Genomic DNA, 54,435 nt, shown 5'->3' with positions numbered 1-54,435 from the left:
GTCGCGCAGGCCCTCGTCCTTGTCGACCAGCCGCCACATGCCCTGCCCGGCGCCCTGCTCCTCCTCGGTCGTCGGGACCTGGACGGCGAAGGTCTCCCTCTTGAACCGCTCCTCGGCCCAGGCGGCGGCGGCCCGTTCCTGCGAGAGCAGACCCAGTGAGTCGACGTTCTCCCTCGTCAGCCCCCGATGGCGAGCGATCCGCTCCGCCGCCTCGAACTGATTCGGCAGATCCACATTCCATTCGTCCGGGAACGGCTTCCCGGGCCCGTGCTTGGACCCCGACCCCAGCGGCACCCGCGACATCGCCTCGACGCCACAGCTGATGCCGACGTCGATGACGCCCGCCGCGATCATGTTGGCCGTCATGTGCGAGGCCTGCTGCGAGGACCCGCACTGGCAGTCGACCGTCGTCGCCGCCGTCTCGTACGGCAGGCCCATGGTCAGCCAGGCCGTGCGCGCGGGGTTCATGGACTGTTCGCCGGCGTGGGTCACCGTGCCGCCGACGATCTGCTCGACGGCGTCGGCGGGGATGCCGGTGCGGCCGAGGAGTTCGCGGTAGGTCTCGCCCAGGAGATAGGCGGGGTGGAGGTTGGCGAGCGCGCCGCCGCGCTTGCCGATGGGGGTGCGTACGGCTTCGACGATCACGGGTTCGGCAGCCATGGGTGCGGATCCTCTCCGAGGGCTCTGCGGAACTAGTACGCGTTCTAGTTCTGTGTTGCAGTGTGCTGACGGAGGTTCAACGACGGCAAGGGGTGTGCGGGCAATTGGGGGTTCCACGGCTATTGCTAGTTGTAGAACCCGTTACTACCGTCACGACGACCCCCTTTGCTGATGGACCGTCAGGAGCTGTCCATGCCCTGTCCAGCGCTTCCCGACGGGTTCGACTTCACCGACCCCGATGTGCTGCACCACCGCGTCCCCCTCCCGGAGTTCGCCGAGCTGCGCCGCGCCGAACCGGTCCGCTGGATCCCGCAGGCGGGCAACGTGGCCGGGTTCCAGGACGAGGGCTACTGGGCGGTGACCCGGCACGCGGACGTCAAGTACGTCTCGACGCACCCGGAGTTGTTCTCGTCCACCCTCAACACCGCGATCATCCGCTTCAACGAGCACATCGAGCGCGATGCCATCGATGCCCAGCGGCTGATCCTGCTGAACATGGACCCGCCCGAGCACACCCGGGTCCGCCAGATCGTCCAGCGCGTCTTCACCCCGCGCGCCATCCGCGCCCTGGAGGAACGCCTGCGGACGCGGGCGCGGGCGATCGCCGCGAACGCCCGGGAACACCCCGGCCCCTTCGACTTCGTCACCGAGGTCGCCTGCGAACTGCCCCTCCAGGCCATCGCCGAGCTCATCGGCATTCCGCAGGACGACCGGGCCAAGATATTCGACTGGTCCAACAAGATGATCTCGTACGACGATCCCGAGTACGCCATCACCGAGGAGGTCGGGCAGGAGTCGGCCACCGAGCTCATCGCGTACGCGATGAACATGGCCGCCGACCGCAAGGAGTGCCCGGCGAAGGACATCGTCACGACGCTGGTCGCGGCCGAGGACGAAGGCAACCTCCGCTCGGACGAGTTCGGGTTCTTCGTGCTGATGCTGGCCGTGGCCGGCAACGAGACCACCCGCAACGCCATCACCCACGGCATGCACGCCTTCCTCACCCACCCCGAGCAGTGGGAGCTGTACAAGAGGGAGCGCCCCGGGACGGCGGCCGAGGAGATCGTGCGCTGGGCGACCCCGGTGGTCTCCTTCCAGCGCACGGCGACGCAGGACACGGAGCTCGGCGGCAAGCAGATCAAGAAGGGCGACCGGGTCGGCATCTTCTACGCCTCCGCCAACCACGACCCCGAGGTCTTCGAAACCCCGGACGCCTTCGACATCACCCGCGACCCCAACCCCCATCTGGGCTTCGGTGGCGGCGGCCCTCACTACTGCCTGGGCAAGTCCCTGGCGGTCCTGGAGATCGACCTCATCTTCAACGCCGTGGCCGACGCCCTGCCCGACCTGCGGCTGGTCGGCGACCCCCGCCGACTGCGCTCCGCGTGGATCAACGGTGTGAAGGAACTCCGGGTCAGCACCGGCTGACCCGTCCCGAGGGAGGCAGGAGCACCCCTTTTCCCTACGCCCCGTTCCTGCCTCCCCCGAGACGGCACGCGCCCGTTGAGCGCCGCTCTGAAGGGGTACGGCGAAGGCGGCGGCCCCGGGGATCGGGGGCCGCCGCCTTCGGTTCTGTCTGGCGGTGTCGGCTCAGTACCAGCCGTTCGACTGCCAGAAGTTCCAGGCGCCGCACGGGCTGCCGTAGCGGTCCTTCATGTAGTCCAGGCCCCACTCGATCTGGGTGGCCGGGTTGGTCTTCCAGTCGGAGCCGGCGGAGGCCATCTTGTTGCCGGGCAGGGCCTGGACGAGGCCGTAGGCGCCGCTGGAGGCGTTCGTGGCGTTGATGTTCCAGTCGCTCTCGTGGTCGACGATCTTGGAGAAGCACTGGTACTGGGCCGAGTCCGAGATCATCTTCTTCGCGATCTGCTGCGCCGAGCCGGCCTCGGTCGTCGCGGCCTGCGCGGGCGCGGCGGCGAACAGGGTGCCGGCGGTGGCGGCGGCCAGGGCGGCACCGGCGAGGGCCTTCTTCGGGGCGGAGATGCGACGGAAGGTGGAAACCACGGACACGGGGAGCCTTTCTTCGGGGACAGTGCGCCGCAGGCATGCCGGAACCACGCGATGCGAGGCGGGGGGCGTGCGTCGGCGCCGCGGCCCTGAGGGCACGTCGGCGCCGTGCGACGTCATCCAGAGAAGCAGGCCGGGAAGGTGTCCGCAATGAGCCTGTTTGCTAGTTGTAGTCGTATGTGGGGTGAAGGTTGTTTGTGTGACGTGGCTCTCAACGCGCAGGTCAGCGGCTAAATTGACGCGCGCATGGCATCCGATTTGTCCGACTAAGATGGATCGTAGGTGATGTGGGTCATGTGGGGTGGTTCACCGGGTCGCTGACGGTCCGCGCGCGGTCCCTCACCCTGCGGGAGCGTCGAATGTGACCGGGCTCTCGAAGGCCGCCCGGCGGGTGGCCCGGCGCAGCGCCTTGAGGATCGCCGGACCGAGCGTGAGGGTGAGAACGACGGTGACCACCGCCCGGCCGAGGTCCCAGCCGAGCGAGGTGGCCAGGCAGTACGCGGCGAAGCGGGCGAGGTTGGCCAGGGGCCCGGCCTGCGGGTCGGGGGCGAGCGGTGTGACGTCCGGGTCGAAGTAGGGCCAGCCCTGCATGTTCATCACCGTGCCGTAGGCGAAGGCGGCCAGGAAGCCGTAGCCGGCCAGCAGGAGCAGCTCACCGCGGCCGCGCAGGCGGTCCGGGCCCGGCAGCAGCCCGGCGCCCATCGTGAACCAGCCCATCGACAGCATCTGGAACGGCATCCACGGCCCCACCCCGCCCGTGAGCAGGGCGGACGCGAACATCGTCACCGCGCCGAGAACGAAGCCGAAGCCGGGGCCGAGGACCCGGCCGCTGAGCACCATCAGGAAGAACATCGGCTCGATACCGGCCGTTCCGGCGCCGAGGGGGCGCAGGGCGGCGCCGGTCGCCGCCAGCACGCCGAGCATCGCCACCGCCTTCGGGCCGAGCCCGGACTCGGAGATCGTCGCGGCGACGACGGCGACCAGCAGGAGAAGCAGGCCGGTGAACAGCCACGGGGCGTCCTGCGCGTGCGCGCTCACCTGCGAGGCGGGCGGGGAGAGGAAGGGCCAGCCGAGCGCGGCCACGCCGACCGCGCTGACCAGGACGAGGGCGGCGATGGAGCGGGGTCCGAGGCGGACGGCTCGGGCCTGGCGAGTGGAGCGGCCGGTCATGCGAGGGCCTCCCGCACCTCGGCGACCGTGAGCCACTTCTGCGGGGCCAGGATCTTGGCCACCTGCGGGGCGAAGGACGGCGAGGCGACCACCACGTCCGCTGCCGGGCCGTCCGCTATCACCTCGCCGTCGGCGAGGAGCACGACCCGGTGGGCGAGTTCGGCGGCCAGCTCCACGTCATGCGTGGCCAGCACGATGGCGTGCCCCTCGGCGGCGAGCCCGCGCAGAAGGGTGAGCAGGCGGGACTTCGCCGCGTAGTCGAGGCCACGGGTCGGTTCGTCGAGGAGGAGCAGCGCCGGGCGGGCGGTCAGGACGATCGCCAGCGCGAGTGTCAGGCGCTGGCCCTCGGAGAGGTCGCGGGGGTGGGTGTCGTCGCAGATGTCCGGGAGGAGCTCGGAAACCAGGGCGCGGCAGGTGCCGGGCGCCGCGCCCACGTCGGCGTCGGCGGTCGTGCACTCGGCGGCGACCGTGTCGGCGTAGAGGAGGTCGCGGGGTTCCTGCGGGACCAGGCCGACGACTCCGCCGAGGGTGACAGCACCTGCGGAGGGCTTGACCAGGCCGACCAGCGTGTTGAGCAGGGTGGATTTTCCGGCGCCGTTGCGGCCCATGAGGGCGATGGTTTCGCCGGGGGAGACGGTGAGGTCTACGTGGCGTAGGGCCTGGGTGCGGTCGCGGGTTACGGCGAGGGCTTGTACTTCGGCCGCGTGGGGGGTTGTTGTGGTGGTGGGGGTGCGCCTTCGTCGGAACCATCGGCGGTCGGTGGTGCCCAATAGCTCGGGGGGCTCGGATTGTTGGCGGGTGCGGGTTCGTTGTGGTTGATCGCGCAGTTCCCCGCGCCCCTTAGCGGCGATGTAGTTCCGTTCCTCAAGCCGTTGCCGTAGGGCTGGCGCCATGCGGCGTGCGTCCCTCACCGTCAGAGGGAGCGGGGACCAGCCTGCGAGGCGGCCGAGGTCGACGACCGGGGGGTACACCGGGGATACGGCCATCATCTCCGCCGGGGTGCCGAGGACGGGGGCCGCGCCCGGAGAGGACAGCAGTACGACCTGGTCGGCGTACTGGATGACGCGCTCCAGGCGGTGTTCGGCCATCAGGACCGTCGTGCCGAGGTCGTGGACCAGGCGTTGGAGGACCGCGAGGACCTCTTCCGCGGCCGCGGGGTCCAGGGCCGAGGTGGGCTCGTCGAGGATCAGCGCCCTGGGGTGCGGGGTGAGTACCGAGCCGATCGCGACGCGTTGTTGCTGGCCGCCGGAGAGGGCGGCGATGGAGCGGGCGCGCAGGTCGGTCAGGCCCAGCAGGTCGAGGGTCTCCTCGACGCGGCGGCGCATGACGTCCGGGGCGAGGCCCAGCGACTCCATGCCGTAGGCCAGTTCGTCCTCGACGGTGTCGGTCACGAAATGGGAGAGGGGGTCCTGCCCCACCGTGCCCACCACGTCGGCGAGTTCGCGCGGCTTGTGCGTGCGGGTGTCGCGGCCGGCCACCGTGACGCGGCCGCGCAGGGTGCCGCCGGTGAAGTGCGGGACGAGCCCGCTCACCGCGCCGAGCACGGTGGACTTGCCGACGCCCGACGGGCCGACGAGCAGCACCAGTTCACCCTCCGGGACCTCGAAGTCCACGCCTTGGACGGTGGGTTCGGTGGCACCGTCGTACGTCACGGAGACGTTCTCGAAGCGGATCACGACGGCTCCTTGAGGGCGGGACGGCGGGGTGCGGGGCTGATGAACGCGGGGAGCAGGCCGAGGAGGACGGCCGCCGCGGGCCACAGGGGGAGGGCGGGTGCGACGAGGGGGACCACGCCGGGGTGCAGGGCCGCCGGGTCGCGGGCGGCGGCGAGGGCCAGCAGGGCGGCGACGGCCGCGCCGGAACCGGCGACCAGCCAGGCGCGGGCGTCCCAGCGGTCCGGGCGGTAACGGGTGCGCAGGGTACGGCGACCGCCGAGCCGCAGCCCCGCGAGCGCGGCGACGAGTCCGGCGAGGAGGACCGGGAGGCCGTACGTGCCGCCCTCGGCGGTCAGCAGTCCGTACGTTCCCGCGCAGACGCCGAGCAGTCCGCCGAGGGTGAGCGCGGTGGTCGTACGGCGGACGCGGGGCGGGACGTCGGCGCTGCGGCCGTAGCCGCGGGCGTCCATCGCGGCGGCGAGGGCGACCGAGCGCTCCAACGCGCCCTCCAGGACCGGGAGTCCGACGTGCAGGAGGCCGCGGATACCCGTGTCGGGGCGGCCGCGCAGACGGCGGGCGGCACGCAGGCGCTGGACGTCGGCGATCAGGTGGGGGGCGTAGGTGAGGGCCACGACCACCGCCACGCCCATCTCGTAGAGGGCGCCGGGGAGGGACTTGAGGAGGCGTGCGGGGTTGGCCAGGGAGTTCGCCGCGCCCACGCAGATGAGGAGGGCGGCCAGCCGCAGGCCGTCGTAGAGGGCGAAGAGGAGGGTCTCGACGGTGACCTTGCCGCCCAGGCGGATGCCCTGCGCCCAGTGCGGCAGGGGCAGTTCGGGGAGGGTGACGATCACATGCGTGCCGGGGATGGGGGAGCCGAGGGCCACGGCGAAGACGAGGCGGATGAGGAGAACGGCCAGGGCGAGCTTGGCGAAGGCCGTGTAGGAGCGGGCCCAGGGGGCGTCGGGGCGGCAGGTCGCCACTACGTAGGCGGAGGTCGCTATGAGGAGGGTGAGGAGGAGGGGGTTGGTGGTGCGGGTGGCCGCGGTGCCTAGGGAGAGGGACCAGAGCCACCAGGCGCCGGGGTGCAGCTGTGGCCGTGCCCTCACGTCCGCCGCCGCCGTGCCTGCCAGACCGCTGCCGCGCCGAGTACGGCCACTACGGCGATTCCCGCCACCAGGCCCAGCGAGGGGCCCTCGTCCGACGTCTCTCGATTCTCGGCGGTCGTCTTCTCGGGGGCAGTCGGCTTCTCGCCCTCCGCGACCTGCTCCCCGCACCCCTTCTCCGGATACCCCGAGATCGCGCACAACAGGGCGTTCGTGTCGTACCGCAGGGGCTTGGCCACCGCGGCCAGGGCCTCCGCCGTGGTCGCGTCCGGGGCCACCCGCGCGCATGCCGTACGGCGGGCCGGTGGCGTCTCGCCCGACGGGGCGTCCGCTGCCTTACCGAAGTCGATGACCAGGGCCACCCGCTTCTTGCCGTCCTGCGCGGGCGTCCTCGCGCAGATCACCGCGAACTCGGCCGCGCCCCTCGGCTTCGCGGCGTCCTTCGAGTCCTCGCTCACCGCGAAGCGGAAGCCCTGGACGTCGCCGTCGGAGGGGCGGGCGAGGGAGGGGCCCTGGGTGGCGTAGGCCCAGGTGTCGCCGTCGCGGTCCCAGAAGGACCAGTAGCGGTAGCCCGTCGCGTGGGCGGCCTGGGCCGCGCCGGTCAGGAGGACCAGCGCGGTCAGAAGGAGGGTGAAAGCGCGGCGGATCACGGTCACTTGCCCTTATTGCGGCCGCTGATCAGGAAGCCGACGCCGATGCCCGCGACCAGGCCGACGCCGACGATCCACCAGACGCTGACGCCGTTGTCATCGTCCTTGTCGGCCTGCTTCTGGACGTCGCTCGCCGTGGGCGACTTGACGGCTGGGACGAACTCGGGGGCGGGGCCGGTGGCGGTGAGGCGCTCGACCAGGTCGTCGCCGGTGCCGTCGAAGTCTCGTACGTCGAAGCCGGTGTTCGCGGCGAGGATCAGCTGGGCGTATGCGGCCGGGCCTGCCTGTTCGGCCCACTGCCGGTAGTGGGAGCCCAGCCAGCGCATGGCGTCGGCCGCCTTGTCGCCGTGGCCGGCAGTGGACAGGGCGAGGACTGCGTCGGCGGTGTTGCCGTAGTCGGGCTGGTTCTCGGCGCCGGGCATGGCCGACGTGAGGTGATCGTCCTTGGCCAGGGCCTTGACGAGGTAAGCGGCGCCGTTGCGCGCGGCCTGCTCGGGGTCGGCGGCGTTCTTGCAGGCGAGGGCCTCGGCGGTGGGCTTCGGGGCGGCACCGGCGAGCGTCTTGCCGAGCGCACCGACCACGGCGGCGGCCGTCGCGTCCGCGTTGGCGGCCAGCTTGCCCTTCTTGTCCGGCTGGAAGGCGAAGGCGCCGCCGCCGTCCTCGCCGCACGGGATGGCGAGGGACAGCAGGGCGTCGTACGGCGACCTGCCCCCCTTGCGTACGTCGCCCGGCTTCTCGCCGACGGCCGTGAGCGCACCGATCACGACGGAGGTCGAGTTCGCGTCACTCGGGCCGCCCACCGCGTACCCCCAGCCTCCGTCCTTGTTCTGCACGCTCTTCAGCCAGGCGACCGCCTTGCCGGTCACGGCGTCGTGCCCGCCGAGCGCGGCCAGGGCCTGGACGGCGGCGGCCGTGTTGTTGGTGTCGACCGGCGTCTTCGCGTCGCACGCCTTCGAGACGTCGGCGCGGAACGGGGCGAATCCCCCGTCGGCACACTGCTGCCCGGTCAGCCACTCCACGGCCTTCGCCGCCGGCTTCACACCCACCGTGTCCAGGGCGAGCAGCGCGAGGGACTGGCGCCATACACCGTCGTACGTCGGGTCGGTCGTGCCGTACAAGCCCGTGGGAATCGCCACGGACGGTGACGCGGACGGGGCGGAGTCGGCGGCGGTGACGGGCGTCGCCGTACCGATCACGACGGTGGCGGCCAGGACCGCGGCGCTGCGGCGGACGTACATGATCGGCGGGTGCCCTTCCCTAAGGGGAACCGGGCAGCACAGGGGGGACCCCCGGGCGGCTCGGCTCCGTATACCTCGACGGTGCCGTGCTCCGGCCGGCTGCCGGGGCACGTGAGCCGGTCACGAACCGTACGGGGCGATCCGGCTCACCGGCCTTTGACGACCGGTTCACGGTTGCGGGGTCAGCGCCGGATTTGCACCGGCTTCCCCCTGTACGGGCGTGATGACGACGCCGTCACTCTACCGGCCCGTAGGGAAACGGCTGAGGGGAGGTGGTGCGAGGCCTTCATGGCCTGGGCGGGCGCGGGGTCGGTCCGGCGAAGGCGAGATGGAGGATCCGGGCGGACAGGAGCCATGTGCCGTCCGGCGGCCTGCGGAACGTGTCCTCGTAGTGCCCCACCTGGACCGGGGGCCCCGGCGGGACCAGGCCGCCCTCGTGGCCGTCGACGCGGTACGTCGTGAAGTACGAGGTCGACGTCGCGGTGTCGGGGGACGTCACCGTGACGAGGATGTTGGACATCAGGCGCCGCGAGAGACGGTCGGCGGGGCGGGAGCCGAAGTACGCGCGCAACGCGTCCCGCCCCTCGACCAGCCGCTCACCCGCCGGCCACTCCCAGGTGCCGTCCTCGGTGAACAGCTCGCCGACGGAGGACGGTTCGCCGAGGTCGAGGCGGTGGACGAAGTCGACGACGATGCGCTCGCAGGCGCGTTCGGCGAGCAGCCGGTCCACAGGATCCATGGCGTTCATGGTCATCTCTATACGGCCACGTACGTCACCGGTTCACTCCCGGCCACCGCCTCCGCCCTCCCCAGCTTCACCAGCCGCCGCAGATGGGCCTCGGCCTCCGCGATCGCGATGTTCCGTGATCCGTACGGGATCTGGTCCCAGGGCCGGTTCCACTCCATGCGCTCGGCGAGCTGCCAGGGGGTGAGGGGCTCGGCGAGGAGGGTCAGGAGGTCGGTGAGGCGGGACTCGTGGTGGAGCAGCAACTCCCGTACGCGGGCGCCGGCGTCGGTGAAGGCGTGCTGGTGGGCCGGGAGGATCTCGGCGGGGGCGAGGTGGCCGACGCGTTCGAGGGAGGCCAGGTAGTCGCCGAGGGGGTCGGTGACGGTGGTGTCGTCGGGGTCCTCGTACAGGCCGATGTGCGGGGTGATTCCGGGGAGCAGGTGGTCGCCGGAGAACAGGCGGCCGTGGCCCGGGAGTTGAGCCGGGTGTTCCTCCTCCAGGTGCAGGCAGACATGGCCGGGGGTGTGCCCCGGGGTCCAGATCGCGCGCAGGCGGCGGCCGGGGAGGTCGAGGAGGTCGCCGGGGACGATCTCGCGGTCGGGCGCGGCGGGGGAGAAGCCGGGCAGGGTGCTCCGGCGGCGGGCGGTGCGCAGCGGAGACACGTGGGCGTCGGGGGCGCCGGCCGCGGTGAGCTTGTCCGCCATGTAGGAGAACCAGCGCTCGGGGCGGGTCGCGCGGGTGCGCCGCACGATCGCCGCGTCCGCCGCGTGCATCGCGATCCAGGCGCCGGAGGCCTCGCGCACCTGGCCGGACAGGCCGTGGTGGTCGGGGTGGTGGTGGGTGATGACCACGCCGTGGATCTCACCGGGCGCGGTGCCGCATGCCGCGAGGCCCTCGGCGAGGGTGTCCCAGGAGGCCGGGTCGTCCCAGCCGGTGTCGATGAGCACCGGGCCGCGGTCGGTGTCGACGACGTACACGAGGGTGTGGCCGAGCGGGTTGTCAGGGATGGGGACCTCGATGGACCGGACGCCGCCGCCATGGTCGTACACCTGCGCCATGGGATCCCCAATCGCCGCGCCACGTTCCGGCCACCGGCCCACTATAACTAGAACAGGTTCCGATGGGAGCCTGAGTCACCTGGCTGTCGGGTCACTCGGGTTCGGCGTTCCGTACGCGCTCCGGCGTCCAGTACTCCCTGATTTCCTCCGGGCTCTTCGTCTCCCGGTGCACGGACACGCCGTTCTCGCGCTTCACGTCACCCCAGGTCGACGCCATCCATACGGCGCCGCCGACGGCCACCGCCAGTGCCGTGGCGAACACCGCCCAGTCGCGCGCGCGAACTGCCATCCCGTGCCCCCTCGCTGTCTCGCTCAGCGTAGGGGCGAGGTGTGTGCGCTCCGTGGACTCCTCCGGGTAGAACTGGTATCAGTTCCTGAAACAGCGTCAGAAACCAAGGAATCCCGCTCCAGCTCCGCAGGAGGCGTCGGCCATGACCGAGCTCGTGGAACACGGACAGCTGTTCATCGGCGGGGAGTTGACCGACCCCCTGGGCAAGGACGTCATCGAGGTGATCTCGCCGCACACGGAGGAGGTCATCGGACGCGTGCCACACGCCTCGCCGGCCGACGTCGACCGGGCGGTCGCGGTCGCGCGCAAGGCGTTCGACGAGGGGCCCTGGCCGCGGATGTCGCTCGACGAGCGGATCGAGGTCGTCACCCGCATCAAGGACGGGATCGCCCTGCGGCACGAGGAGATCGCCCGCGTGATCTCCTGCGAGAACGGCTCCCCGTACTCCTGGAGCGTCCTCGCGCAGGCGCTCGGCGCGATGATGGTGTGGGACGCGGCGATCACGGTCGCACGGAACTTCACGTACGAGGAGACGCGCGACGGAGTCCTCGGCAAGATCCTGGTGCGGCGCGAGCCGGTCGGGGTCGTGGCGGCCGTCGTCCCCTGGAACGTCCCGCAGTTCGTCGCCGCCGCCAAGCTCGCGCCCGCGCTGCTCACCGGCTGCACGGTGGTGCTCAAGCCGTCGCCGGAGTCGCCGCTCGACGCTTACCTCCTCGCGGAGATCGCGAAGGACGCCGGGCTGCCGGAGGGCGTGCTGTCGATCCTCCCGGCGGACCGTGAGGTGAGCGAGTACCTGGTCGGGCACCCGCGGATCGACAAGGTCTCCTTCACCGGCTCGGTGGCGGCCGGCAAGCGCGTGATGGAGGTCGCGGCCCGCAACCTCACCCGCGTGACGCTGGAGCTGGGCGGCAAGTCGGCGGCCGTGGTCCTCCCGGACGCGGACGTCGAGGCGACGGTCGCCGGTGTCGTCCCGGCAGCCTGGATGAACAACGGCCAGGCGTGCGTGGCCCAGACGCGCATCCTGCTGCCCCGCTCCCGCTACGACGAGTTCGCCGAGGCCTTCGCCGCGGCGGCCGGCGCGCTGGTGGTCGGCGATCCGCTGGACGCGGCGACCCAGGTGGGCCCGCTGGTGGCGCAGCGGCAGCAGCGCAGGAACCTCGACTACATCCGGATCGGGCAGGAGGAGGGCGCGAAGATCCTGACGGGCGGCGGGCGTCCGCCGGGCCTGGAGCGGGGCTGGTACGTCGAGCCGACCCTCTTCGGAGACGTCGACAACTCGATGCGGATCGCACGCGAGGAGATCTTCGGCCCCGTGATCTGTCTCCTCCCCTACGGCGACGAGTCCGAGGCCGTGAAGATCGCGAACGACTCCGACTACGGCCTGAGCGGCAGCGTCTGGACGGCCGACACCGGGCACGGCATCGAGGTCGCCCGCCAGGTCCGTACCGGCACGTACTCGGTGAACACCTTCAGCCTGGACATGCTGGGCCCGTTCGGCGGCTACAAGAACTCCGGGCTGGGCCGCGAATTCGGCCCCGAGGGCTACGGCGAATACCTGGAGCACAAGATGATCCACCTCCCGGCGGGCTGGGAGGCGTAGGGGATGGGTGACCGCTGGCACGTCGAGGTCGACCGGTCGGTGTGCATCGGCTCGGCCCAGTGCGTCCACCACGCCCCCGACGGCTTCCACCTCGACACCGGCCGGCAGTCCCATCCGGCCGACCCCGAGACCGACGCGAACGAGAAGATCCTTGCCGCGGCGGAGAGCTGCCCGGTGGAGGCCATCGTGATCACGCTGCTGGGGAGCGGGGAGCCGGTGTTCCCGCCCGAGGAGTAGTGCCGTCCGAGGAGTCGTCCGATTTCGCCAAAAAAATTACCATTGCAGGTGGTTCTTTCCTCGGGCGGAAGTTCTATCCTGGAAGTCGGCCTACGGGACGAGTGAGGGAGTTCGAACCGGAGTAGCCGACTCTGGCGGGAAGCAGACGGCTTCCGCTGGGGCCGACGTCGACGGTCCGGGCTGAGAGGCCGGAAAGTCGGAAGACCGAGAGGTCGGAAGACCGGAAGGCGACCCCCATCACCTGATCCGGGTAATACCGGCGAAGGGAACCCGTCTCGTAGGTCCTTCGTGTGCTCGTAGGTCCTTCGTGTGCCTAGGCCCGGGCCTCCGGCTCCGGCGCCGTCAGGTCGATCAACCGGCACACCGTCTCGATGTCGATCTTCACCTGGGCGATCGAGGCGCGGCCCGAGAGCCAGGTGATCAGGGCCGAGTGCCAGGTGTGCTCGATGACGCGGACGGCGGAGAGCTGCTCGGGTGTCGGGTTCGCCAGGCCCATGGCGTCCAGGATGATCACCGTGGTCTGGCGGGAGACCTGGTCGACCTCGGGCGAGACACTCCGGTCGGCGAAGGTCAGGGCCCGGACCATGGCGTCGGCCAGGTGCGGCTCGCGCTGCAGCGCGCGAAAGGCCCGCATCAGCGTCTCCGCCACCCGCTCCGCCGCCGTCTCCCCCTGCGGCGGCTTCTTCCGCAGCGTGCCGTGCATGTGCTCCAGCTGGTCCTGCATCGTGGCGACCAGCAGATGCACCTTGGACGGGAAGTAGCGGTACAGCGTGCCGAGCGCCACCTGCGAGGACTCCGCGACCTCCCGCATCTGTACGGCGTCGAAACCACCCCGGCTGGCGAGCTGCGCGCTGGCGTGCAGGATGCGCCGACGCCGGGCCTCCTGCCGCTCGGTGAGGGGCGGTGAGGCAGGGCTTGCGCTACTGGCTTCCGCAGGCATGGATCCCGTTCCGTGACAGTCGGTGAGGGTGAGTGACCGGACAGCATGCCAGGGCGTCGGTCGTGGCGTGAATCACCTGATCCATCGCTCACAGCGGCGCTACCTGCCGGTAGATTCAGAGCCTCTTGAACGATCAAGTCTGAAACTTGTTCTAGATTAGCGTCCCGGCGTAATCTCGCGGGACCGTGCAGGGAGAAGGGGGCCCAGAGTGACCGCTGAGGCCAGGGAGGCCGGGTCTCCACAGGACCCTGCCGCCGACGGCGAGCGACCGCTCGACATCGCGCTTCTCACCTATAAAGGGAACCCGTTCTGCGGCGGCCAGGGCGTCTACGTACGGCACCTCTCCCGCGAGCTGGCCCGCCTCGGCCACCGCGTCGAGGTCATCGGCTCCCAGCCCTACCCCGTCCTCGACGAGGGCGCGGACTACGCGGGCCGGCTGACCCTCACCGAGCTCCCCAGCCTCGACCTCTACCGCCAGCCCGACCCCTTCCGCACGCCGGGGCGCGACGAGTACCGCGACTGGATCGACGCGCTGGAAGTGGCCACCATGTGGACCGGCGGCTTCCCCGAGCCCCTGACCTTCTCGCTGCGCGCCCGCCGCCATCTGCGCGCCCGGCGCGGCGAGTTCGACGTCGTGCACGACAACCAGACGCTGGGGTACGGATTGCTGGGCGAGGTCGGCGCCCCGCTCGTCACCACCATCCACCACCCCATCACCGTCGACCGCCAGTTGGAGCTGGACGCGGCTGAGGGCTGGCAGCGGCGGATGTCGGTGCGCCGGTGGTACGCCTTCACGCGCATGCAGAAGCGGGTCGCGCGCCGCCTTCCGTCGGTACTGACCGTGTCGGGTACGTCCCGCGCGGAGATCGTCGACCACCTCGGTGTACGCCAGGACCGTATCCACGTCGTCCACATCGGCGCGGACACCGACCTGTTCTCGCCGGATGCGTCGGTACGGCAGATCCCCGGCCGGATCGTCACGACCTCCAGCGCCGATGTCCCGCTGAAGGGCCTGGTCTTCCTCGTCGAGGCGCTCGCCAAGGTCCGCACCGAGCACCCCGACGCCCACCTCGTCGTCGTCGGCAAGCGGTCCGAGGAGGGGCCGGTCGCGCAGGCGATCGAGCGGTACGGCCTCGAAGGCGCCGTCGAGTTCGTCAAGGGCATCTCCGACGCGGAGCTCGTCGACCTGGTCCGATCGGCGCAGGTGGCATGTGTGCCGTCGCTGTACGAGGGCTTCTCCCTGCCGGCCGCCGAGGCCATGGCCACGGGGACGCCGCTGGTCGCCACGACCGGCGGGGCGATCCCGGAGGTCGCCGGGCGCGACGGGGAGACGTGTCTGGCGGTGCCGCCGGGGGACCCCGGGGCGCTGGCGGCCGCTCTGAGCCGACTGCTGGGCGATGCGGAGCTCCGCGACCGCCTGGGAGCGGCCGGGCGTGACCGCGTCCTGCGGAACTTCACCTGGGCGAAGGCCGCCGAGGGGACGGTGACCCGCTACCGCGAGGCCATAGCCCACTCCACGGGCGGTGACCCACGCCTCGGCTCCGCGGGCGGTGACGTACGCCCTGGCTCCACGGGCGGTGCCCCACGCCGCTCCGCGGCAAGCACTGCCCGCTCCGCGGCCCCGACTCCCGGCCGCTCCGCGGCGACTCCCGCACACGCCGCACCGGCAAGGGTGGCCAATGCCCCGCGAGGGCCCGAGGCCGCGAGGGACGGCGAGGACGCCCGCGTGACTGGGACCGCGGGGGGCGGCGAGGACGCCCGCGTGACTGGGACCGCGGGGGGCGGCGAGGACGCCCGCGTGACCGAGGCCGCGAGGGACGGCGAGGCCGTCCGCGTGACCGAGGCCGCCTCATGACCGCCGCGCCCGTCCACCGCACCATCGACCCCCGCCCCTCCAACCGCTCCGACCGCGAAAGCAGGCCAACGTGCTGACCGTCGACTTCTCCCGGTTCCCGCTCGCCCCGGGCGACCGCGTCCTGGACCTCGGCTGCGGTGCCGGCCGGCACGCGTTCGAGTGTTACCGGCGCGGTGCCCAGGTCGTGGCGCTGGACCAGAACGGGGAGGAGATCCGCGAGGTCGCCAAGTGGTTCGCGGCGATGAAGGAGGCCGGGGAGGCACCCGAGGGCGCGACCGCGACGGCGATGGAGGGCAACGCGCTCGCCCTCCCCTTCCCCGACGAGTCCTTCGACGTCGTGATCATCTCCGAGGTCATGGAGCACATCCCGGACGACAAGGGCGTACTCGCCGAGATGGTCCGGGTGCTCAAGCCCGGCGGCCGTATCGCCATCACCGTCCCCCGCTACGGCCCCGAGAAGGTCTGCTGGGCGCTGTCCGACGCCTACCACGAGGTCGAGGGCGGCCACATCCGCATCTACAAGGCGGACGAACTGCTCGCGAAGATCCGCGAGGCCGGCCTGAAGCCGTACGGCACCCACCACGCCCACGCCCTGCACTCCCCGTACTGGTGGCTGAAGTGCGCGTTCGGTGTCGACAACGACAAGGCGCTGCCGGTGCGGGCGTACCACAAGCTCCTGGTCTGGGACATCATGAAGAAACCGCTGGCCACCCGGGTCGCCGAACAGGCGCTGAACCCGCTGATCGGCAAGAGCTTCGTGGCGTACGCGACCAAGCCCCACCTGCCTCAGGTGGCCACCTCGTGACCACTCCCCGGACAGAACACCTCGTCCTGCCCGGGGTCCTCACCGCCGAGCAGGCCGCCGCGACCGTCGCAGGGATCCTCGCCGTACAGCGTGAGGATGGGGCGATCCCCTGGTTCCGCGGGCATCACCTCGACCCGTGGGACCACGTCGAGGCGGCGATGGCGCTGGACACGGCCGGTGAGCACGCGGCCGCCGAGCGGGCGTACACCTGGCTGGCGACCCACCAGAACGAGGACGGCTCCTGGTACGCCGCCTACGCGGACGGCGCCTTCGACGACGTCACCGACACCGGCCGCGAGACCAACTTCGTCGCCTACATAGCCGTAGGCGTCTGGCACCACTACCTCTCCACCGGCGACGACACGTTCCTGGACCGCATGTGGCCGTCCGTCTACGCGGCCATCGAGTGCGTCCTCCAGCTCCAGCAGCCGGGCGGACAGATCGGCTGGCGGCGCGACGAGGACGGCACCGCGACGCAGGACGCCCTGCTGACCGGCTCCTCCTCGATCCACCACGCACTGCGGTGCGCGCTGGCCATCGCCGAGCAGCGGGAAGAGCTGCAGCCGGACTGGGAGTTGGCTGCGGGGGCGTTGCGGCACGCGATCCGTCGTCACCCGGAGCGGTTCCTGGACAAGGACCGCTACTCGATGGACTGGTACTACCCGGTGCTGGGCGGCGCGTTGACGGGCGCCGAGGCCAAGTCCCGGATGGAGGAGGGCTGGGAGCGCTTCGTCGTCCCCGGCCTCGGGGTGCGGTGCGTCGTGCCCAACCCGTGGGTGACGGGCGGCGAGTCGGCCGAACTCGCCCTGGCCCTGTGGGCGATGGGCGAGTCGGACCGGGCGCTGGAGATCCTCCAGTCGATCCAGCACCTGCGCGACCCGGAGAGCGGGTTGTACTGGACGGGGTACGTCTTCGACGACGACGCCATCTGGCCGCGCGAGCTGACGACTTGGACGGCCGGTTCGCTGTTGCTGGCCGTCGCGGCGCTGGGCGGGCATGAGGCGACGTGTGCGGTGTTCGGCGGGGATCGCCTGCCGACGGGGCTGGACCCGGACTGCTGCAGCTGAGAGCTCGGATGTCCTTGCCGTCTGGCGGGTGCGGGTTGTCTGTGGTTGATCGCGCAGTTCCCCGCGCCCCTCAAGGCGTCAGTGGCGATGTACGCGATTGGCGATCGCGTGGCCCACGAACAGGTAGACCACCGCTGCGAGCCCGTACCCGGCCACCACCCTCGCCCACGCCTCGTCGAACGTGAACAGGTCATGGGACCAGCCCGCCAGCCAGCGGGCCGCGTCATGGATGAACTGGACGAAGGCGTTGGCGCGGTTGGCGTCCAGCAGATACATCAGGATCCACAGGCCCAGGATGAGGGCCATGATGTCGGCGACGATCGCTATGACCGTTCCGGCCTGGTTGGAACCGTTGCCATATCGAGGGGACATGCCCTTCGGGTAGCCCTTGAACCCCGGATGAAACCAGGCGCGCCGGGCTATGAGTTGAGCTCGGCGAGCACACGCAGGGTGTGCGGGTCGGGTGCGAGGGCGAGCAGATCGGTCACCGGCCCCTTCCGCCACAACTCCAACCGCTCGGCGATGCGTTCACGAGGCCCGACGAGCGAGATCTCGTCGGCGAAGGCGTCCGGGACGGCGAGTACGGCCTCCTCGCGGCGGCCGTCCAGGAACAGCCGCTGAATCCGGCGGGCTTCCTCCTCGTACCCCATCCGCGCCATGAGATCGGCATGGAAGTTGCGGGCCGCGTGGCCCATGCCGCCGATGTAGAAGCCGAGCATGGCCTTGACGGGGAGGAGGCCTTCGGAGACGTCGGCGCAGACTTGGACGCGGGTCATAGGGGCGACGAGGAAGCTCTGCGGGAGGTCGCGCACCGCCTCCCCGTACACGTCGGGCCTGCTCGGCGACCAGTACAACGGCAGCCAGCCGTCGGCGATCCGGACGGTCTGCGCGACGTTCTTCGGACCCTCGGCGCCGAGGAGGACGGGCAGGTCGGGGCGGAGGGGGTGGGTGATCGGCTTCAGGGCCTTGCCGATGCCGGTGGCGTCCGGGCCGCGGTACGGGTGGGAGTGGAAGCGTCCGTCGAGTTCTACGGGGGCTTGGCGGCGCAGTACTTGCCGTACGACATCGACGTACTCGCGCGTGGCGGTCAGCGGCGAGGCGGGGAACGGCCGCCCGTACCACCCCTCCACCACCTGCGGCCCCGACAACCCGAGCCCGAGCATCATGCGCCCGCCGGAGAGGTGGTCAAGGGTGAGGGCGTGCATGGCGGTGGTGGTGGGGGAGCGGGCGGCCATCTGGGCAACCGCCGTACCGAGCTTGATCCTTGAGGTCTGCGCGGCGATCCAGGTGAGCGGGGTGAAGGCGTCGGACCCCCAGGACTCGGCGGTCCACACCGAGTCGTAGCCGAGCCGCTCGGCCTCCTGGGCCAGCGGTACATGGTCCGCGGAGGGGCCGCGACCCCAGTAGCCGAGTGCGAGCCCGAGCCGCATGTCTGCCTCCTGACGGGTGCCTGACGGTGTCTGACGGTGTGTCAGCTCTGCGTGGAGGCTTGCGACTGTACGACGACGGCCCCTCACCGGGAAGGGTGAGGGGCCGTCGTACGGCTATCGCTACGGCTTCTTTTGCGGCTCAGCCGCGCTGGATGCCCGACGTGTCCTGCAGCACGCCACGGCGGCCGTCCTGCGTCTGCGCGACCAGGGCCGCACCGCGCTGCTCGACGGCCAGGTACCAGGTGCCCGGCGCGAGTTCGGCGATGGGGGTCGGCGAACCGTCCTCCGCGAACAGCGGCCGCGCCACGGGTACGGCGAACCAGAACGGCGAGAAGTCCGCGGCCGGCGCCTGCGGCTGCTGCGGCTGCTGGGGCTGCCCACCGAAGGGCTGCCCGGGCTGCGGCTGACCGCCGTACGGCTGCCCGGGCTGCGGCTGCTGGGCACCCGGGTAGCCGTAACCACCCTGCGGCTGACCGCCGTAGGGCGGCTGGGGGGCGGCGGGGCGGGGGGCCGGGAGGAGGGCGGCCTGGAGGGCGGGGACCAGGGGGGTGGCGATGGCGCCGCCCGCGAGGGCCAGGGCGGCGATGAAGCCGAGGATCAGCCCTGCGGCGGCGCTGCCGCCCTCGGGTACGTCCACCAGCGTCCAGAACAGGCTCCACGCGGCGAGAATCGTGAATGCCGCACCGACTGTTCCGAGGTCCAGCCCGGCGACCTTGCGCGGCTGGGGCAGGAGGCGGTTGACGACGATCAGGGCACCACCGATGACCCCGCCCAGGTAGGTGCCGAAGCCAAGTCCGAGGTTTTCCCACCCGGTGATGTCAAGGTTGTACCCGGAGGCGGAGTAGAGCTGGAGGAACGACGCGATGAACAGCAATACCGCTGCTCCGATCACCACGCCGTCGCCTCGAGTGAGGGAGCGGATATTCACTTCAGGGTCCTTCGTCAGTCGTCTCGTCATCGGCATCGCTGGAGGCGTCGCTGTCACCATGTCGCCGTCAGGCCCCGGTGTGAAGCGCGGGGGTGGCCCCTCATCGTACGGAGACCTTATCGTCCGACCGACGAGGGTGTCCGCCGGGATCGGCCCGCCGATCACTACCCGCGCAGGAAACTCACGATTCCCTCAGAGATCCCTCGCGCCGCCTTCTGCCGCCACGCGCCGCTGGTGAGCTGCGCCGCGTCCTTGCTATCGCGCATGTTGCCGCACTCGATGAACACCTTGGGAACCGTTGACAGATTGAGACCGCCAAGATCCTTGCGCGTGACGAGTCCGGTGCCGTCGCCGACGTAGTTGGACGGCGCGCTGCCCGTCGCGCGGACGAAGGAGCCCGCGATGCGCTCGCCGAGGTCGCGGGAGGGGGTGACGATCGGGCCGGTGTTCGCGGCGCCCGCGTTCACCTTGGCCGGGAGGATGACGTGGAAGCCCCGTTGGCCGGCGTCCGCGCCGTCCGCGTGGAGGGAGACGACGGCGTCGGCGTGCGCCTTGTTGCCGATCTCGGCCCGCTCGTCGACGCAGGGGCCCCAGGAACGGTCGCCGTCCTGGGTGAACTTGACCGTGGCGCCCTGCTTCTGCAGCAGCGTGCGCAGCCGGTGGGCGACGTCCAGTGTGAACTCGGCCTCGGTGTAACCGTCGTTGGTGGACGTCCCCGTGGTGTCGCATTCCTTCCAGTTCGTGCCGATGTTCACCTTGCGATTGATTTCGGCCGTGTGCTGGAAGTTGTGGGGGTTGTGGCCCGGGTCGATGACGACGACCTTGCCCTTGAGGGCGCCGGAGTCGGCGGTGGGAGTGGGGGTCGGGCCCGGTGGCTTGTCGTCGTTCGTGGCGGAGATCGTCGGTGCCGTGTTCGCGGGCGCCTCGGAGGGCCGTACGGCCGCGTTGCCCGACGCGCCTCCGTCGCCGGGGCCGCCCACCGCCTCGTACATCACCCAACCGAGCAGGGCTCCCGGCATGAGGGCGGCGGCCGCGACGGTCAGGGCTCGGCGGCGGTTGCGGCGGGGCTGGGGAGGATCGAAGTCCGGACCTACGTACGACACGCCTGCCACCATACGGGCCGACCACGCCCGGTGCCGGGAAGGCACGGTCGAGTGGCGCCGGAGTTCAGGCCCCTGACCCCGTCCGCTTCAGCACCCGCAGCGAGTCGGTCACCGACACCTCCGTGAACGCCCCGGACTCCAGCGCCCGCAGATACACCCGGTACGGCGCCTGGCCGGTGAACTCGTCCTCCGGGTCCGGGAAGACGTCGTGGATGACGAGCAGGCCGCCCTCGGCGACATGCGGGGCCCAGCCCTCGTAGTCGGCGTTCGCATGCTCGTCGGTGTGGCCGCCGTCGATGAAGACCAGGCCGAGGGGAGTGCCCCAGATCTTCGCCACCTGCGGGGAGCGGCCGACCAGGGCGATCACGTGCTCCTCCAGGCCCGCCTTGTGCAGCGTGCGGCGGAACGTCGGCAGCGTGTCCATCAGGCCGATCTCGGGGTCGACGGTCTGCGGGTCGTGGTACTCCCAGCCCGGCTGCTGCTCCTCGCTGCCGCGGTGGTGGTCGACCGTGAGGGCCGTCACCCCGGCCTGGCGGGCGGCGTCGGCGAGCAGGATCGTCGAGCGGCCGCAGTACGTGCCGACCTCCAGGAGCGGGAGACCGAGCCGCCCGGCCTCGACGGCCGCCGAGTAGAGCGCGAGCCCCTCGCCCACGGGCATGAAGCCCTTGGCCGCCTCGAACGCGGCCAGGATCTCCGGCTTGGGGGCCGTGGACATGGGGTTCCCTTCGGTCGTACGAGCGTATGGGCGCCCATGCTGCCGCACCCCCTGCCGGTCGAGCGACAGGGGGTGCGGGTGGTGTGGATCTCAGTGGTGTGGATCTCAGTGGTGTGGATCTCAGGTGAGTCGGATGACTCGGTCGGCCCCAAGGCCCCAAGGCCCCAAGGCCCCAGGAGCCTCAGGCCGTGACCGTCTCCCCCGGCAGCGACAGGTCCAGGTCGACCGGGCTGTCGTCGCCCGTGTGCGTGGCCGACGAGGCGAGCGGGGCGTGGCCGTCGGCTCGGGCGGCCAGGACGTAGGCGCCCTGGGTGGGGACGGTGAGGGCGTAGCTGCCGTCCTCCGCCGAGAGGGTGGCGCCCGCCTGGCGGCCCCGGCGGTCGATCAGGGTCACCTTGGCGCGGGGGACGGGGGTGCCGGTGGCGTCCAGGACGCGGCCGCGGAAGCCGCGCAGTGCCTCTTCGGCGCGCTCCAGGTTGGCGTCCTCCTCGCTGCTGGCGCGCAGCTGCGGGTGGGCGGAGGCCGGGCGCTGCTTCGGGAGGAAGAGGGCCAGGAGGAGGCCTACGGCGACCGCGGCAGTCGCGATCAGGAAGGAGACGCGGAAGCCGTGCATCGTCGGGATCTCGACGCCGCCGACGTTGTTCGCGGTGTTGGCCAGCACCATGCCGATGACGGCGCTCGACACGGACGTACCGATGGAACGCATCAGCGTGTTCAGGCCGTTCGCCGCGCCCGTCTCCGAGGCCGGGACCGCGCCGACTATCAGGGCGGGGAGGGAGGAGTACGCGAGGCCGATGCCCGCGCCGAGGACCACCGAGATGACGAGGCTCTGCCAGGGGGCGCTCATCAGGCCGAGGCCGGCGCCGTAGCCGATGGCGATGATCAGCAGGCCGAGGATCAGGGTGGTCTTGGGGCCGTACTTCGCCGAGAGGCGGGCGTAGACGGGGGCGGTGAACATCATCGTCAGGCCGAGCGGGGCCACCAGCAGACCCGCCACGACCATCGACTGACCGAGGCCGTAGCCCGTCTCCTTCGGCAGCTGGAGGAGCTGGGGGAGGACCAGGGAGACGACGTAGAAGCTGACGCCGACCATGATCGAGGCGAGGTTGGTGAAGAGGACGGCCGGGCGGGCCGTGGTGCGCAGGTCCACGAGGGGAGCCTGCGTGCGCAGCTCGTAGACGCCCCAGAGGACGAGGACGACGGCCGATGCGGCGAACAGGCCGAGCGTGCTGCCCGACGTCCAGCCCCAGTCGCTGCCCTTGGTGATCGGCAGGAGGAAGAGGACGAGGCCGGCGGAGAGGCCGAGTGCGCCGAGGGTGTCGAAGGAGCCTTCCGCGCGGACCTTGGACTCCGGTACGACGAGGAGGGTGAGGGCGATGGCGAGGACACCGAGGCCGGCGGCGCCGTAGAAGAGGGCGTGCCAGTCGGCGTGCTGGGCGACCAGGGCCGCGGCGGGCAGTGCGAGTCCGCCGCCGACGCCGATCGAGGAGCTCATCAGGGCCATCGCCGAGCCGAGCCGCTCGCGGGGCAGCATGTCGCGCATGAGGCCGATGCCGAGCGGGATCGCGCCCATCGCGAAGCCCTGGAGGGTGCGGCCGGCGATCATGGGTATCAGGGTGCTGGTGAGCGCGCTGACCAGCGCGCCGATCACCATCACGGCCAGGCTGGCGATCAGCATGCGCCGCTTGCCGTAGAGGTCACCGAGCCGGCCCATGATCGGGGTGGCGACGGCGCCCGAGAGCAGTGTGGAGGTCAGGACCCAGGTGGCGTTGCTGGGCGCGGTGCTCAGCAGCTGCGGCAGGTCCTTGATGACCGGGACGAGCAGGGTCTGCATCACCGCGACAACGATGCCCGCGAAGGCGAGGACCGGGACGATGGGGCCGGTCGCTCTGCCGGTGGGCTGTTCGTTCGTCGTTTGTGTCATGTGGGGGATCAACCCGGTGTGCCTGGGCAACTATTCCGATGCTTTGGCCAGCTAATGATTTCTTGACCTTCTCTTGGGGAAGCGGCCCCGGCCTACCGGACTAGGCCGGAAGGGAACGGCCTAGTCCGAATTCCCGATGCCAGGAGCGTCGGTCGTTGGGAGCATGACAGTCATGCTCGGAGCCGCTGACGCCACCACCCCCACGTCCCGCCGTACCGCGCCGCCCGCCTGGCTGGTGGTGGCCCTCGCGTGCGCCGGGCAGTTCCTGGTCGTGCTCGACGTGTCCGTCGTGAACGTGGCGCTGCCCTCGATGCGGGCCGACCTCGGGCTGAGCGCCCAGGGCCTGCAGTGGGTGGTGAACGCGTACGCGATCGCCTTCGCGGGGTTCATGCTGCTCGGCGGGCGGGCCGGGGACCTCTACGGGCGTAAGCGGATGTTCCTCGTCGGGCTCGGCCTGTTCACCCTGGCCTCGCTGGCCGGCGGGCTGGCCCAGCAGGACTGGCAGCTGCTTCTCGCGCGGGCCGTGCAGGGGCTGGGCGCCGCGGTGCTGGCGCCCTCGACGCTGACGATCGTGACGGCGGCGGTGCCGGAGGGGGCGGCGCGTGCGCGGGCCATCGGCACCTGGACGGCCGTGGGCGCGGGGGGTGGTGCGGCGGGCGGGCTCGTCGGCGGGGTGCTGGTCGATGTGCTGTCGTGGCGGTGGGTGCTGCTGATCAACGTGCCGGTGGGCGCGGTGGTGCTGGCCGGTGCCGTGCGCCTGCTCGCGGAGAGCCGGGCGGGGAACGGGCGGCGGCTGGATCTGCCGGGGGCGGTGCTGGTGACGGCGGGGCTCGCGACGCTGGCGTACGGCATCTCGCAGACGGAGGCCGAGGGCTGGACGGCGACGGCCACGGTGGTGCCGCTGCTGGCCGGCCTGGCGCTGATCGGGGTGTTCCTCGTCGTGGAGTCGCGTACGGCGGCTCCGCTGATGCCGCTCGGGCTGTTCCGGGTGCGGGCGGTGTCGTCGGCGAACGTGGCGATGTTCCTGTGCGGCTCGGCGATGTTCTGCATGTGGTTCTTCATGACGCTGTACGTGCAGAACGTCCTCGGCTACACCCCGCTGGAGGCCGGACTGGCACTGGTGCCGAGTTCGCTGGCCGTGCTCTTCGGGTCCAAGCTCGCGCCGCGGCTCATGCCGGCGGTGGGCGCGCGCAACGTGGCGGCGCTGGGCACGGTCGTCGCGGCCGTCGGCTTCGGCTGGCAGTCGATGCTGAGCGTGCAGGGCGCGTATGTGACCTCGATCATGGTGCCGGGGATCCTGATGATGCTGGGCGCGGGGCTGGGTGCCACCCCTCTCGCGGCGCTGGCGACGTCCGGGGCGCAACCGGGGGAGGCCGGGCTGGTGTCGGGGCTGGTCAACACCTCGCGCACGATGGGCGGTTCGCTGGGGCTGGCCGTCATGTCCACGATCGCGGCGGCGCGGTCGGCGGGGAGCGGGACGCCGCGGGCGCTGACGGAGGGGTACGCGTTGGTGTTCCGTACGTCGGCGGTGGTGCTCGTGGCGGGGGCGGCGCTGATCCTGCTGTGGCTGCCGAGAAAAACGTCCACGTCCTGAGGCAACGGTCCGGGCGGCTCATGGACTCCTTTGAATATCTAGGAGGTGCCCATGGGGGATCGCAAGGCGGCTCGGGACTCGGAGTTCCAGAGCTTTGTCATCGGCCGCTGGCCGCGGCTGATGCGTACGGCATTTCTCCTCACGGGGGAGCAGCATGCCGCGGAGGACCTGGTCCAGTCGACACTCGAACAGGTCTACGTGGCCTGGCGTCGAGTCGGCTCGGCCGACGACCCGGAGGCCTATGTACGGCGCGTGATGATCAACGCGCACGCACGCAAACACCGCAGAAGGCTCAGGGAGTTCCTCGCGCCGAAGGACGACTCCGGCCTGGTGCGCGAGTTGGCGGACACCGGTGACCGCATCGCCCAGGCCGAGGACCGCAGCGCCCTGCTGTCGGCGCTCGCCCAACTGCCGCCACGGCAGCGCGAGGCGGTGGTCCTGCGGTACTGGGAGGACCTGACCGAGACGCAGACGGCGGAGGCGATGGGCTGCTCCGTCGGCGCGGTGAAGAGCAACGCGGCCAAGGGGATCGCGAAACTCCGCGCCATACCGGGACTGGCCGAGATGGTGACGCAGGGAGGGCGTAAGTGATGAGCGCGGACCGGGAGACGAACCACGGCATGACCAGCCACGACACGACCCACACGGACATCGCCCTCCTGCTGGCCGACGCCGCGGACGGGGTCGAGATCGGCATAGCCCCCTGCGACGCGGTGCTCCGCGGCGGCCGCCGCCGCAAGGCCCGCCGCTGGGCGCTCGCGACCGTTACGGCCCTGGCGCTGGTGGGCTCGGCGGGCTCCCTGGCGGTGGCCGGCCTGCCCGGCGGGGACGGTGGGCGGGGGGTGCGGGTGGCGACGCAGGCGCCGACGGGCGAGGAGCGGCATGTGTACGAGCCGCAGCAGACCGAGCTGTCGCGGGGGACCGACCAGGGCGAGGACTGGCGCGTCGTCATTTCCGTGTGGGAACCGCCGCGGGACAAGGCGGAGGCACGCAAGCAGCTGGCCGCGATGACGGAGTACGGCATCGAGGCCCCGGCACAGCCGAAGCTCTCCGAGGCCGTCGGCAGGACGTCGTACTTCGTGAGCCTCCACTACGGCACCGGCCACCCCCGGGTCCTGATCTTCGACACGGTCGAGAAGTGGGACCACATGGCGGGCAAGGGCATCGTGTTCGGCGCGCTGCCGCTGACGAAGGGAGGCACCTTGGGCCCCAACCGTCTCGTCGTCGGCCGTGTCGCCCGAACGGCCCAGCAGGTCGAGTGCACCTGGTCGGACGGCACCAGCAGCGTGGACCTGCCCAAGGCGGCCGCGGGTTCTCCGCTGAAGTGGGTCGTGTGCGTGGGGCCGGAGGGGGCTGCCAACAGGGCGGTGGAGGTGATCCAGTAGAGAGCGGGCGGGCGACCTGGGAGGCCGCGGCTACAGCCACCCCCGCTGCCGTGCCTCCCGCAGCGCCTCCATCCGGTTGCGGGTGCCGGTCTTGCCGATGGCGGAGGAGAGGTAGTTGCGGACCGTGGACTCGGAGAGGTGGAGCTTGCCGGCGATGTCGGCGACCGTCGCGCCGTCCACCGCGGCGTTGAGGACGTCGCACTCGCGGGCGGTGAGCGGGTTGGGCCCGGCGCTGAGAGCGGCCGCGGCGAGGGCCGGGTCGATCACCGTCTCGCCGGTCAGGACGCGGCGGATCGCGACCGCCAGTTCCTCCACGGGGCCGTCCTTCACCAGGAAACCGGCGGCTCCCGCCTCCATGGCCCGGCGCAGATAGCCGGGGCGGCCGAAGGTCGTCAGGATCAGCACCCGGCAGTCGGGAACCTGGTCGCGCAGCTCGGCCGCGGCGTCCAGCCCGCTGAGGCCCGGCAGCTCGATGTCGAGAAGGGCGACGTCCGGGCGGTGGTCGAGGGCGGCGTCCACGATCGCGTCCCCGGCCGACACCTGCGCCACGACCTCGATGTCCGGCTCCATCCCGAGCAGTAAGGCGAGTGCTCCGCGCATCATGCCCTGGTCCTCGGCGAGCAGAACCCGGATGGACTTGGCGGGCCGGTGATCCCGCGGCATCTCGTTCACGGAGTCAGCGTATGAGGAATGCGCCTGGCGGGAGCGGGGGCGGCGCGACTGGGGAAGCCGGCTTCGACTCGTGCCACCGGCCGCGCTCCCGTCGGACGAGCAGGAAGCCTTCGGGGGAAAGTCGGTGAGGGCGGCTCGAACTCGTTACCGGACTCGCTCGGCCTCCGGCAGCGCCTCCGCCTCCCGTGAGCCCTGGGTCCGGCGCCCGACCGTGTGCGTCGGCTTGGCCGCCTTCGCCGAGTCCGTCGTGTCCCCCGGCAGCTCGGCCGTCACCAGGAAGCCGCCCCGGCGCCCCGGGCCCGCCTGCAGGGAGCCGCCCGCTGCCGCGAGGCGTTCCGTCAGCCCCTTGAGGCCGGTGCCGCCGATGCCGTCGGCGGGGCGGGCGGTGGACGTACCGGCGCCGGCGCCGGCCCCGGCACCGTCGTCGCAGATGCGCAGGCGCACGTGTTCCGGTGTGCCCGCCACCTTGATCTCGCACCGCGCGGCCCCGCTGTGACGTACCGCGTTGGTGACGGCCTCGCGGACGACCCAGCTCAGCAGTGTCTCGGTGTGCGCGGTCAGGGGTGGGCCGGATCGGTGGACGACGGGCTCGATGCCGGCGGCCTCCAGCGCGGAGCGGGCGCGGTCCAGCTCCGTCGCCAGGCTGCCGTTGCGGTAGCCCGTCACCGCCTCGCGGATCTCCGTGAGGGCCTGCCGGCCCACGGACTCGATGTCGGCGACCTGGGCCAGCGCGGCCGCCACATCGCGGGACGCCAGCCGCCGCGCCGCCTCCGACTTCACCACGATCACCGACAGGGTGTGACCGAGCAGGTCGTGCAGATCCCGGGAGAAGCGCAGGCGTTCCTCCTCGACCGCGCGGCGGGCCAACTCCTCGCGGGCGGCGCGCAGTTCCCGTACCGCCTCGGACAGGGACAGGATCGCCGCCGTCACCATCGTGGAGATCCAGGTGGCGTACGCGGTGTCGATGCCGCCCCAGCCGTCCCGGACGACGGCTGCCACCCCGCAGAGCACGGTCACCACCGCTCCGGCCACGCGCAGGTGCGGCATGCGGACGACGGCGCCCGTCGCGAGGCCGAGCAGCGGGAAGAACAGCAGCCAGGTGCCGCCGTAACCCATGCCCAGGCCGCAGGTCACCAACGTCATCAGGAGCAGCGCCAGCCGCGTCGAGGCCGCGTCCCGCTTCTCCTTCACGAAGGAGCGGAACGCGACGTAGATGTAGAGCGAGTTGAAGGTCAGCAGGCCCAGGCCGCCGATCCATGGGTTGGGCGTCTGGCCCTGGAAGAGGTTGGAGAAGGCGCCCATGCCCATCAGCAGCCAGGGCAGCAGGGAGTAGCCGGTGGGCTGGGGGCCGGGTGTGTCGGGGAGCTTCCCGGCCTCCAGTGGGGTCGGTCGGCACGACGCCTTGCGTATCCAGGACATGTTCCGTCCCCCGTTCCTCGGTTCCGTCCCCCGTGTCATGACTCAGACGCTACGGACCGAAGCTGCCGTACGGCAGGTGCGCTTGTCCGCGCTCCGGCAGGACAAATGTCACGGCATGCGATCCGGTGAAAGCCGATCTGATGGAACGTCAGGAGCCTTCACAAGTGCGGGGCGCTCGGCTATACAGGGGGCGCCGGACTGGAACGCGTTCTAGAACGGCCCGTGACGACCTCGGTGCGGCCGACGGTGCGGACGGTCGTACCGAGGTCTCCGATCCCAAGAGTGAGCCTTCAGGAGCCCCATGCCCATCGACGCGGCCAAGGCCGTCGCAGCAGAGCCCCGGACGGGCGAGATCGCCTGGAACTCCAAGGACGTGCAGCTCTACCACCTCGGTGTCGGAGCGGGCACCCCGGCGACCGACCCCGATGAGCTGCGCTACACCCTCGAGTCCCGCCTGCACGTCCTGCCGAGCTTCGCCACCGTCGCCGGCTCCGGCTCGCCCGGAGTGATCAGCGGCCTGTCCATGCCCGGTGTCGAGGTCGACCTCGCCAAGGTCCTGCACGGCGGCCAGTCGCTGACCCTCCACCGCCCCATCCCGGTGCAGGGCACCGCGACCGCCACCGGCCGTATCGCCGCCGTCTACGACAAGGGCAAGGCCGCCGTCCTCGTCATGCGCACCGAAGTCGCCGACGCCGACGGCCCGTTGTGGACCAACGACGCCCAGATCTTCGTACGGGGCGAAGGAGGATGGGGAGGAGACCGGGGGCCGTCCGGGCGGCTCGAACCGCCCGTCGGTGAGCCCGACCGGGTCGTGGAGCGGTCCGTCCGCGAGGACCAGGCCCTGCTGTACCGCCTCTCCGGCGACTGGAACCCCCTGCACGCCGACCCCGAGTTCGCCAAGGTCGCCGGGTTCGAGCGGCCCATCCTGCACGGGCTGTGCACCTACGGCATGACGCTCAAGGCGGTCGTGGACACGCTGCTCGGCGGGGACGTGACCCGGGTGCGGTCGTACGTCACCCGGTTCGCCGGGGTCGTGTATCCGGGGGAGACCCTGCGCATCCGCATGTGGCAGCAGGAGGGCGCCGTCCGTGTGGCCGTGAGCGCCATCGAGCGGGACGACGCGCCCGTCCTCGCCGACACCGTCGTCGAACACACCTGAGTCCAGAACGCCGTACGAGGGGAGCCGCACCATGCGAGCAGCCGTACTGCACGAGATCGGTCAGGACAAGCTCGAGGTACTCGACGACGTCGAGGCGGTGGGCTTCGGGCCCGGCAAGGTGAGGGTCCGGGTGCGGGCGACCGGGCTGTGCCACTCGGACCTGTCCGCGATGGCGGGGGTGCTTCCGCAGCCGGGGCCGTTCGTGCCCGGTCACGAGGGGGCGGGCGAGATCGTCGAAGCCGGGGAAGGCGTGCGCCACCTGAAGCCCGGCGACCGGGTCGTCGTCTGCTGGCTCCCCGCCTGCGGAGCCTGCCCCGCCTGCAAACGCGGCCAGACCGAGCTGTGCCTGGCCGGGTTCATGAACGCCGGCACCCCCAACTTCAAGCGCCCCGGCGGCACCCCTTCCGACGTCTTCGGCTTCGCCGGCACCGGCACCTTCGCCGAGGAGGTCGTCGTCGACGCCGGATGTGCGGTGCCGATCCCCGACGACGTCCCCTTCGACATCGCCGCCCTCATCGGCTGCGGGGTGACCACGGGACTCGGCGCCGCCCTCAACACCGCCGACGTGGAGGCCGGTTCGTCGGTCGCCGTCATCGGCTGCGGGGGCGTCGGCATCTCCGCGATCCAGGGCGCCCGGCTCAAGGGGGCCGCCGAGATCGTCGCCGTCGACCCGGTCGCCTCGCGCCGCGAGTCCGCCCTGAAATTCGGCGCCACGAAGGCGGTGTCCCCGGACGAACTGGCCGACGCCAAGCAACAGGTCACCGGCGGCGAGGGCTTCGACTACGTCTTCGAGGTCGTCGGCAAGTCCGCCACCGCCCGCACGGCCTACGAGAACACCCGGCGCGGCGGCACGCTCGTCGTCGTCGGCGCCGGAGCGATGGACGACTTCCTCCAGCTCAACATGTTCGAGCTGTTCTTCGACGAGAAGCGGATCCTGCCGTCCATGTACGGCGGCGGAGACGTCCTGCGCTCCTACGAACGCACCATCGCGCTGTGGCGCGCCGGACGCATCGACCTGGCGGGCCTGATCACCCACCGCGTGCCGCTCGCCGACATCAACGAGGCCCTGGACCAGATGCGGACGGGCACGGCGCTGCGTACGTGCATCGAGATCTGACCGACGTCGAAGGGGTCGTATGTCACTGCCACTTGAGGGACTGTCCGCGATCGTCACCGGCGCCGGGCGCGGTCTCGGCCGGGCCGAGGCGCTGGAGCTCGCCCGGCTCGGCGCCGCCGTCGTCGTCAACGACTACGGACAGCCCGGCCGGGACGGCTCGGGCGAGGCCTCCACCGGTCCCGCCGAGGAGGTCGCCGCCGAGATCCGCGCGACGGGCGGCAAGGCAATCGCCCACACCGGGGACGTCGCCGACTTCCCCCAGGCCGGTGCGCTGGTCGAGTTGGCGATCGCCGAGTTCGGCAAGCTGGACATCCTGGTCAACAACGCGGGCATCCTGCGCGACCGCATGGTCTTCTCCATGGCCGAGGAGGAGTGGGACTCGGTGATCCGGGTCCACCTCAAGGGCCACTTCAACACCATCCGCTTCGCCGCCGCGCACTGGCGCGAGCGGTCCAAGGCGGCGGGCGGGCCGGTGTACGGGCGGGTCGTGAACACCTCGTCGGAGGCGTTCCTCGCGGGGTCCGCCGGTCAGCCCAACTACGCGGCGGCGAAGGGCGGAATCGTCGGACTCACCACCTCCACCGCCCTCGCGCTCGCCAAGTACGGCGTGACGGCGAACGCCATCTGCCCACGCGCCCGGACCCGTATGACCGAGGACGTCTTCGCCGGCCTCGACCAGCCGGACAGCGGCCTGGACCCGCTCGCCCCCGAGCATGTCGCCCCGCTCGTCGGCTACTTGGCCGCACCGGCGGCCGCCCGGATCAACGGCCAGCTGCTCGTCGTGCACGGCGGCATGGTGGCGATCGTCGAACGGCCCCGGGTCGCCGCGAAGTTCGACAGCAAGCAGGAGACGTTCACCTACGACGAGCTGGACGCCGTACTCGGTCCGCACTACGCCGAACGGCCCCAGGGGGAGACCTTCGGGGCGGTGGAAGTGCTGGGCCTGAAAAGGGCGTAGACGGCCCAGGCAGCCGGCGCAGAAAGGGCGACGGCCCCGCCCCTCGTGGTGAAGGGCGGGGCCGTGCGGCGTCGGCGTCAGGCCGCCGTCTCGGTCTCCTCGACCGGCTTGCGGTGACGGCCGCGGGGAGCCGTCTCGCTGTCGTGGGCCGAGACGGAGCCCCGGTGCCTGCCGTGGCCGGAGGCCTTCTGAACGTCGTGAACGTCGGCCGGCCCCGGCTGGGTCGTGCTGGCGTTGCTCATCGGAAAACTCACCCCGTCAACATGATCTTTCTTACAGCCGGGCGAGTTTAACCAGACGACCACGGGCCGAATCCAGGCGGCCACGCCAACCGCCACTACTTCGTTACAAGACCACCCAACGGCGCTTGCTGCAACGGCACGGGGCGGCGCGTGACCGGACCCGGAGGCTCCTTTTCCACCGGCATGGAAGACCTCGACTCCGGTTCTGCTTCGGGTCCTTGCTGCTGACTTTCCCCCGGAGTCCCCTCCGGATCTTCCTCCGGTGACGGCAGCCCCACACGGGCCACCCCGCACCGTACCTCCCGCGTGGCATACGGCAGTTGCAGCACCCCGTCCCGCGTCCACAGCCCGGCCCCCGCCAACCACCCTTCGGGCGCCGGAAGATGACGTACCTGCCGTTCGGCGGGCCGCCACACCCCCACCCAACTCCCGACCGGCCCGTCGATGCGCAGCGCCACCCCGCAGCTCTCCGGCGTCAGCACCTGCCCCGGCTGGATCGCGAACGGCGTCACCGCGCAGTCGGGCACCCGCAGACACTCCGGGAAGCGCACCGGCAGCGTGCTGCCCAGCACCCCCCAGCCCAACCGATCCTGCCCCGGCGAGGGAGCGTCCGACCGGATCAGCAGCAGCCCGCTGTCCGGGTCGGCGAGCAGCAACCGGTCGTCGCTGTCGTCCGCGATCTGCAGCAGCGGCGACACCTCGCCGCCCCGCTCCAGATCGACCACGACGGCCTTCGTACGGCCCCCGGACTCCCGGTCGAGCGCCAGTATCCGCCCGCCCCGGTCCAGCCACACCCCGCCCGAGCAGCGCCCCGGGATCTCGGCGAGGTGCTCGGGCCCGAAGGCGCCCCCCGCCACCAGCCACACCGCGCTGGAATGCCGGCCCACCGCGAGGGCGTACGCCTTGTCGCCGCCCGGCGCCGGAGGCAGCATCTGCAGCCGGGTCCCCTCGTCCGGGCACTGGACGGCGCCCAGCAGCAGTTCGCCGGTGCCGGGCCCGGTCGGATACAGCAGCGAGAAGATGTGCCGTCCGTCGGTGGGGCGGCGGATGAGGACCCGGCCGTCGCCCATGGGCTGCACCTCGGTGCCGGGCTCCTCCGGCTGGTGGGCGGGCAGCGGCACGGCGTAGGGCTCGGGGCCGTCGAGGGTCCAGCGCTCCGGGAACCAGCAGTCGCCGTTCAGCGCGAGGCGGGCGGCGTAGGAACCGTCCGCCGTGATGGTGCATACCGCCCGAGGCACTTCGTCGTCCTCATGCTCCGCCGCGGGCTCGATCGCACAGGCCGTCATGGTCCGGTCACCTCCGGTCACGAAGCTAGTTTTCGCACGCGCAGGCGTGGGATCGGCGGGGTTCCCCTTTCACACAAAGGGGTGGCCGAGGAACGATTCGCCTGAGGAAACGGGGGAGATTGTGCTGGGCGGGGTCGGGGCGGCCGAGCGCGGCCGGTGCTCTCCACCCGAGGTGTCCGGGGGAGGGGTATCCACCGGCTCCGGCACCGGTACAGCCGTACGGAACAGCCAGGTAGCCTTGCCCTCGTGCCCCGTCTGTCTGAAGTCATCGCCGCGCTGGAGACCCTGTGGCCCGCCGAGCGGGCCGAGTCCTGGGACGCGGTCGGCACCGTCGTGGGCGACCCCGACCAGGAGGTCTCGCGGGTCCTGTTCGCCGTCGACCCGGTCCAGGAGATCGTGGACGAGGCGATGAAGCTGGGCGCCGACCTGCTGGTCACCCACCACCCGCTCTACCTTCGCGGTACGACGACGGTCGCCGCCTCCACCTTCAAGGGCCGGGTCGTCCACACGCTGATCAAGAACGACATCGCGCTGCACGTCGCGCACACCAACGCGGACACGGCCGACCCGGGAGTCAGCGACGCGCTGGCCGGCGCGCTGGACCTGCGAGTCGTCCGACCGCTGGTGCCCGACGCGACCGATCCGGAGGGCCGTCGGGGCCTGGGCCGCGTCTGCGAGCTCGACCACCCCCTCACCGTCCGCGAACTCGCCGCCCGCGCCGCCGAGCGCCTGCCCGCCACCGCGCAGGGCATCCGCGTCGCCGGCGACCCGGAGGCCACGGTCCGCACCATCGCCGTCAGCGGCGGCTCCGGCGACAGCCTCTTCGACCAGGTACGCGCCGCCGGCGTGGATGCCTTCCTCACCGCGGACCTCCGCCACCACCCGGCGTCCGAGGCCGTGGCGCACAGTCCTCTCGCGCTGCTCGACGCGGCGCACTGGGCCACCGAGTGGCCCTGGTGCGAGCTGGCCGCCGCCCAGCTCGACGAGATCTCCGACCGCAACGGATGGGACCTGCGCGTCCACGTCTCGAAGACGGTCACCGACCCCTGGACCGCCCACGCGGCGTCCACCACCACGGACACATCTGGAGCCCCCAACTGAACGCCGAGCCCGCCGACCAGATCCGCCTCCTCGACGTCCAGGCCCTCGACGTCCGCCTTCAGCAGCTCGCGCACAAGCGGAAGTCGCTGCCGGAGCACGCCGAGATCGAGACGCTGACCAAGGACCACACGCAGCTGCGTGACCTGCTCGTGGCCGCGCAGACCGAGGAGAGCGACTGCGCCCGCGAGCAGACCAAGGCCGAGCAGGACGTGGACCAGGTGCGCCAGCGCGCCGCCCGCGACCAGCAGCGCCTGGACTCCGGAGCCATCACCTCCCCCAAGGACCTGGAGAACCTCCAGCACGAGATCGCCTCCCTCGCCAAGCGGCAGGGCGACCTGGAGGACATCGTCCTGGAGGTCATGGAGCGCCGCGAATCCGCGCAGGAGCGGGTCGCCGAGCTGACCGAGCGGGTCGGTGCCGTCCAGGGGAAGGTCGACGACGCGACCGCCCGCCGGGATGCCGCGTTCGAGGAGATCGACGGCGAGGTGGCGGCGGTGACGAAGGAGCGCGAGGTCATCGCGGGCGCCGTCCCGGCCGACCTGCTGGGGCTCTACGACAAGCTGCGCCAGCAGCAGGGCGGCGTCGGCGCGGCCAGGCTGTACCAGCGCACCTGCCAGGGCTGCCGCCAGGAGCTCGCCATCACCGAGCTGAGCGAGATCCGCGCAGCGGCTCCGAACACGGTGGTGCGGTGCGAGAACTGCCGCCGGATTCTGGTGCGTACGGCCGAGTCGGGTCTGTAGGACGCCTGGTACTGAGGGGCTTGGGTCGAGGGTCTGAAGGTCTGAGGGTCTGAGGGGTTCTGGTCGTGCGGGAGTTCATTGTCGAGGCCGACGGCGGTTCACGGGGCAACCCGGGGCCCGCGGGCTACGGTGCCGTGGTCGTCGACGCGGCCACGGGGCAGACGCTGGCCGAGGCCGCCGAGTACATCGGCATCGCCACGAACAACGTCGCCGAGTACCGGGGCCTGGTCGCCGGCCTGCGCGCCGCGCACCAGCTGGACCCGACGGCCACGGTCCACGTCCGCATGGACTCCAAGCTGGTCATCGAGCAGATGTCGGGCCGCTGGAAGATCAAGCACCCCGACATGAAGCCGCTGGCGGCGGAGGCGGCACGGGTCTTCGCGGCTCCTCAGGTGACGTACGAGTGGATCCCCAGGGAGCAGAACAAGCACGCGGACCGGCTGGCCAACGAGGCGATGGATGCCGGGAAGCGGGGGGAGCAGTGGTCGGCGGCGGCTTCCAGGGCGGAGCTGGAGGCGGCTGATGCAAGGGCGGCCAGGGCCGCGAGCGTCGCGAGGGCTGAGCCTGAGCCGTCCGGGCCGCCGGGAGACGCCGCCGCTCCCGCCCAGGCCGAGGCCGATGTCAGGGCCGCGCGCACCGTGGCCACGGCCGCCTCCGGCTGGGCTCCCGCCGACATGGGGGCGCCCGCCACCTTCGTCCTGCTCCGGCACGGCGAGACCCCCCTCACCCCCCAGAAGCGGTTCTCGGGCAGTGGCGGTACAGACCCGTCCCTCTCCGACGTCGGCCGGGAGCAGGCCGAGCGCGTAGGCGCCGCCCTCGCCCGGCGCGGCACCATCCAGGCCGTCGTGGCGTCGCCGCTCGCCCGTACCCGGGAGACAGCCGGCATCGTCGCCGCCCGCCTCGGCCTCGACGTGAGCGTCGACGACGGCCTGCGCGAGACCGACTTCGGCGCCTGGGAGGGGCTCACCTTCGGCGAGGTCCGCGAGCGCTACCCGGACGACCTCACCGCCTGGCTGGCCGACCCGGAGGCCCGCCCCACCGGCGACGGCGAGAGCTTCGCGGCGACCGCCACCCGCATCGCCGCCACCCGCGACAAGCTGATCGCGGCGTACACGGGCCGCACGGTCCTCCTCGTCACGCACGTCACCCCGATCAAGACGTTCGTACGCCTCGCTCTGGGCGCCCCGCCCGAGTCCCTGTTCCGCATGGAACTCTCGGCGGCCTCCCTCTCGGCGGTGGCGTACTACGCCGACGGCAACGCGAGCGTACGGCTCTTCAACGACACGTCACACCTGCGTCCCTGAACCCTCGAGCGCGGCCGCCTCCCGAGCCAGCGCCTCGACCCGCCCCCAGTCCCGCGCCGCCACCGCGTCCGCCGGAAGCATCCAACTCGCGCCCACGCACCCGACGTTGGGCAGGGCGAGATAGCCGGGGGCCGACGCCGGACCGATCCCGCCCGTCGGACAGAACCGGGCCTGCGGCAACGGCCCGTACAACGACCTGAGATACGCCGTACCGCCCGCCGCCTCGGCCGGGAAGAACTTCATCTCCCGCACCCCGCGCTCCAGCAGCGCCACCACCTCGGACGTGGTCGACACCCCCGGCAGATACGGCACCCCGGACCCACGCATGGCGTCCAGCAGTACGTCCGTCCAGCCCGGGCTGACCAGAAAACGCGCCCCCGCCGTGACCGCCTCCGTCACCTGCTCCGGCGTGATCAGCGTCCCGGCCCCGACCACCGCGTCCGGCACCGCGTCCGCGATCGCCCGGATCGCCTCCAGCGCGGCCGGCGTCCGCAATGTCACCTCGATCGCGGGCAGCCCACCCGCGACCAGTGCCCGGGCCAGCGGTACGGCGTCGGAGGGATCGTCGACCACGACAACGGGCACGACAGGCGCGAGATCCAGGACTGAGGTCATGGCCTCATCCTGCCCATGGCAAGCAGCATGCGCAAAGCTCGTTGCGCATGCTGCAATGGCTAGCTGGATGGGTGTCAGTGGACCTCCGACACCAGCACATCCAGCGTCCACGCCTTCCCGGCCTTGGCCGGCGCCTCCACCTCCACCTCGTACCCGAGGTCCCGCAGCGCCTCGACCAGCTCGGACGGCCCACCGGGAGCCGCCCCCGCGGTCAGCAGACTCCGTACGATCCGCCCCTTGGTCGCCTTGTTGAAGTGGCTGACGACCTTCCGCGTCGGCGCGTGCAGCACCCGCACGCTCGCCGTCCGCCCGGCCACCTCGCCCTTCGGCTTCCACGCCGCCGCGTACGCCGACGACCGCAGATCCAGCACCAGCCCGTCCCCGGCCGCCTCGGGCAGCACGTCCGCCATCGGCGCCCGCCAGTACGCGCCGAGCGCGCCGAGGGCGGGCAGCTTCACGCCCATCGAGCAGCGGTAGGAGGGGATGCGGTCGTTGACGTGCACCGCACCCCACAGGCCCGAGAAGACGAGCAGCGACCGAGCCGCCCGCTTCTTCGCCGCCGCGTCCAGCGACGCCAGGTCGAGGGCGTCGTACAGCACGCCGGTGTAGATCTCCCCGGCCGGCCGCGCCCCTGCGGTCCGCAGCTCGGTGTTCTTCGCGACCTCGCCGCGCAGCCCCTCGCTCAGCCCGAGCACGTCCCGCGCCTTGTCCTCGTCGGCGCTGCACAGATCGACCAGCTCGCTCAGCACGGCTTCCCGGGCCTCGCTCAGCCCCGGCAAGGACAACGACTCCAGCTTCAGCGGCGCACCCCGACCGGACGAGGCCTTGCCTTCGGAAGGCGGCAGCAGGACAAGCACACGTACTCCTTCACTCGAACTCCGCCACAGGGTACGGCGTGCCACCCGGCGACCCTCGCCCTACGCTCGACTCATGCCCCGCCGCCACATCCGAGTGACCGGCGCCCCCGAGACCCCCCTCCGGGCCGCCCTCACCGCGCTGCGCGCAGAACTCGGCGTCTCCGGGAGCTTCCCGCCCGAGGTGCTGGCGGAGGCCGAGCGGGCCGCGAAGGCCCCCGCCCTCCCGCCGTACGACGCCACCGACGTCCCCTTCTTCACCATCGACCCGCCCACGTCCACCGACCTCGACCAGGCGATGCACCTGTCCCGGCAGGACACCGGCTACCGCGTCCGGTACGCCATCGCCGACGTCGCCGCCTTCGTCGTACCGTCGGGCGCACTGGACCGGGAGACCCACCGCCGGGTGACGACCCTCTACTTCCCCGACGAGAAGGTCCCCCTGCACCCGACCCTGCTCGGCGAGGGCGCGGCAAGCCTGCTCCCGGACCAGGTCCGACCGGCCGTCCTGTGGACGATCGACCTCGACGCGCAGGGCCGTACGCTCGCCGTCGACGCCCGCCGCGCCCTGGTCCGCAGCCGGGCCAAGCTCGACTACGACGGCGTACAGAAGCAGATCGACACGGGAACCGCCGAGGAGCCGCTGGCGCTGCTGAAGGAGATCGGGGAGCTGCGGGAGCGGCTGGAGGTGGAGCGGGGCGGGATCTCGCTCAACGTGCCCGAGCAGGAGATCATCGAGCGCGACCACGACCACACCTACGAGCTCGCCTACCGCGCCCCGCACCCCGCCGACGGCTGGAACGCCCAGATCTCCCTGCTGACCGGAATGGCCGCCGCCGACCTGATGCTGGCCGGCGGCACGGGCATCCTGCGCACCCTCCCCGCCGCCCCCGACGGCGCGGTCGGCCGCCTGCGCCGTACCGCACACGCCCTGCACATCGACTGGCCGCACCACGTCTCGTACGCCGAACTCGTCCGCTCCCTCGACCCGCACCGCCCACCCCACGCGGCCTTCCTCCAGGAGTGCACGACCCTGTTGCGCGGCGCCGGATACACCGTCTTCCGGGACGGGAACCTGCCCGCCATCACCACTCACTCCGCGGTGGCCGCCCCCTACACCCACTGCACGGCCCCACTGCGCCGCCTCACCGACCGGTACGCCGCCGAGATCTGCCTCGCTGCCGCCGCCGGTCAGCCGGTGCCCGACTGGGTGGTGGCCGCCCTCGACGAGCTGCCCGCCAGGATGGCCGAGGGCACCCGGCGCGCGGGCAGGGTGGAGCGGGAGTGCGTGGACATCGTCGAGGCGGCGCTGCTGAAGGGCCGGGTGGGGGAGGTGTTCGACGGCTGGGTGGTGGACGTGGACGAGCGCCAACCCGCCGTCGGGGTTGTGCAGTTGGAGTCGCCGGCGGTCATCGGCAGGATCGACGGCACAGGCTCGTCCCCGCTGCCGCTGGGGGAGCGGCTCCCGGTCCGCCTCACCCAGGCTGATCCGGCAGTGGCGACGGGAGTGCCGAAGGTGCGGTTCGTGTCTGCCTGACGGCGTGGAGCTCTCGTACGAGGCTGTCGGCGTCGTCGGCGTGGAAGCGGACGAGGCGGACGTCCCGTCGACGGCCGAGGAAGGTGAAGTGGGCGACGGGTTCGGCGAGTTCGAGCGTGACGGACGTCTGCGCCCCGATGACGACGTCAAGCTCACCCTCGGCCCGCTCATGGGTGGTGCGCAACTCGCGCCGCACGCTTTCGACCTTCTCCAGCGGTATGCGCAGATCGACGTGCGCGGCACGCCGGATGCGCAGGGAGCCGGCGTCGAGCACATGCGGTCGTACGACGGAGGCCGCGTGCATCCCGATGACGAGCACGATGGTGTAGACGTCCAGCATGAACACCCCCCGGTGCGCGGCCGGATAGTCCCGCAGCAGCACAGCCATGGTGACCGACTCGACCACGCACACGAACGCGAACCCGAACATCACCGGCCCCTGCCCGCGCGCATACCCGAAAGCGACGCCTTCGCCGACCCCATGCCGACGCCGGGCCACCCACAGCGCCAGGCTCGCGAACAGCCGCAGCTCGTGCCGGGCGAGGACGAGCACGGTCCGCGTCACGGCCCGTCTCCTTCCATGAAGAGGTGCAAGGTACGGCGGATGGCCTCCGCCTGGGCCGGGGCGAAGTCGGCGTAGAAGGCGCGCAGGAAGCTGTCGTCGTGGTCGATGCCGCCCCACGTCTCCGGAAGCAGATCGCGGGGGATGCAGTCGGCCAGGGCACGGGCGGCCTCGTCGACGCGCGGGTCGTCGGGTTCGGCATCGGCCAGGTCGTCGAGCAGGGCGTAGGCGGCGAGGGCCTGCTGCACACCGGACGGCGTGGCCAGCGCGCCGCCCATGACCCCCATGAGCCGCTCCCGATCTTCCGGGGAGGCGGTGGTCTCGATCAGGGCGAGCACTTCGCGGTCCTTGGCGGCCATGGGCGAGTCGGCGGCGACCTGCGCCATGTCCTGGAACAGCGCGGCCAGTTGAGGCGACACGGGCCCCTCGGCGGGCAGCGCGCCCTCCGTCTCCAGCAACGCCCGCAACCGCGTCCGCCGCTCTCGGATGGCGTCCTCCTGCCGGGCCAGATCCTCATCGAGCTCGGTGAGCACCTCGACAAGATCCTTCCCGGCATCCTCGGCCAACACGTCCCGCACCTCCGCGAGCCCCAGCCCCAGCTCGGTCAGCCGCCGGATCCGCGCGAGTGCGACGGCATGGCGCAGGGTGTAGTCCCGGTATCCGTTCGGGCGCCGCTCGGGCTCGGGCAGCAGCCCCTGATGGTGGTAGTGCCGCACGGTCCGCGTGGTGACGCCGACGGCGGCGGCGAGTTCTCCGATCCGCATGGGATCAGTACAGACGCTGACGCTGCGGCAGGGTCAAGCGGGCGCCTCCGGCGGAGTCTCGTACAGGTGACCCGCCACTATTCCGTTCCGGTGAGTTGCTGAAGGGGCGTTCCATGGGCGCCATGGCACAGGATCCGATCACGCAGAAGCTCCTGCTGGACTGGTTTGTCGACCTCGACACCCCGGAGGGTCTCCGGGCGGAGCTCGTCGAGGGGGAACTCGTCGTGACACCGGTGCCGGACGGGCACCACGAGCATTGCATCAGCCGGATCGTGGGCCAGATGCACAGGGGATCCACGACTGACACGCAGTTCTCCGGCAACAAGGGCCTGAAGCTGAAGAACGCGGAGGGTCACCCGCAGGACCACGTGATTCCGGATGGCACATTCGCCCCCGAGGAGCCGCGGCTCTTCCGAGGGGCTGACCCCTGGATGCCCTGTGAGGGAGTCTCCATGGTGCTGGAGGTGACGTCCCGCAGGCCACAGGTCGATCGTGAGATCAAGCGCCGCTGCTACGCCCGCGGCGGCATCCCGCTGTACCTGCTCGTCGACCGCGAGACCTCGTGGACCACGCTGTTCAGCGACCCGGAGTCGGGTGACTACCAAGAGCTTCGCGCCGCCACCTTCGGCAAACCGCTCGCTCTGCCCAAGCCCTTCTCCTTCCAGCTGGACGCGGCGGACTTTCTCTGAGGCTCCCTGTGTTGCACTGCCAGAGGGACCGACGGGGGCGCGAAATGGGTGAGCAGGCGCTGTGGACCAGGGCGAGGCTCGGCCGAGGAGGTCCCCCGCTCGATCTACTGACCGCCCGCTTCGACCGGCACGTCTACGCCCCGCACGCCCATGACGAGTTCACGATTGGCGTGTGCGTCGGCGGCAGCGAGGTCATCAACTACCGAGGCGGCCGTATCCGCCCAGGCCCGGGCTCCATCGTCGTACTGACACCGGGAGAGATGCACACGGGCAGGCCGGCCGAGACCGCGGCGTTGCTGACCCGTCCCGCTGCGGTGCCGTCGGCCGAGGTCCTGACGGCCCTGGCCGCCCTGGGCGTGACGTACGTCAATCCGGCGGTCGCGGTGGCGGCGGGGGCGCTGTTCCTGGACGAGCCTCTGGCCGCGGGGGTTCTGGCGGCGTTCGTCCTGATCCTCGCCGGCTCGGTACTGGCGACGGCCGCACCCCGCAGCCCGGTAACATGGTCGACACGGCAGACGAGCCGGGCGGGCGGCCGCGTGGAGTCCCTCAGGGGGCTTCCCGAGGAACGTCCGGGCTCCACAGGGCAGGGTGGTGGCTAACGGCCACCCGGGGTGACCCGCGGGACAGTGCCACAGAAAGCAAACCGCCCAGCGCTCAGGCGCTGGGTAAGGGTGAAACGGTGGTGTAAGAGACCACCAGTGCCCAGGGTGACCTGGGCAGCTAGGTAAACCCCACCCGGAGCAAGGTCAAAAGGAGCGCTGTAACAGGCACTCTGCGCGGACGTTCGAGGGCTGCCCGCCCGAGTCCGCGGGTAGACCGCAGGAGGCTGGCGGCAACGCCGGTCGTAGATGGATGGCCGTCGCCGGGGGGTTCGCGAGGACCCCCCGGAACAGAACCCGGCGTATAGCCCGACTCGTCTGCCGCTACCTGCGGCTTTGCCTTGGAACCAGCTCATCTCGGGCGAAGGCGGTTACGAGATCTAAGGCTGTCGGCGCGAGCTTGCGCACCCGCTGCCTCGGGGGCGGCGTTGGCGTGCGTGTAAGGCGGGCGTCAGACGGGCGCGCGGGACCCCTCCCGGGCACCCGTGTGTAGAACGGCCCCATGACCACATCGGAAACATCGGCCCGTCGCCGTACGGGCAGGCTGTCTGCGGTGCGCGGCGCGGCGGGGACCGTCTGCGTCCTGATGGCCCTCGCCGCCGCGCTGACCGGCTGCGGCTCCGACTCGGGCGATGACGCGGGCGATGACGCGGCGGCCTCCGCGCCGGCCGCGCCCTCGCGATCGGTCGAACCGTCGCCCGCCTCGCCCACGCCCACGAAGCCCTCTTCGTCGCCGTCGCCGACCGCGGTCAAGCCGATGAAGCCGTCGACGCCGGCCGAGCTGCGGGCCTGTGCAGACGGAAGCTGCACGGTCGTCGTGACGAAGGGCACCGAGATCCCGCGCGCCGCCGGCCTGCGGGCGGGACCGTTCACGGTGAGCGCCGTCGGTGCCCAGGGCGTGGACCTGACCTCGGTCGACGCGAGCGGATTCACCTCCAACCTACTCGGGCAGCGACCCGACCAGGGCGGGCCCTCCACCGTCAACGAGCTGTCGATCCGCGTTCTCGCCATCGTGGGGGACACCGCGAGGCTGCGGCTCTTCCCGGCGGAGCACTAGTTCTCGCACACCTTCGAGGAGGGATGGCCATGGGGCAGGTACGCGAGGGAGCACGGCTAGGGGCTTGGGTCGTCAGCGGGGTCATCGGCCTGGCGGTGTTGTACGTGATCGGAGTGTTCGCCTTCGGCGGCGCGGGGTGGATCACCGCCCCGTTCCGCGGTGAGGCGGACCAGCGCGAGAACACCGTCGGCTCGGGCGAGTTCCGGCAGACCACGTACGAGGAGTTCTTCGATCTGTGTGAGGCCGTGCAGAACGCCGAAGGGACGATCCAGGCGCTCCGGGAGGAGCGGAAGTCCGCTTCGCAGACTCGAACGACGCAGATCGACCAGTCGATCACCGCGCTGAAGGCCACACGGATCGAGTCGGTCAACGCCTACAACTCGAAGGCCGCCCAGGAGCACCGCGCGCCCTTCCGCGACCAGGATCTGCCGTACCGGCTGGATGCCACCGTCGAGCGCACGACGTGCACCAACTGATCCCCATCTCAGCCCGGGAAGAGGGCAGCACCGCATGAAGAAGTTCGCACGCATGGCCCTGGCCACCGTCGTCGCGTTCGTTGTGGGCCTTGCCCTGACGTCCTGCACCGACTCCAGCCAGGACAAGGAGAACAAGGCCAAGCAGGAGAACTACGACCACCTCGTGGCCCAGCAGCCGGCGGGCCGCATGGAGTACTCGCCGACCCGCGAAGCGATCAACCAGTGGATCAAGACGTGGGGGAAGCGGGGCAAAGTCTCGTACGTCTACATCCAGAACGCCAAGGGCGAGTACGGGTACTTCATCATGAAGGGCCTGCCGGTGCCGCGCTGCAAGATGCTCACTCCGACGGAGAAGGCGGAGTCCTCCTCCCACGGCGTCGCGGTCCTCGCGCAGCCCGGCATGGACGGCACGTACTCGTCGGGTTCCACCTGCAACGCCTACTACGGTTTCGACGCCACGACGGGCGCGTACATGGAGTTCACGGTCGGCACGAACCAGTCGTTCTTCCTGTTCGACAAGCCCATGACGATGCCGGAGTACGCCAGCGCCAAGCAGTTGGGGCCGACGTCGGTGAAGGACATCGAGTAGCAGCCGCGTTCACCGATCAGCGGCCAGCACTGCCGCGAGGCCCTCTTGCAGATCTTTGACGAAATGCTCGGGAACCTCCAGCGACGGGAAATGTCCCCCGTTTTCGGGCGACCTCCATTGGACGATCTGTCGGTACCGCTCCTGTGCCCAGGGGCGCGGACACTTCTCGACGTCGCGGGGATACATGGTGATTGCTGACGGGACGTCGACCCGAAGTTCGGGATCGAGCGAGTTGTGGCTTTCGTAGTAAATGCGGGCCGACGATGCGCCGGTCCGCGTCAGCCAGTACAGGGTGACGTTGTCAAGAACGCGGTCTCTGGAAATCGTCTCGAACGGGCTGTCTTCGGTGTCCGACCACTCGGCGAACTTGTCGAGGATCCAGGCAAGAAGCCCGACCGGTGAGTCGACGAGCGAGTAGCCGATGGTCTGCGGTCGGGTCGCCTGCTGCTTCGCGTACGCCGCGCGGTGGCGCCAGAAATCGCGGGTCTCCTCGGTCCATTTGCGCTCGACCGCCGTCAGCCCGTCCGTTGTCAATCCGGGCGGTCCCTCCGCGAACAATGTGTGGATGCCGAGAACGTGCGCCGGGAACCTGCCGCCGAGAACCGTGGTGATATTTCCTCCCCAGTCGCCGCCGTGGGCCGCGAACTTGCTGTAGCCGAGCCTTCCCATCAGTTCCACCCATGCGGCCGCGATCTTTTCGGTTCCCCACCCGGTGGTGGCCGGCCTGTCGCTGTAACCAAAGCCTGGAAGCGACGGCACCACGACGTGGAACGCCGGCGCGTCCGCATCTTTCGGATCTGCCAGCTCGTCCACTACATCGATGAACCGGGCAATGCTGTCCGGCCAGCCGTGCGTCAGGATCAGAGGAGTGGCATCTGCGCGCGCGGACCGGCGGTGCAGGAAGTGGATTCCCAGATTATCAATGGTCGTGCGGAACTGGCCGATCCGGTCAAGGCGCTCTTCGAACGACCGCCAGTCGTACCCGGTGCGCCAGTAGTTCACGACTTCGACGAGGTCGGCGAGCGGAACGCCCTGTTCCCATCGGCGAGGGCCGGGCGGGGCGCGATGGGCCGTCTCGGCCTCCGGCAGTCGCGCCGCGGCCAGTCGCGCGCGCAGATCGTCGAGGTCAGCGTCAGTTGCGTGGGCTTCAAATGCTTGCACGTCGCTGGTTGGACGGGGCATGAGACCTCCTGGCCGTCGTGGAACCGGCTATGACCTATCGAGAACCGTCTAAGGCGGTTCTAGCAGTTCTCCGAGCCGTACTGCAACCGGCTAAGGTGGTTCCATGCGTGCTGCGTTCCCTGACTTCCGCCTCGGCAACGTGCTGGCGACCAGCTTCACGGGGACTCTGTCGGAGCGTCACGGCGACGCCGTGGAGCGCATTCCCACGCCGCACCGACTCATCGACTGGCTGGCAGCGAACGGCCTCGCCGTGGACTCCTGCACCACTGCCCAGCTCGACCTCGCTCGGGAACTGAGGGAGTCGATTCACGCCGCCGCGACAGCGGCCGCGATCCAGGACGCTCTCCCCGCGTCTGCTGTCCAAGTCATCAATGACTGCAGCGCTCGGGGTCGGGCCGCGGCGATCCTGACGCCCGAGGGCAAGCGGCGATGGCAGCTCAGCTCGGCTTCCCGCGTGGAAGATGCCCTCAGCGTGATCGCCGCCGACGCGATCAGCATCATCGCCGGCGAACGAGACGGAAAACTGGCCTTGTGCGCGTCACCAACCTGCCAAGCCGCCTTCTTCGACACCAGCCAGAGCCGCACCCGCAAATGGTGTGACATGAACACGTGCGGGAATCGTCAGAAGAAAGCGCGCTTCAATGCCAACCGGCGCAAAAACCCCAGATCGGCGGAGTGATCACCACTGAGAGCCATCCGTCCATGCAGCCGGTACGCCGTGTCGAGTGCCTGCGCCTCTGCCCCGCCGCTCTCCTGCCTCTGCCTACTATGAGTTTCCGCTCCGATCTTGCGCGAGAGGCGAGGCGGCATGGACGTCCTGGGGATCGATGCCTGTGGCAAGCAGGGGTGGGTGGGGATCAGGCTGAGGGACGGCGTGTACTCGGGCAGCCTGGTCGATGTCCGGCTCGATGCGTTGATCGAGCGTGCCCCCGGGGTGGAGACCATCGCGGTGGACATGCCGCTCGGCCTCGTCGAGAAGGGCTGGCGGGCCGCGGATCTTGAGGCGAGGGCGCTGCTGCGAGCGCGGCGCAGCAGTGTTTTCCTCGTGGCTCCGCGGCCGGCGTGGGCGGAGCCGGACTACGTGGCGGCCGGCGATCGATGCCATGCGCTCACCGGTCGTAGGCTGAGCCGGCAGGCGTGGGCGCTGGCTCCGAAGCTTCTGGAGGCTCGGGCGTGTTGGCTTGCCGACGAGCGGATCCATGAGGTTCACCCCGAGGTGTCCTTCCGTGCCCTGGCCGGTGGCGTGCCGCTGGCCTACGCCAAGAAGAGCTGGCGCGGCCAGAACGCGCGCCGCGGCCTGCTGGCCGCAGCCGGGCTCACGCTGCCGGACGAGCTCGGCGAGGCGGATCGCGTTCCCGTGGACGATGTTCTCGACGCCGCTGCCGCGGCCTGGTCGGCACACCGGATCGCGCTGGGCATCGCGGCCCGGATTCCCGAGGTCTCTGAGGTGGACGCGGCAGGCCGCGTCATCGAGATCCTGTACTGACGATCCGTCATGCGCCAGGCCGCGCTTCCCAGCCCTGGGCCCTCTGGTGAAGAGGACCTCAGAGCGCGTCCACCCCGCTCACCTTCCACCCGTCCGCCGTGCGCGTCATCGTCATCCGCACCCGGTTCAGATCCACCCGGGAGCCCGAGACCTGCGTGCTCTCGGTGACCTGGTTGACGAAGAGCAGCACCACGACCTTGTCCGGAGAGGCCGAGACGACGGAGGCTGCCGGGGTTCCGGCGGTCGCGGGGGCGGCGACCGTCGCCTTCACTACGCCCTGGTACTTCTTGGCCGTCGGGCCGACCACCGTCTTTGTGGTCTTCTCGTACTCGTCGCTGAAGTCGCCGGTCAGGTGGGCGCGGGCCGCCGCGAAGTCCTTGTCCAGGTGGCGGTAGTCGTACGACAGGACGACCGGCGCCGCCTTGCGCGCGGCCGTCAGCGCTTGGGCCCGGGCGCTCTCCGTCTGGCGTCCGTCCCAGTACTGCCATCCCAGTGCCGCGACCGCCACCAGGCCTGCCACCAGTAGGACGCCGAGCACCGCGGTGAGCAGCCGGCGCCGACGACGGGACCGGCCCCTGTCCTGTGGTGGCACGTCCTCGTCGAACGACTCCAGCGACGGCTCGGGCGGGTCCTCCCAGCCGTCCTTCGGGGCCTCGATGAGTACGGTGCGGCCGGCGACGGTGGACTCCTGAGCCGGTTCGTGGTGGCCGCGCTCCGCTCGCTTGGCCGCTGCGCGGGCGGCCGCCGTCATGGTGCGCCGGGTGCCGGGGCCGGGGGCGCGGCCGGTGGTCGTCTTCGGCATGGTCGTACTCCTCGTTGGTGCTTGTCAGCCGACGAACTCGACGTCCGACGTCAGCCAGTGGCCGTCCCGGTGGACCAGGTCCAGTTGCAGGCGATACGTGCGCGCCTCGCCCTGGGGGACGGCCGTGTTGGTCACCTTGCTGTCGGCGACCACCAGGACGCGGGCCGAGTTCTCGTCGGAGCGGACGATGCCCGCGTCGAGGACCTGGCCTTCGGATACGGACTTGTTCGTCGCCACGAGCTGCGTCAGCTGCTCCGTCTGTGCCGCGAACTGCTTCTTGAAGTCGCCGGTCGCGCCTGCCAGGACGTTCGCGCTGTCGCGGTCGTAGTGGCGGTAGTCGAGGGAGGTGAAGTTCAGTGCTGACTGGCGGGCCGCGGACAGGATGTCCTGGCGGCGGTGCTCCGCCTCGCGCTGGGCGTAGAGGCCGAGGGTCAGCCAGATCGTGAGTGCGGTGGTGAGGGTCGTCGCTATGACGAGTCCTGCCGTCATCGCCCTGGATTGCTTCAGTCTCAGGCCATGGGGCCAACGAGCAGCCATTGCCACGACTCCTTTCCGAACACGGCCCGTTGGCCGCCCGTCGAGCCGATCTCGACGTTCCTTCCGTCCGGGCCGGTGGTGGTGCCGGTCTCCGGGTCGTACGGGGTGACGTACGCCGTCTGGTTCGCGCCGCCGTACGCCGCCGATGCGCCGGGGGCGTTCTGCGCCCCCCGCACCGACGACTCGCTGCCCCGCGGGAGCGTGCAGCGGGCGTTCGTGTTCGCCTCGCGGGTGCTCGTGTCTGCCGGGTCGCGGCGCGCCGTGCCGTAGCCCTGGGTGCAGGCCGGGGGGTCGTCGGCGTTCACGACCAGGCCGAAGTGGGTGGTGCCGTCGCCGGGTATGACCGTGTAGCTGCCCGCCACCATCAGCGGGAACGTGACCAGGGCCTGTTCCACGCCCGGCAGGCGGGCCAGCGTCACCTGGCCGCCGCTGATCAGGTTGGCCAGCAGGACCGACAGCTCCGGGTCGACCGACCTCAGCAGCGAGTTCACCTCCTGGGCCGCCGGCCTGGCGTTGCCGATCAGCTTGCGCAGGTCACCGTCGCTCGCCTTCAACTGGGCCGTGAGGGCCGCCAGATCGTGTGCGAACGACTTGATCGACGAGCCCTGGTCCGCCTGGGTCTTCAGCACCTTCCGTGAGTCCTCGATCAGGGAGATCGTCTCGGGCAGTGCCTCCGACGCCGACTCGACCAGGTCGTTTCCCGAGTCCACCAGGCGGCTCAGGTTCGGGCCGGTTCCGGAGAATGCCTGGCCCAGTTCGTCGATCGTCACCCGGAGGTCCTTCTTGCCGACCGAGTTGACCAGGCGGTCCAGGCTGAGGACCAGGTCGGTCGTCGGCAGCGGTACCCGGGTGTTCCGGCGCGGGATGTCGCTGCCGTCCAGCAAGTACGGGCCGTGGGACGTGCGCGGCTGCAGGTCGACGTATTGCTCGCCCACCGCCGAGCGGTTCGCCACCACCGCCAGCGTGTCCGCGGGGATGCGAGGCGCCCCGTCCTCGATGTCGAGGGCGATCGAGACCCCGTCCTTGCCCGTCAGGTGCAGCGCGCCGACCTTGCCCACCGGCACCCCGCGATACGTCACCTCGGCGCCGGGGAAGACGCCCCCGGAGTCGGGGAAGTCCGCGCGGACGGTGTAGCCGCGGTCCAGGACTTCGTCCACCAGGCCGGTGTACTCCGCGCCTACGTACGACACACCTACGGCGGTGATGGTGGCGAAGGCCAGCAGTTGGACCTTGACCGTACGGGTGATCACGGCTGGACCCCCTTCAGCATCAGCTCGGCGAGTTCGAGGTTGATCCCCTCGGGCCAGTCGCCCCCCGCGACCCACGCGGCGGTGCACACCGGCGGGCACAGCAGGTCTCCGCCGCCCCCGGACGGGGCCGAAGGAGACGGCGCGGTCGGACCGTTCGGCAACGCCGTGGGCGTGGGCACACCCGGCAGCTCCGGGAGATCCGGTACGTCCGGCAGGTCAGGGGTCTCGGGCAGCTCGGGGCCCTGGGGCTCCCCGTCGCCGCCCTGGCCGTCACCCGGCTCGTCCGTCAAGTTGCCGTAGATTCCCGCCAGGTCGAGGTCCGCGGTGATGTGGAGGTTGACGTAGTCCCCCTTGATCGCGTCCACCACGTTGCGCGGGAACGGGTAAGTCGTCAGCAGTTCCAGGGAGTTGGGCAGGTCGTCACCCGCCTTGTTGAGCTGGTGCAGGATCGGGCGCAGCTGCTTCAGGTTGGCGACCGTGTCGTCGTGCGAGGCGTTGACCACCTTGGTGCCCGTCCTGCCCAGCTTCGACAGCGCGGTGAGCATCCTCGTGAGGTCGCGCCGCTGGTCGGCCAGGACCTTCAACGCCGGCGGCATCTCGTCGACCGCCTCGGCGATGGTCTCCTTCTCCTTGCCGAGCCGCTTGGCCAGCCGGTCCACGGCCTTCAGTGCCCGGACGATGTCCTCCTTCTGCCTGTCCAGGCCCCCCAGGAACGTGTCGAGCTCCTTCAACAGCGACTTGACCCGGTTCTCCCGCCCCTCCAGCGCCTTGTTCAGCTCCACGGTGATCGTCTTCAGCTGGGCCACCCCGCCGCCGTTGAGCAGGGCCGACAGTGCGGACAGCACCTCCTCGATCTCCGGGTTGCGGCCGCTGCGGGACAGGGGGATCACGTCGCCGTCGCCGAGGCGGCCGGCCGGTGCGGTGCCCGGCGGCTTGGACAGCGCCACGTACTTCTCGCCGAGCATGCTGGTCTGGCGCAGTTCCGCGATCGCGTTGGCGGGCAGCTTCACCGAGTCCGCGACGCGCAGGCGCACGCGTGCGTGCCAGCCCTTCAGCTCCACCTTCTCGACCGCCCCGACCGTGACGTTGTTGACCTTCACGGCCGACTGCGGCACCAGGTCCAGTACGTCACGGAACTCGACGGTGACGTGGTACGCGTTCCCGTCCGAGGCCGCGCCGCCGGGCAGCTGGACGTCGTACCAGCCGTTGAACTCGCAGCCGGTCAGCAGCAGCGAGCCGACTGCCGCCCAGGCCATCGCCCCAGCCCCGCCCTTACGCAGCCCGCTCATGCGCTCGCCCCCAGGATTCCGCCGAGGGTGCGATCGACCGTGCCCGTGACCGCCGCGCCGCCCTGGGGCGCTTCCGGCACCTTCGGCAGCGAGTCGAACAGGTCCCTCAGCTCCGCGCAGTCGGGGTTCTTGCCGCCCTCGTCGCCGGTCGTCTTCAGAACCGAGCACAGCAGTGACGCCGGGTCCTGCGCCTGGTCGGCGTTGTTGCGGGTGTCGAGCGTGCCGGCGGAAGGGTTGTAGGCGTTGTTCAGGTTCGACATGCCGGTCGGGGCGACCTCCAACAGCTCCTCCAGCGCCGCGCGTTGGGTGACGAGCACCTTGGTCACCTTGCTGAGACCCGCCACGTTCGAGGTCAGCGCCTTCTTGTTGTTCTTCACGAAGGCCGACACGTCGCCCAGCGCCGTTCCGAGGTTCTTCAGTGCTGCCGCCAAGTCCTGTCGCTCTCCGGCCAGTTGATCCGCGACCTTCGCGAGGCTGCTGTTGAACGACCGCACGCTCTTGTCGTCGGCCGCCAGCGCCGCCGTGAAGACCTGGAGGTTGCGGATCGTGCCGAACAGGTCCGTGCGGCCGTCGGACAGGGTGGTGACCGCCGCCGAGAGGTCCTCCACCGTCCGGTGCAGGTTCTCGCCCTGGCCGTCCAGGTTGTCCGCGCTCACTCCGAGCAGCCGGGACAGGGCGCCGTCCTTGTTGGCGCCCCCGGGGCCGAGCGCCTCGGCCGTGGTGTGCAGGCTGTCGAAGACACGGTCCAGTTCCACCGGTACGGCCGTACGCGACTCGGGGATCTCGTCCCCGGTCCGCAGCACCGGTCCGCCGCCCCGGTACACCGGTAGCAGCTGTACGTAACGGTCGCTGACCACCGAGGAGTTGATGATGGCCGCCTGCGCGTCCGCGGGGACCTTGCGGCCGGCCTCGTACTCCAGCTCCACCCGCACCCGGCCGCCCTCCGGCGTGATCTCCTTGACCTCGCCGATCCGGACGCCGAGGACGCGGACGTCCGAGCCGGGGTAGATGCCGACGGTGCGCGGGAAGTACGCCGTGACGCGGACCGGCTCGGGGCGCGGCCACAGGACGTAGGCGAGCGCGGCGACGAGGGACAGTGCGGTGAGCAGGGCCAGCCGCCTTCTCACCCTGACGGGGATGGTCACTGTGCCGTCCCTCCCGTCCGTGGCACCACCGGAGCCGCGACCAGGTTCTGGACGTAGGAGTCGAACCAGCGGCCGTTGCCGAGGGTGTTGGTGAAGAGCCGCACATAGGGAGCGAGGAGCTTGATGCTCCTGTCCAGGTCGGCCTGGTTCCGTTCGAGCATCTGCACCACGCTGTTCAGGCCCTTGAGCGCGGGCCCGATCTCCTTGTCGTTGTCCTGGACCAGGCCGGAGAGCTGGATGCCGAGGGCGGCGGAGCTCTTCAGCAGTCTGTGGATCGCCTCGCGCCGCTTGCTGATCTCCCTGAACAGCTTGTCGCCGTCCTTGACCAGGGCGGTGAAGTCCGACGACCGGTCGGCCAGTACGTCCGTGACGCCGTTCGCGTGGTCGAGCAGTCCGCGCAGCGCCTTGTCGCGGGAGGCCACCGTCCGGGAGATCTGCGACAGGCCCTTGATGGACGCCCGTACCTCCTCCGGTGAGTCCTCGAAGGTGGTGGAGAGGGTGTCCAGGGCCTTAGCGACGCGGTCGGTGTCGACCTCCTCCGTCGTGGTGGTGAGGTCGCTGAAGGCCCGTACGACGTCGTACGCCGGGACGGTGCGCCTGAGCGGGATCTCGCTGCCGGGCGCCAACTGGCCCCCGCCCTTGGGGTGCAGTGCGAGGTACTTCGCGCCGAGGATCGTCTTGACCCGGATCGACGCGCCGGTCTCGGTGCCGAAGCCCGGCTCGCCCTTGATCTTGAAGGTGACCTTGACGTGGTCGCCGTCCAGGTCGACCTCCTCCACCTTGCCGACCTTGACCCCGGCGATCCGCACCTCGTCGCCCGGCTTGAGTCCGCCCGCCTCCGCGAAGGCCGCGCTGTACGTCTCGCCGTCGCCGATCAGCGGGAGGCGGTCCGCGTTGAACGCGGCCACGGTCAGCAGGGCGAGGACGGTGAGGCCGACCGTGCCGATGACGACGGGGTTGCGCTCGCGGAAGGGGATGAGGCGCGGGCGACGGATCCGTATTCTCGGCAGCCTGGGCGGCTCGACGCGCACCTTGAACAGCGGCTGCGGGCTGCGCGGGCGGGGCTTTTGGCGCGGCAGGAGCCGTACCTTCGGCAGCCGTATGCGCGGCAGCCGCGGCGGCTCCACCCGCACCTTGAACAGCGGCTCGGGACCTTGTTTACGGCTCATGCCCCGCACCTCGCCCTCGCCACGTGCATGTCGGGCGTGAGCACCTGCTGCGACGTCGACTCCGTCTTCGGCAGCACGATCCGGCCGTCGAAATCGCAGAGGTAGAAGTTGAACCACGAGCCGTAGGACGCCGTCCCGGTCAGCTCGCCCAGCTTGTTCGGCAGCCGCTTCAGCACGCCCTCCACGGTTTTCTCGTTGTCGTTCAGCGTGCCGGTGAGCTCGGTCAGCTCGGCGATGTCGTCCTTGAGCGGCGGGCGCGCGTCCTTCAGCAGGCCCGAGGTGGCCTCCGTCAGGTCGCCGATGTTCACCAGCGACTGCCCGATGGGCTTGCGGTCGGCGGACAGCCCCGAGATGACCCGGCGCAGCTGCTTGAGCAGGCCGGAGAAGCGGGTGCCGCGCTTGTCCAGCGTCTCCAGCACGGTGTTGAGGTTGTCGATCACCGAGCCGATCAGCTTGTCGCGGCCGGCCAGCGTCGAGGTGAGCGATGCCGTGTGCACGAGCAGGCTGTTGACCGTCCCGCCCTCGCCCTGGAGGGTCTTGATGATCTCGGTGGCGAGTTGGTTGACGTCCTTCGGGCTGAGCGCGGCGAAGAGCGGCTTGAAGCCGTTCAGCAGGGCGTTGAGGTCCAACGCCGGTTGGGTGCGAGACAGCGGGATCGTCGCGCCGGGCCGCAGCAGCCGGGTGCCGTCGCCCGTGCCCTCGGTCAGCGCGACGTACCGCTGCCCGACCAGGTTGCGGTACCGGATGACCGCGCCGGTGCTGGTGAGCAGCGGCCGGTCCTGGCCGACCGTGAAGGTGACCTCGGCCAGCGTCCGGTCCTTGATCCGGATGCCCTCGACCTCGCCGACCCGCACCCCGGCCACGCGGATGTCGTCGCCCTCCTCCAGGCCGGTCACGTCGCTGAAGACCGCCCGGTAGCGATGCTCCGGTGTGAAGGAGACGTTCACGATGGTGGCGGCGAGCAGGGCCGTCGCCAGGACGGTCACCAGCGCGAAGACGCTGAACTTGATGAGGGGAGCAGCGGTCTGCCGTGCGCCTGTGGTTCTCATACGACGGTCACCGCCGTCCCGCGTGCGAGCGGTCCGAACAGCAGCGTCGCCACCGGCGGCACCTCGTCGGCGGGCACGCCCAGGACCGGGGCCACCAGCGAGCCGATCGCCCGCTGCTCGGCCGGGGTCGCGGAGACACCGAGCGGGTTGCCCGCGGACGAACCCCCGGACGGACCACCGGACTTCGAACCGTCGTCGAGGTGAGCCCCGGGCGCCGGCACCGGCGGACTCGGCAGATCCCGGCAGTCGGGCCCCGACCGCTCGCCGTAACGCGGCTCCTCGCCCGGTTCGTACGCCCCCTGCGGCCGTACGACCTCCAGCGTGATGTGCATCTTGCCGCCCCGGAACGCCTCCTCCGAGGCCTTCTCCTGCCGGACCAGGCCGGCCAGCAGGCACGGGTACTCGGGGGAGTAGCGGGCGAACAGCTCCAGCGTCGGGCGGGAGACCCGGCCGAGGGTGATCAGCCGGTCGCCGTTCGCGTCGAGGAAGTCCTCGGCCGTCCCGGCGACGGTGGCCGTGGTCTTAAGGGCCGCCGCCAGCCGGTCCTTCTGGTCGACGATCGTGCGGCTCGTGGTGATGGTGTTGCGCAGGATCTTCATCAGGTCGGGGGCCGCGTCGCCGTACACCTCGGCGACCTCGGCGAAGCGGG

General features: G+C 71.0%; 56 protein-coding genes, 1 other RNA gene, 1 pseudogene and 1 riboswitch (2 of these 59 only partly in view). Of the genes and pseudogenes, 24 read left to right on the top strand and 34 right to left on the bottom strand.

What is annotated here, in order from left to right; all coding sequences use genetic code 11:
• A protein-coding gene (locus PBV52_RS13250; protein WP_274238550.1) for a steroid 3-ketoacyl-CoA thiolase crosses the window boundary here: on the bottom strand, positions 1-660 show its 5' portion. The gene continues 510 nt to the left of window position 1, outside the view; only the first 660 of its 1,170 coding nucleotides appear in the window; it begins with the start codon at positions 658-660; its stop codon lies beyond the left edge, outside the window.
• Between the two features lie 192 nt (positions 661-852).
• Between PBV52_RS13250 and PBV52_RS13245 the strand changes: the two genes are divergently transcribed.
• A complete protein-coding gene (locus tag PBV52_RS13245) occupies positions 853-2,088 on the top strand; it encodes a cytochrome P450 (protein WP_274238549.1) in 1,236 nt (411 codons plus the stop codon).
• Between the two features lie 162 nt (positions 2,089-2,250).
• On the opposite strand, the gene PBV52_RS13240 is transcribed toward PBV52_RS13245, so the two are convergent.
• From PBV52_RS13240 to PBV52_RS13200, 9 genes are all read right to left on the bottom strand, one after another.
• Positions 2,251-2,667, bottom strand: coding sequence for a transglycosylase SLT domain-containing protein (locus tag PBV52_RS13240; protein ID WP_274238548.1), 417 nt, complete (start codon positions 2,665-2,667; stop codon positions 2,251-2,253).
• Between the two features lie 336 nt (positions 2,668-3,003).
• Positions 3,004-3,834: an ECF transporter S component gene (locus PBV52_RS13235; protein WP_274238547.1), complete on the bottom strand. Its 831-nt coding sequence runs from the start codon at positions 3,832-3,834 to the stop codon at positions 3,004-3,006.
• Entirely contained in the window at positions 3,831-5,510 is a 1,680-nt protein-coding gene (locus PBV52_RS13230) for an ABC transporter ATP-binding protein (protein WP_274238546.1), read from the bottom strand. Before PBV52_RS13230 ends, PBV52_RS13235 begins: the two co-directional genes overlap by 4 nt.
• Positions 5,507-6,595, bottom strand: coding sequence for a CbiQ family ECF transporter T component (locus tag PBV52_RS13225; protein ID WP_274238545.1), 1,089 nt, complete (start codon positions 6,593-6,595; stop codon positions 5,507-5,509). The genes PBV52_RS13230 and PBV52_RS13225 overlap by 4 nt, the downstream gene beginning before the upstream one ends.
• Positions 6,592-7,242, bottom strand: coding sequence for an SCO2322 family protein (locus PBV52_RS13220; protein WP_274238544.1), 651 nt, complete (start codon positions 7,240-7,242; stop codon positions 6,592-6,594). Before PBV52_RS13220 ends, PBV52_RS13225 begins: the two co-directional genes overlap by 4 nt.
• Before the next feature lie 2 nt (positions 7,243-7,244).
• A complete protein-coding gene (locus PBV52_RS13215) occupies positions 7,245-8,480 on the bottom strand; it encodes a prenyltransferase/squalene oxidase repeat-containing protein (protein ID WP_274238543.1) in 1,236 nt (411 codons plus the stop codon).
• A 113-nt stretch (positions 8,481-8,593) separates the two neighbouring features.
• Positions 8,594-8,737: riboswitch (cobalamin riboswitch) on the bottom strand.
• A 29-nt stretch (positions 8,738-8,766) separates the two neighbouring features.
• Entirely contained in the window at positions 8,767-9,219 is a 453-nt protein-coding gene (locus tag PBV52_RS13210) for a nuclear transport factor 2 family protein (RefSeq protein WP_274238542.1), read from the bottom strand.
• A gap of 17 nt (positions 9,220-9,236) precedes the next feature.
• Positions 9,237-10,265 carry an MBL fold metallo-hydrolase gene (locus tag PBV52_RS13205; RefSeq protein WP_274238541.1) on the bottom strand — a complete coding sequence of 343 codons (1,029 nt, stop codon included), beginning with the start codon at positions 10,263-10,265 and terminating at the stop codon, positions 9,237-9,239.
• A gap of 91 nt (positions 10,266-10,356) precedes the next feature.
• Complete coding sequence (locus PBV52_RS13200) at positions 10,357-10,554, bottom strand: hypothetical protein (protein WP_274238540.1); 198 nt, start codon at positions 10,552-10,554, stop codon at positions 10,357-10,359.
• 142 nt (positions 10,555-10,696) lie between these two features.
• On the opposite strand from PBV52_RS13200, the gene PBV52_RS13195 reads away from it, so the two are divergent.
• Together PBV52_RS13195 and PBV52_RS13190 are read left to right on the top strand one after the other, a co-directional pair.
• The gene (locus tag PBV52_RS13195) at positions 10,697-12,154 is read left to right on the top strand and encodes an aldehyde dehydrogenase (protein WP_274238539.1); all 1,458 of its coding nucleotides are present in this window, start codon (positions 10,697-10,699) and stop codon (positions 12,152-12,154) included.
• A 3-nt stretch (positions 12,155-12,157) separates the two neighbouring features.
• Complete coding sequence (locus PBV52_RS13190; protein WP_274238538.1) at positions 12,158-12,391, top strand: ferredoxin; 234 nt, start codon at positions 12,158-12,160, stop codon at positions 12,389-12,391.
• A gap of 313 nt (positions 12,392-12,704) precedes the next feature.
• Here the strand turns inward: PBV52_RS13190 and PBV52_RS13185 are convergent, their stop codons facing one another.
• Positions 12,705-13,331, bottom strand: a complete 627-nt coding sequence (locus tag PBV52_RS13185) for a TetR family transcriptional regulator (RefSeq protein ID WP_274238537.1) — start codon at positions 13,329-13,331, stop codon at positions 12,705-12,707.
• A gap of 208 nt (positions 13,332-13,539) precedes the next feature.
• Between PBV52_RS13185 and PBV52_RS13180 the strand changes: the two genes are divergently transcribed.
• From PBV52_RS13180 to PBV52_RS13170, 3 genes are all read left to right on the top strand, one after another.
• The gene (locus tag PBV52_RS13180; RefSeq protein ID WP_274238536.1) at positions 13,540-15,186 is read left to right on the top strand and encodes a glycosyltransferase family 4 protein; all 1,647 of its coding nucleotides are present in this window, start codon (positions 13,540-13,542) and stop codon (positions 15,184-15,186) included.
• Between the two features lie 70 nt (positions 15,187-15,256).
• Positions 15,257-15,991 (top strand): class I SAM-dependent methyltransferase, encoded by a 735-nt coding sequence (locus PBV52_RS13175; protein WP_128428083.1) that lies wholly within the window; start codon positions 15,257-15,259, stop codon positions 15,989-15,991.
• Positions 15,988-17,058, top strand: a complete 1,071-nt coding sequence (locus PBV52_RS13170; protein ID WP_274238535.1) for a prenyltransferase — start codon at positions 15,988-15,990, stop codon at positions 17,056-17,058. The genes PBV52_RS13175 and PBV52_RS13170 overlap by 4 nt, the downstream gene beginning before the upstream one ends.
• 78 nt (positions 17,059-17,136) lie before the next feature.
• Here the strand turns inward: PBV52_RS13170 and PBV52_RS13165 are convergent, their stop codons facing one another.
• The 6 genes from PBV52_RS13165 to PBV52_RS13140 form a co-directional block, all read right to left on the bottom strand.
• Positions 17,137-17,430 (bottom strand): hypothetical protein, encoded by a 294-nt coding sequence (locus PBV52_RS13165; protein ID WP_274238534.1) that lies wholly within the window; start codon positions 17,428-17,430, stop codon positions 17,137-17,139.
• Positions 17,431-17,477: 47 nt separating this feature from the next.
• Positions 17,478-18,488 (bottom strand): LLM class F420-dependent oxidoreductase, encoded by a 1,011-nt coding sequence (locus PBV52_RS13160; protein WP_274238533.1) that lies wholly within the window; start codon positions 18,486-18,488, stop codon positions 17,478-17,480.
• A 139-nt stretch (positions 18,489-18,627) separates the two neighbouring features.
• Positions 18,628-19,416 carry a hypothetical protein gene (locus PBV52_RS13155; RefSeq protein ID WP_274238532.1) on the bottom strand — a complete coding sequence of 263 codons (789 nt, stop codon included), beginning with the start codon at positions 19,414-19,416 and terminating at the stop codon, positions 18,628-18,630.
• A 164-nt stretch (positions 19,417-19,580) separates the two neighbouring features.
• The gene (locus PBV52_RS13150) at positions 19,581-20,519 is read right to left on the bottom strand and encodes an N-acetylmuramoyl-L-alanine amidase (RefSeq protein ID WP_274238531.1); all 939 of its coding nucleotides are present in this window, start codon (positions 20,517-20,519) and stop codon (positions 19,581-19,583) included.
• 64 nt (positions 20,520-20,583) lie between these two features.
• Positions 20,584-21,234 carry a class I SAM-dependent methyltransferase gene (locus PBV52_RS13145; protein WP_274238530.1) on the bottom strand — a complete coding sequence of 217 codons (651 nt, stop codon included), beginning with the start codon at positions 21,232-21,234 and terminating at the stop codon, positions 20,584-20,586.
• Between the two features lie 181 nt (positions 21,235-21,415).
• Positions 21,416-23,158 (bottom strand): MFS transporter, encoded by a 1,743-nt coding sequence (locus tag PBV52_RS13140; protein ID WP_274238529.1) that lies wholly within the window; start codon positions 23,156-23,158, stop codon positions 21,416-21,418.
• Between the two features lie 172 nt (positions 23,159-23,330).
• On the opposite strand from PBV52_RS13140, the gene PBV52_RS13135 reads away from it, so the two are divergent.
• The 3 genes from PBV52_RS13135 to PBV52_RS13125 are packed head-to-tail and all read left to right on the top strand — an operon-like array spanning position 23,331 to position 26,137.
• Positions 23,331-24,752: an MFS transporter gene (locus PBV52_RS13135; protein WP_274238528.1), complete on the top strand. Its 1,422-nt coding sequence runs from the start codon at positions 23,331-23,333 to the stop codon at positions 24,750-24,752.
• Positions 24,753-24,803: 51 nt separating this feature from the next.
• Positions 24,804-25,343: a SigE family RNA polymerase sigma factor gene (locus PBV52_RS13130; protein WP_274238527.1), complete on the top strand. Its 540-nt coding sequence runs from the start codon at positions 24,804-24,806 to the stop codon at positions 25,341-25,343.
• Positions 25,343-26,137: a hypothetical protein gene (locus PBV52_RS13125; protein WP_274238526.1), complete on the top strand. Its 795-nt coding sequence runs from the start codon at positions 25,343-25,345 to the stop codon at positions 26,135-26,137. Before PBV52_RS13130 ends, PBV52_RS13125 begins: the two co-directional genes overlap by 1 nt.
• Before the next feature lie 30 nt (positions 26,138-26,167).
• Here PBV52_RS13125 and PBV52_RS13120 read toward each other — a convergent pair whose 3' ends face one another.
• Together PBV52_RS13120 and PBV52_RS13115 are read right to left on the bottom strand one after the other, a co-directional pair.
• Positions 26,168-26,800 carry a response regulator transcription factor gene (locus PBV52_RS13120; protein ID WP_274249370.1) on the bottom strand — a complete coding sequence of 211 codons (633 nt, stop codon included), beginning with the start codon at positions 26,798-26,800 and terminating at the stop codon, positions 26,168-26,170.
• A gap of 153 nt (positions 26,801-26,953) precedes the next feature.
• Complete coding sequence (locus tag PBV52_RS13115; RefSeq protein WP_274238525.1) at positions 26,954-28,228, bottom strand: sensor histidine kinase; 1,275 nt, start codon at positions 28,226-28,228, stop codon at positions 26,954-26,956.
• Positions 28,229-28,529: 301 nt separating this feature from the next.
• On the opposite strand from PBV52_RS13115, the gene PBV52_RS13110 reads away from it, so the two are divergent.
• From PBV52_RS13110 to PBV52_RS13100, 3 genes are read left to right on the top strand one after another with little or no spacing between them, the layout of a single operon-like run.
• Positions 28,530-29,387 carry a MaoC/PaaZ C-terminal domain-containing protein gene (locus tag PBV52_RS13110; protein ID WP_274238524.1) on the top strand — a complete coding sequence of 286 codons (858 nt, stop codon included), beginning with the start codon at positions 28,530-28,532 and terminating at the stop codon, positions 29,385-29,387.
• Positions 29,388-29,418: 31 nt separating this feature from the next.
• The gene (locus PBV52_RS13105) at positions 29,419-30,504 is read left to right on the top strand and encodes a Zn-dependent alcohol dehydrogenase (RefSeq protein ID WP_274238523.1); all 1,086 of its coding nucleotides are present in this window, start codon (positions 29,419-29,421) and stop codon (positions 30,502-30,504) included.
• A gap of 19 nt (positions 30,505-30,523) precedes the next feature.
• Complete coding sequence (locus tag PBV52_RS13100) at positions 30,524-31,462, top strand: 3-oxoacyl-ACP reductase (RefSeq protein WP_274238522.1); 939 nt, start codon at positions 30,524-30,526, stop codon at positions 31,460-31,462.
• Between the two features lie 77 nt (positions 31,463-31,539).
• Here the strand turns inward: PBV52_RS13100 and PBV52_RS13095 are convergent, their stop codons facing one another.
• Entirely contained in the window at positions 31,540-31,704 is a 165-nt protein-coding gene (locus PBV52_RS13095) for a hypothetical protein (protein WP_274238521.1), read from the bottom strand.
• 95 nt (positions 31,705-31,799) lie between these two features.
• Positions 31,800-32,990: a hypothetical protein gene (locus tag PBV52_RS13090; protein ID WP_274238520.1), complete on the bottom strand. Its 1,191-nt coding sequence runs from the start codon at positions 32,988-32,990 to the stop codon at positions 31,800-31,802.
• A gap of 246 nt (positions 32,991-33,236) precedes the next feature.
• On the opposite strand from PBV52_RS13090, the gene PBV52_RS13085 reads away from it, so the two are divergent.
• The 3 genes from PBV52_RS13085 (at position 33,237) to PBV52_RS13075 (ending at position 36,135) form a co-directional block, all read left to right on the top strand.
• Positions 33,237-34,091: a Nif3-like dinuclear metal center hexameric protein gene (locus PBV52_RS13085; RefSeq protein WP_274238519.1), complete on the top strand. Its 855-nt coding sequence runs from the start codon at positions 33,237-33,239 to the stop codon at positions 34,089-34,091.
• A complete protein-coding gene (locus tag PBV52_RS13080) occupies positions 34,088-34,831 on the top strand; it encodes a zinc ribbon domain-containing protein (RefSeq protein WP_274249369.1) in 744 nt (247 codons plus the stop codon). Before PBV52_RS13085 ends, PBV52_RS13080 begins: the two co-directional genes overlap by 4 nt.
• 65 nt (positions 34,832-34,896) lie before the next feature.
• Positions 34,897-36,135, top strand: a complete 1,239-nt coding sequence (locus PBV52_RS13075) for a bifunctional RNase H/acid phosphatase (RefSeq protein ID WP_274238518.1) — start codon at positions 34,897-34,899, stop codon at positions 36,133-36,135.
• Here the strand turns inward: PBV52_RS13075 and eda are convergent.
• Together eda and yaaA are read right to left on the bottom strand one after the other, a co-directional pair.
• A complete protein-coding gene (eda, locus tag PBV52_RS13070) occupies positions 36,118-36,750 on the bottom strand; it encodes a bifunctional 4-hydroxy-2-oxoglutarate aldolase/2-dehydro-3-deoxy-phosphogluconate aldolase (protein ID WP_274238517.1) in 633 nt (210 codons plus the stop codon). The two genes, PBV52_RS13075 and eda, sit on opposite strands and share 18 nt — an antisense overlap.
• 74 nt (positions 36,751-36,824) lie before the next feature.
• Positions 36,825-37,607, bottom strand: a complete 783-nt coding sequence (yaaA, locus tag PBV52_RS13065) for a peroxide stress protein YaaA (protein WP_274238516.1) — start codon at positions 37,605-37,607, stop codon at positions 36,825-36,827.
• A gap of 73 nt (positions 37,608-37,680) precedes the next feature.
• On the opposite strand from yaaA, the gene PBV52_RS13060 reads away from it, so the two are divergent.
• Complete coding sequence (locus tag PBV52_RS13060; protein WP_274238515.1) at positions 37,681-39,141, top strand: RNB domain-containing ribonuclease; 1,461 nt, start codon at positions 37,681-37,683, stop codon at positions 39,139-39,141.
• Here PBV52_RS13060 and PBV52_RS13055 read toward each other — a convergent pair.
• Together PBV52_RS13055 and PBV52_RS13050 are read right to left on the bottom strand one after the other, a co-directional pair.
• Entirely contained in the window at positions 39,080-39,706 is a 627-nt protein-coding gene (locus PBV52_RS13055) for a hypothetical protein (RefSeq protein ID WP_274238514.1), read from the bottom strand. The two genes, PBV52_RS13060 and PBV52_RS13055, sit on opposite strands and share 62 nt — an antisense overlap.
• Positions 39,703-40,467, bottom strand: coding sequence for a MerR family transcriptional regulator (locus PBV52_RS13050; protein ID WP_274238513.1), 765 nt, complete (start codon positions 40,465-40,467; stop codon positions 39,703-39,705). Before PBV52_RS13050 ends, PBV52_RS13055 begins: the two co-directional genes overlap by 4 nt.
• A 113-nt stretch (positions 40,468-40,580) precedes the next feature.
• Here PBV52_RS13050 and PBV52_RS13045 point away from each other — a divergent pair, with 113 nt between their 5' ends.
• The 6 genes and pseudogenes from PBV52_RS13045 to PBV52_RS13020 all read left to right on the top strand — a co-directional run bounded on the left by PBV52_RS13045 (position 40,581) and on the right by PBV52_RS13020 (position 43,877).
• On the top strand, positions 40,581-41,156 hold the full coding sequence (locus PBV52_RS13045; RefSeq protein WP_274238512.1) for a Uma2 family endonuclease: 576 nt from the start codon (positions 40,581-40,583) through the stop codon (positions 41,154-41,156).
• 44 nt (positions 41,157-41,200) lie between these two features.
• A pseudogene (locus PBV52_RS13040) lies at positions 41,201-41,518 on the top strand (AraC family ligand binding domain-containing protein); the annotation flags it as partial.
• 154 nt (positions 41,519-41,672) lie between these two features.
• Positions 41,673-42,076: RNase P RNA component class A (rnpB, locus tag PBV52_RS13035), an RNA gene on the top strand.
• Positions 42,077-42,257: 181 nt separating this feature from the next.
• Positions 42,258-42,812, top strand: a complete 555-nt coding sequence (locus PBV52_RS13030; protein ID WP_274238511.1) for a hypothetical protein — start codon at positions 42,258-42,260, stop codon at positions 42,810-42,812.
• Positions 42,813-42,835: 23 nt separating this feature from the next.
• Positions 42,836-43,288, top strand: a complete 453-nt coding sequence (locus PBV52_RS13025; protein WP_274238510.1) for a hypothetical protein — start codon at positions 42,836-42,838, stop codon at positions 43,286-43,288.
• 34 nt (positions 43,289-43,322) lie between these two features.
• The gene (locus PBV52_RS13020; protein WP_274238509.1) at positions 43,323-43,877 is read left to right on the top strand and encodes a hypothetical protein; all 555 of its coding nucleotides are present in this window, start codon (positions 43,323-43,325) and stop codon (positions 43,875-43,877) included.
• Between the two features lie 9 nt (positions 43,878-43,886).
• On the opposite strand, the gene PBV52_RS13015 is transcribed toward PBV52_RS13020, so the two are convergent.
• Positions 43,887-45,059 (bottom strand): epoxide hydrolase family protein, encoded by a 1,173-nt coding sequence (locus tag PBV52_RS13015; RefSeq protein WP_274238508.1) that lies wholly within the window; start codon positions 45,057-45,059, stop codon positions 43,887-43,889.
• Positions 45,060-45,162: 103 nt separating this feature from the next.
• On the opposite strand from PBV52_RS13015, the gene PBV52_RS13010 reads away from it, so the two are divergent.
• Together PBV52_RS13010 and PBV52_RS13005 are read left to right on the top strand one after the other, a co-directional pair.
• Positions 45,163-45,738, top strand: coding sequence for a CGNR zinc finger domain-containing protein (locus tag PBV52_RS13010; protein WP_274238507.1), 576 nt, complete (start codon positions 45,163-45,165; stop codon positions 45,736-45,738).
• A 129-nt stretch (positions 45,739-45,867) separates the two neighbouring features.
• Positions 45,868-46,545 (top strand): DUF429 domain-containing protein, encoded by a 678-nt coding sequence (locus tag PBV52_RS13005; protein WP_274238506.1) that lies wholly within the window; start codon positions 45,868-45,870, stop codon positions 46,543-46,545.
• A 58-nt stretch (positions 46,546-46,603) separates the two neighbouring features.
• Here PBV52_RS13005 and PBV52_RS13000 read toward each other — a convergent pair whose 3' ends face one another.
• The 8 genes in view from PBV52_RS13000 to PBV52_RS12965 are tightly spaced (at most 26 nt apart) and all read right to left on the bottom strand, a layout consistent with a single transcriptional unit that may run on beyond the window.
• Complete coding sequence (locus tag PBV52_RS13000; RefSeq protein ID WP_274238505.1) at positions 46,604-47,347, bottom strand: hypothetical protein; 744 nt, start codon at positions 47,345-47,347, stop codon at positions 46,604-46,606.
• A gap of 24 nt (positions 47,348-47,371) precedes the next feature.
• Complete coding sequence (locus PBV52_RS12995; RefSeq protein WP_274238504.1) at positions 47,372-47,836, bottom strand: hypothetical protein; 465 nt, start codon at positions 47,834-47,836, stop codon at positions 47,372-47,374.
• 20 nt (positions 47,837-47,856) lie between these two features.
• On the bottom strand, positions 47,857-49,134 hold the full coding sequence (locus tag PBV52_RS12990; protein ID WP_274238503.1) for an MCE family protein: 1,278 nt from the start codon (positions 49,132-49,134) through the stop codon (positions 47,857-47,859).
• Positions 49,131-50,423 carry an MCE family protein gene (locus PBV52_RS12985; protein WP_274238502.1) on the bottom strand — a complete coding sequence of 431 codons (1,293 nt, stop codon included), beginning with the start codon at positions 50,421-50,423 and terminating at the stop codon, positions 49,131-49,133. The genes PBV52_RS12990 and PBV52_RS12985 overlap by 4 nt, the downstream gene beginning before the upstream one ends.
• Complete coding sequence (locus tag PBV52_RS12980) at positions 50,420-51,538, bottom strand: MCE family protein (RefSeq protein WP_274249368.1); 1,119 nt, start codon at positions 51,536-51,538, stop codon at positions 50,420-50,422. Before PBV52_RS12980 ends, PBV52_RS12985 begins: the two co-directional genes overlap by 4 nt.
• A gap of 26 nt (positions 51,539-51,564) precedes the next feature.
• Positions 51,565-52,737, bottom strand: a complete 1,173-nt coding sequence (locus PBV52_RS12975) for an MCE family protein (RefSeq protein ID WP_274238501.1) — start codon at positions 52,735-52,737, stop codon at positions 51,565-51,567.
• Entirely contained in the window at positions 52,734-53,786 is a 1,053-nt protein-coding gene (locus PBV52_RS12970; protein ID WP_274238500.1) for an MCE family protein, read from the bottom strand. Before PBV52_RS12970 ends, PBV52_RS12975 begins: the two co-directional genes overlap by 4 nt.
• Positions 53,783-54,435 carry the 3' portion of an MCE family protein gene (locus PBV52_RS12965; protein WP_274238499.1) on the bottom strand. It continues 610 nt past the right edge of the window, so 653 of the gene's 1,263 nt are visible here — the last part of the coding sequence; the start codon falls outside the window, past its right edge; it ends in the stop codon at positions 53,783-53,785. The genes PBV52_RS12970 and PBV52_RS12965 overlap by 4 nt, the downstream gene beginning before the upstream one ends.

This window comes from Streptomyces sp. T12, from assembly GCF_028736035.1.
Taxonomy (GTDB): Bacteria; Actinomycetota; Actinomycetes; order Streptomycetales; family Streptomycetaceae; genus Streptomyces.
This window is presented reverse-complemented; position numbering and strand designations above follow the sequence as displayed.

Coding starts and splice junctions, on each gene's coding strand:
- PBV52_RS13185 (WP_274238537.1), bottom strand. CDS start 13,331: ATGCCTGCGGAAGCCAGTAGCGCAAGCCCTGCCTCACCGCCCCTCACC.
- PBV52_RS13235 (WP_274238547.1), bottom strand. CDS start 3,834: ATGACCGGCCGCTCCACTCGCCAGGCCCGAGCCGTCCGCCTCGGACCC.
- PBV52_RS13215 (WP_274238543.1), bottom strand. CDS start 8,480: ATGTACGTCCGCCGCAGCGCCGCGGTCCTGGCCGCCACCGTCGTGATC.
- PBV52_RS12995 (WP_274238504.1), bottom strand. CDS start 47,836: ATGACGGCAGGACTCGTCATAGCGACGACCCTCACCACCGCACTCACG.
- PBV52_RS12975 (WP_274238501.1), bottom strand. CDS start 52,737: ATGAGCCGTAAACAAGGTCCCGAGCCGCTGTTCAAGGTGCGGGTGGAG.
- PBV52_RS13090 (WP_274238520.1), bottom strand. CDS start 32,990: ATGACGGCCTGTGCGATCGAGCCCGCGGCGGAGCATGAGGACGACGAA.
- PBV52_RS12970 (WP_274238500.1), bottom strand. CDS start 53,786: ATGAGAACCACAGGCGCACGGCAGACCGCTGCTCCCCTCATCAAGTTC.
- PBV52_RS13095 (WP_274238521.1), bottom strand. CDS start 31,704: ATGAGCAACGCCAGCACGACCCAGCCGGGGCCGGCCGACGTTCACGAC.
- eda (WP_274238517.1), bottom strand. CDS start 36,750: ATGACCTCAGTCCTGGATCTCGCGCCTGTCGTGCCCGTTGTCGTGGTC.
- PBV52_RS13125 (WP_274238526.1), top strand. CDS start 25,343: ATGAGCGCGGACCGGGAGACGAACCACGGCATGACCAGCCACGACACG.
- PBV52_RS13130 (WP_274238527.1), top strand. CDS start 24,804: ATGGGGGATCGCAAGGCGGCTCGGGACTCGGAGTTCCAGAGCTTTGTC.
- PBV52_RS13020 (WP_274238509.1), top strand. CDS start 43,323: ATGAAGAAGTTCGCACGCATGGCCCTGGCCACCGTCGTCGCGTTCGTT.
- PBV52_RS13190 (WP_274238538.1), top strand. CDS start 12,158: ATGGGTGACCGCTGGCACGTCGAGGTCGACCGGTCGGTGTGCATCGGC.
- PBV52_RS13120 (WP_274249370.1), bottom strand. CDS start 26,800: ATGCCGCGGGATCACCGGCCCGCCAAGTCCATCCGGGTTCTGCTCGCC.
- PBV52_RS13135 (WP_274238528.1), top strand. CDS start 23,331: ATGCTCGGAGCCGCTGACGCCACCACCCCCACGTCCCGCCGTACCGCG.
- PBV52_RS13245 (WP_274238549.1), top strand. CDS start 853: ATGCCCTGTCCAGCGCTTCCCGACGGGTTCGACTTCACCGACCCCGAT.
- PBV52_RS13205 (WP_274238541.1), bottom strand. CDS start 10,265: ATGGCGCAGGTGTACGACCATGGCGGCGGCGTCCGGTCCATCGAGGTC.
- PBV52_RS13030 (WP_274238511.1), top strand. CDS start 42,258: ATGACCACATCGGAAACATCGGCCCGTCGCCGTACGGGCAGGCTGTCT.
- PBV52_RS13015 (WP_274238508.1), bottom strand. CDS start 45,059: ATGCCCCGTCCAACCAGCGACGTGCAAGCATTTGAAGCCCACGCAACT.
- PBV52_RS13200 (WP_274238540.1), bottom strand. CDS start 10,554: ATGGCAGTTCGCGCGCGCGACTGGGCGGTGTTCGCCACGGCACTGGCG.
- PBV52_RS13115 (WP_274238525.1), bottom strand. CDS start 28,228: ATGTCCTGGATACGCAAGGCGTCGTGCCGACCGACCCCACTGGAGGCC.
- PBV52_RS13105 (WP_274238523.1), top strand. CDS start 29,419: ATGCGAGCAGCCGTACTGCACGAGATCGGTCAGGACAAGCTCGAGGTA.
- PBV52_RS13110 (WP_274238524.1), top strand. CDS start 28,530: ATGCCCATCGACGCGGCCAAGGCCGTCGCAGCAGAGCCCCGGACGGGC.
- PBV52_RS13045 (WP_274238512.1), top strand. CDS start 40,581: ATGGGCGCCATGGCACAGGATCCGATCACGCAGAAGCTCCTGCTGGAC.
- PBV52_RS13025 (WP_274238510.1), top strand. CDS start 42,836: ATGGCCATGGGGCAGGTACGCGAGGGAGCACGGCTAGGGGCTTGGGTC.
- PBV52_RS13165 (WP_274238534.1), bottom strand. CDS start 17,430: ATGTCCCCTCGATATGGCAACGGTTCCAACCAGGCCGGAACGGTCATA.
- PBV52_RS13005 (WP_274238506.1), top strand. CDS start 45,868: ATGGACGTCCTGGGGATCGATGCCTGTGGCAAGCAGGGGTGGGTGGGG.
- PBV52_RS13140 (WP_274238529.1), bottom strand. CDS start 23,158: ATGACACAAACGACGAACGAACAGCCCACCGGCAGAGCGACCGGCCCC.
- PBV52_RS12985 (WP_274238502.1), bottom strand. CDS start 50,423: ATGAGCGGGCTGCGTAAGGGCGGGGCTGGGGCGATGGCCTGGGCGGCA.
- PBV52_RS13010 (WP_274238507.1), top strand. CDS start 45,163: ATGCGTGCTGCGTTCCCTGACTTCCGCCTCGGCAACGTGCTGGCGACC.
- PBV52_RS13060 (WP_274238515.1), top strand. CDS start 37,681: ATGCCCCGCCGCCACATCCGAGTGACCGGCGCCCCCGAGACCCCCCTC.
- PBV52_RS13145 (WP_274238530.1), bottom strand. CDS start 21,234: ATGTCCACGGCCCCCAAGCCGGAGATCCTGGCCGCGTTCGAGGCGGCC.
- PBV52_RS13100 (WP_274238522.1), top strand. CDS start 30,524: ATGTCACTGCCACTTGAGGGACTGTCCGCGATCGTCACCGGCGCCGGG.
- PBV52_RS13210 (WP_274238542.1), bottom strand. CDS start 9,219: ATGGATCCTGTGGACCGGCTGCTCGCCGAACGCGCCTGCGAGCGCATC.
- PBV52_RS13050 (WP_274238513.1), bottom strand. CDS start 40,467: ATGCGGATCGGAGAACTCGCCGCCGCCGTCGGCGTCACCACGCGGACC.
- PBV52_RS13160 (WP_274238533.1), bottom strand. CDS start 18,488: ATGCGGCTCGGGCTCGCACTCGGCTACTGGGGTCGCGGCCCCTCCGCG.
- PBV52_RS13000 (WP_274238505.1), bottom strand. CDS start 47,347: ATGCCGAAGACGACCACCGGCCGCGCCCCCGGCCCCGGCACCCGGCGC.
- PBV52_RS13195 (WP_274238539.1), top strand. CDS start 10,697: ATGACCGAGCTCGTGGAACACGGACAGCTGTTCATCGGCGGGGAGTTG.